The organism is Streptomyces sp. NPDC004111 (genome assembly GCF_042874215.1).
GTDB lineage: Bacteria > Actinomycetota > Actinomycetes > Streptomycetales > Streptomycetaceae > Streptomyces.
This window is the reverse complement of the sequence record NZ_JBIAMU010000009.1, coordinates 1-55,971: the sequence shown is the minus strand read 5'-3', so window position 1 is coordinate 55,971 and position 55,971 is coordinate 1. Positions and strand designations below refer to the sequence as shown.

Here is a 55,971-nt window from a genome sequence, read left to right as displayed (position 1 = left end):
GGCTGCCGTCGGTGGCCGCGCCGGGCCGGGTGCCGGACCCCGAGGAGGAGGCCAGCGCGGACGCGCCGAAGGAGATCTGGTCGGGTTCGGCGAGGGTCGGTCCGACCACCTTGAGGCCGGGTCCCAGTGCCCCGCGCCGCATCGACGCGGTGAAGGCCGCGTACGGCACGTCGGCGGCGGCCCCGCTCCACATCTTCTGGGCGAGCACCCCGAAGGTCTTCTCGATCAGCCCGTGCACGTCCTGCTCGGTGTACGTGGCGTGCACCAGGTCGTTCCAGACGGCGGACATGGCGCCGCGCAGGACCGGGTCGAAGGGGGCCAGCGACTCCTCGCCGGGGAAGACGTGCGGCTCCCAGCTGTCGTAGAGGTGGCGTCCGTCGAGGCCCAGCGGGTGGTAGTAGGTGGCGAAGGGGACGACGTAGAGCAGCCCGTCATTGGTGTTGACGAGGTCGGTGTAGCCGTCCCCCTTGGCCGCCCGCGGCCCGTACCAGCCGTTGTTCCAGCTGTGCACGGTGACGTCCTTGTCGTACGCGGCCGGCTCCCCGGTCAGCCGGGACAGCGAGCCCCACGCGCGCGGATGCTTGTGCAGCGCGTCGCGCAGATGGGCCGCCATCCCGTTGAAGTAGGCCCGGTAGTGGGCCTCGGGACCGGTGTACTCGTCGGCCCCGAAGTGCACTTCGGGGCTGCGGAACCATGGCGTGAATTCATCGAACACCTGTTTCATGAAGGTCAGCGTGTCCGGATTCCCCAGGTCGAGGTGGTCGCTGTTGGCGCCGCCGAGACCGATGTCCGGCCGGAACCGTACGAAGGACCGCGAGTGGGCGGGTGCGTCGATCTCCGGGGTGAGCTGGACGGCGTGCGCGGCGGCGGTGTCCTCGAAGGAGTCCCAGTCGGCGCGCCCGTAACTGCCGTCCTCGGCGGCCAGCCCGGCCCACCGGCTCTTGTCGCTGCGCAGCCGGAAGGCGTCGTACGCCCGGGACCAGTCGCCGCCGGGGGCCTGGATCTCGTTGTCGTTGAGGTGCAGTTGCAGGTCGTTGAGCTTGAACCACCCCATGATCCGCAGGTAGTCGCGGAGGAAGCCGGGGGTGAAGTAGCGCCGGGCGACGTCCAGCATGAAGCCGCGCAGCCGGTAGTTGGGCCAGTCCCGGGCGGTGCCGGCCGGGACCCGGGTGCGGCGGTCGTCCTGGAGGAGGATCTGGAGCAGCGAGCGGGTGCCGTAGTAGACGCCCCGGCGGTCGGGGGCCACGATGCTCAACCGGTCGGCGCCGGCGCGCAGTTCGTACCCCTCGCGGGCGTAGCGCTCGCCGCCCCGGGGGTGCGCGGCGCGTGCGTCGAGGCGCAGCACGATGTCGCCGCGCCGCGCGCCGCCCTGCCGGGGCGCGGCGATCCGCACCCCGGTGACCTCCTCGATCTCCTGGGTCAGCGTGCGCGAGAGCGCGAGGAGAGCGCGGTCGGCGGTGCCCTCGACGACCACCCGGACGCTTGCGTCGATCCGGTAGGTGCCCGTGGCGCCGGTCCACTCCTGTAGGGCGGGGACGACGACGGGCCGGGCGTTGGTGCCGTCGGCGGCCCGCGCGGGTTCGCGCAGCGGCGGCGCGGGTTCGGCGGCGTACGCGGAGAGGGCGGGCAGCGGGAGCGCGGTCGCGGCGGTGACGACGCCGACGGCGGTGACGAGGGCGCGGCGGGAGAAACGGGCGGACGGTGCCTTGCTCATGCGGGGCCTCCTGGGGCGTCCGTGACGTACGAGCGGCAAGTGATGCACCGTGGTCTCTACCGGTATCCGAACCGAGACCACAAGGGTGCGCACCGCAACCGTCCGCCCCGGGCGACAGGGGCACGCCTGCCACGTGCCCCGGAGACAGGGGCACGCCCTGGGGACGCCGAAGCGGCGGCACCCCCGCACAAGGGTGCCGCCGCTTCGTCATGGAGCCGGATCCGCCGCCGGGGGTGAGGGTGGGTACGAAGTCCCGGGGCGGATCCGGTGGTTCTGCGGACCGGTCAGCGGCTGTCGCTGCCAGTCGCCTGGGCCGCCGCGCGGCCCGCTTCCAGCCGGGCGACCGGAATGCGGAACGGGGAGCAGGAGACGTAGTCCAGACCCACCTCGTGGAAGAAGTGGACGGACTCCGGGTCTCCGCCGTGCTCGCCGCAGACGCCCAGCTTGAGGTCGGGGCGGGTCCGGCGGCCCGCGTCGACGGCCTGCTTGACCAGCGAGCCGACGCCGTCCTTGTCGATCGTCTCGAACGGGGAGACGCCGAAGATGCCCTTCTCCAGGTAGGCGGTGAAGAAGCTCGCCTCCACGTCGTCGCGGGAGAAGCCCCAGACGGTCTGGGTGAGGTCGTTGGTGCCGAAGGAGAAGAACTCCGCGGCCTCCGCGATCTGACCGGCCGTGATGGCGGCGCGCGGCAGCTCGATCATCGTGCCGAGCGCCAGCTTGAGGTCTATGCCGTGGGCCGCCTCGACCTCGGCGATGACCGCTTCGGCCTCCTCGCGGACGATCTCCAGCTCCTGGACCGTGCCGACGAGCGGAATCATGATCTCCGCGCGCGGGTCGCCCTTGGCGTTCTTGCGGGCGGCGGCGGCCTCGGCGATGGCCCTGACCTGCATGGTGAACAGGCCGGGGATGACCAGGCCGAGGCGTACGCCGCGCAGGCCGAGCATCGGGTTCTGCTCGTGCAGGCGGTGCACCGCCTGGAGCAGGCGCAGGTCGTTCTCGTTGGCGTCCTTGCGGGACTCGGCGAGGGCGACGCGCACCGACAGTTCGGTGATGTCGGGCAGGAACTCGTGGAGCGGCGGGTCCAGCAGACGGACGGTGACCGGCAGGCCGTCCATCGCCTCGAAGAGCTCTATGAAGTCCTGCTTCTGGAGCGGGAGCAGGCCCTTGAGGGCGTCCTCGCGCTCGTCGTCGGTGTCCGCGAGGATCAGCCGCTCGACCATCTCGCGGCGCTCGCCGAGGAACATGTGCTCGGTGCGGCACAGGCCGATGCCCTGGGCGCCGAAGCGGCGGGCGCGCAGCGCGTCCTCGGCGTTGTCCGCGTTGGCGCGCACCCGCAGCCGGCGGCGGCGGTCGGCGTACGCCATGATCCGGTGGACGGCCTCGACGAGTTCGTCGGCGTCGTCGGCGCCGGCGTGCATGCGGCCCTCGAAGTACTCGACGACCGGGGACGGCACGACCGGGACCTCACCGAGGTACACCTTGCCGGAGGAGCCGTCGATGGAGACGACGTCGCCCTCCTCCACGACCGTGCTGCCGACGGTGAGGCGGCGGCGCTTGGTGTCGACCTCGATCTCCTCGGCGCCGCAGACACAGGTCTTGCCCATGCCGCGGGCGACGACGGCGGCGTGCGAGGTCTTGCCGCCGCGCGAGGTCAGGATGCCCTCGGCGGCGATCATGCCGTCGAGGTCGTCGGGGTTGGTCTCGCGGCGGATCAGGATGACCTTCTCGCCGGAGCGCGACCACTTGACGGCGGTGTACGAGTCGAAGACGGCCTTGCCGACGGCGGCGCCGGGCGAGGCGGCGATGCCGCGGCCGAGCAGCTGGGTCTTCGCGTCCTCGTCGAAGCGCGGGAACATCAGCTGGGCGAGCTGGGCGCCGTTGACCCGCTGGAGGGCCTCGGCCTCGTCGATCAGGCCCTGGTCCACGAGCTGGGTGGCGATACGGAAGGCGGCACCGGCGGTGCGCTTGCCGACACGGGTCTGGAGCATCCACAGCTGGCCGCGCTCGATGGTGAACTCGATGTCGCACAGGTCCTTGTAGTGCGTTTCGAGCGTTTCCATGATCTGCATGAGCTGGTCGTAGGACTTCTTGTCGATGCCCTCCAGGTCGGCGAGCGGCACCGTGTTGCGGATGCCCGCCACCACGTCCTCGCCCTGCGCGTTCTGGAGGTAGTCGCCGTAGACGCCCTGGTGGCCGGAGGCGGGGTCGCGGGTGAAGGCGACGCCGGTGCCGGAGTCGGGGCCGAGGTTTCCGAAGACCATCGAGCAGACGTTGACGGCCGTGCCGAGGTCGCCGGGGATGCGCTCCTGGCGGCGGTAGAGCTTGGCGCGGTCGGTGTTCCACGAGTCGAAGACCGCGTTGATCGCGAGGTCCATCTGCGCGCGGGGGTCCTGCGGGAACTCCCGGCCGGCCTCGTCGGCGACGATCTTCTTGAACTTCTTGACGAGCTTCTTGAGGTCGGCGGCCTCCAGGTCGGTGTCGACCTTGACCTTCTTGGCCGTCTTGGCGTCTTCGAGGGCCTCCTCGAAGAGTTCGCCGTCCACGCCGAGGACCGTCTTGCCGAACATCTGGATCAGGCGCCGGTAGGAGTCCCACGCGAAGCGCTCGTCGCCGCCGACCTGCTTGGCCAGACCGGAGACCGAGGCGTCGGAGAGGCCGATGTTGAGGACCGTGTCCATCATGCCGGGCATCGAGAACTTGGCGCCGGAGCGGACCGAGACGAGGAGCGGGTTGTCGGCCTGGCCGAGCTTCTTGCCCATCTTCGCCTCAAGGGCGTCCAGGTGGGCGCTGACCTCGTCGCGCAGCTCCTTGGGAGCGTCACCGCTGTCGAGGTAGACCTTGCACGCCTCGGTCGTGATCGTGAACCCCGGAGGCACCGGCAGACCCAGGTTGGTCATCTCGGCGAGGTTGGCGCCCTTGCCACCGAGAAGGTCCTTGAGGTCCTTGTTGCCCTCGGTGAAGTCGTAGACGAACTTCTGCTCGGCCGGCTGCGCGCCGTCCTGGCTGGCTACGTGGGGTTCTTTGTTTTCCGACACGGGTCTCGGCTCCTCGAAGACGCGGTGGCTGCCCTGACGGCGAGGAACATACCCAGATCGAAGGTGTCTGGGTACGTCCACTTAACCGTCATACGGCTTTAACCACCCGTCCGCCAGCAGATCGAAAGCCGCAGGGACTTCGGGGCGAAACCGCAGCCGACTTCAAGACTTGTACACAGCACTACGTTCCGTCGATCATCAGGCATCGATCATCGACTCACCGTAGTGGAAAGATCCAGTCGTCAAACAGAGAAGGGGTGGCACCGAGTGCCACCCCTTCTGAAGGTGCAATCCCTCTTTCGCCGCTCATGTGAGCAACTACATCATCAGGCGTGGCGAGAATCACGCTCACAAGTGAGCGCGGATCTCGCGATGCAGACCCGCGCTCGCCCGTGATTCTCTACGCCCAGCAGCCGGACGATCACCCTCCGGATGTGTCCAGCTCCGCGTCCGCGCTGATCCCGGCACAGTCGTACGGGTCTTTCAGCCAGCCATCGGGCAGGACAACCCGCCCATTTCCGGACGTACGACCGCGCGGGCCGTCCGCACCCACCGGCCAGGGCTGGTCCAGGTCCAGCTCGCTCATATGAGCGTCCATTTCGGCCAGAGAAGAGGAGATCGCGAGCTTCTTGCGCATCTCGGAACCCACCGAGAACCCCTTGAGGTACCAGGCCACATGCTTGCGGAAGTCGATGACACCGCGTGCCTCGTCCCCGATCCACTCCCCCAGCAGCTCCGCGTGCCGCCGCATGGTCGCCGTGACCTCGCGCAGCGTCGGCTCCACCCGCTCCGGGCGGCCCTCGAAGGCCGCCACCAGGTCCGCGAACAGCCACGGCCTACCCAGACAGCCGCGCCCCACGACCACTCCGTCGCAGCCGGTCTCGCGCACCATCCGCAGCGCGTCGTCCGCCGACCAGATGTCGCCGTTGCCGAGCACCGGGATCTCCGGTACGTGCTCCTTGAGGCGCGCGATGGCGTCCCAGTCTGCGGTGCCGCCGTAGTGCTCGGCCGCCGTCCGCCCGTGCAGCGCGATCGAGGTGACGCCCTCGTCGACGGCGATCCGCCCGGCGTCCAGGAAGGTGATGTGGTCGTCGTCGATGCCCTTGCGCATCTTCATCGTCACCGGCAGGTCGCCCGCGTTGGTCACCGCCTCGTGCAGGATCGCGCGCAGCAGGGGCCGCTTGTAGGGCAGCGCGGAGCCGCCGCCCTTGCGGGTCACCTTCGGCACCGGGCAGCCGAAGTTGAGGTCGATGTGGTCCGCCAGGTCCTCGTCCACGATCATCCGGACCGCCTTGCCGACGGTGACCGGGTCCACCCCGTACAGCTGGATCGAGCGCGGGGTCTCGTGCGCGTCGAAGTGGATGAGGTGCATGGTCTTCTCGTTGCGCTCCACCAGCGCCCGGGTCGTGATCATCTCGCTCACGAACAGCCCCTTCCCGCCGGAGAACTCGCGGCAGAGGGTGCGGAACGGCGCGTTCGTGATGCCTGCCATGGGCGCCAGCACCACGGGCGGCTGCACGACATGGGGGCCGATGTTGAGCGAATTCATTACTCGATTGTCGCCCACTCCCCGCACCCGATCGAGCGGATTCTTTAGTTATCCGTACTATCGAAAGATGTCCGTCGCCCCCTCGCCGCAGCTCTCGCACCGCCGCCGGATGCTCGTCCTGGGCATCTGCTGCATGAGCCTGCTGATCGTCAGCCTCGACAACACGGCCCTCAACGTCGCTCTCCCCGCCATGCAGCGCGAACTGGGCGCCTCCGTGTCCGGCATGCAGTGGACGATCGACGCCTACACCCTCGTCCTCGCCTCGCTCCTGATGCTGTCGGGATCGATGGGCGACCGGCTCGGGCGGCGCAAGGTGTTCCGGGCGGGTCTGGTGATGTTCACCCTCGGCTCGCTGCTCTGCTCGCTGGCCCCGAACCTCGAATCGCTGATCGCCTTCCGCGCCGTCCAGGCCGTCGGCGGCTCGATGCTCAACCCGGTCGCGATGTCGATCATCACCAACACCTTCACCGATCCCCGCGAACGCGCCCGCGCGATCGGCGTCTGGGGCGGTGTCGTCGGCATCTCCATGGCGGCGGGGCCGCTGATCGGCGGGCTGCTCGTCGACTCGGTCGGCTGGCGCTCCATCTTCTGGGTCAACCTCCCCGTCGGCCTGGCCGCCCTCCTGCTGACCCTGCGCCACGTCCCCGAGTCGCGCGCCGCGAAGGCCCGCAGGGCCGACCCGGTGGGCCAGCTCCTGGTGATCGCGCTGCTCGCCTCGCTCACGTACGCGATCATCGAGGCGCCCGAGGCGGGCTGGACCTCGCCCCTCACGCTGTCCCTGGCGGGGGTCGCGGTGTTCTCGCTGGCCGCACTCGCGCTGTACGAGCCGCGCAGGGACGAGCCCCTGATCGACCCCCGGTTCTTCCGCAGCGCCCCGTTCAGCGGCGCCACGGTGATCGCGATCTGCGCGTTCGCCTCGCTCGCCGGATTCCTCTTCCTGAACACCCTGTACCTGCAGAACGTCCGGGGCCTGTCCGCCCTGCACGCGGGGCTCTACATGCTGCCGATGGCCGCCCTGACCTTCGTCTGCGCGCCGCTGTCCGGGCGGCTGGTCGGCTCGCGCGGCCCCCGGCTCTCGCTGCTGGTCGCGGGCACGGCGATGACGGCGAGCGCGGTGCTCTTCGCGGGGTTCGGGGCGGAGGGCGACGACGTGCTGATGTTCACCGGGTACGTGCTCTTCGGCCTCGGCTTCGGCATGGTGAACGCGCCCATCACCAACACCGCCGTCTCCGGGATGCCCCGCGCCCAGGCGGGCGTCGCGGCGGCCGTCGCCTCGACCAGCCGGCAGGTCGGCTCGACGCTGGGCGTCGCGGTGATCGGCGCGGTCCTCGCGGCGGGCCTCGGCGGCACGTCGCAGGCGGACACCTTCGTCGCGGCGGCCGTCCCGGCCTGGTGGGTGATAGCGGGCTGCGGCCTCGCCGTCCTCCTCGTCGGCCTGCTGACCAGCGGGAAGTGGGCGCGCGGAACGGCGGAGCGGACCGCGCGGCGGCTGCTGGAGCCCGCTCAGGAGCCGTCGGCCGCCCGTGCGTGAAGCAGCTCCAGCCGGGCCCGGGTCTCCGCGTCGACCGGCGGGTAGCTGACCAGCCGGGGCCCCGTACCGGGGCCGCCGCCGGGGCTCAGCCAGAGGTTGACGTGCTCGACGTGCAGCAGCCCGACCTCGCTCTGGCGGATGTACTTGGTGTGGCTGGTGTGCTCGACCACCTCGTGCCGCTCCCACAGCTCGCAGAATTCCGCCGACTCCGCGCGCAGCCGGTTCAGCAGCGCCTTCCAGGCGGGCTCGGCGAGGTGCCCGGCCATCGAGGCGCGGAACTTGGCGGCCATCGCCCGGATCGTCCCCGGCAGGTCGGCCAGCGAGGAGCGCCACTGTTCGTTGGTGAAGGCCAGCAGCATGCAGTTGCGGTCCTCGCGGGGCAGCGCGTCGAGGTCGCAGAGCAGCCGGGCGTACCCGCGGTTGTACGCGAGGATGTCGTACCGGCTGTTCTGGATGCAGGCCGGAATGGGCTCCAGCTGGCGCAGCAGCGCCTGGTAGGCGGGGGTGACCGTCGGGCAGGGCCCGTCGGGGGCGGGGTCCGGCGTCCCGGCGAGCGCGAAGAGGTGGCTGCGCTCGACCCGGTCCATGCGCAGGGCGCGCCCGATGGAGTCCAGCACCTGCGGCGACACCTGGATGTTCCTGGCCTGCTCCAGCCACGTGTACCAGGTCACCCCGACGGCGGCGAGCTGGGCGACCTCCTCGCGGCGCAGCCCCGGTGTGCGGCGCCGGGGCCCGCGCACCAGACCGACCTGCTCGGGGGTGATGCGCTCGCGGCGGCTGCGCAGGAAGGCGGCGAGCTCGGCCCGGCGCACGTCGGGCTCGCCGTGGCCCTGGACGGCGACGCCCCCCGGGTCCCGCTCCCGCGCGGGCGCGGGTCCGGCCGCCCCGGAGTGCCGCGCGGGCGCGGGGCCGGCCGCCGTCGACGGGTGTGCCCCGGGCGCCGGGCCGGCCGCCGTCGCCGGACCGCTGTGTGTGGTGCCCTGTGCCATCGTCGTCATGCCCCCAGCGTCCGTGAGCCACCGCGCACCGGCCATCCCGTTGCCGGGTAGTGCTTGTACCAGGATAAGGAGACTCTGGTACCAGGCTCGCGGTGCCCCAAGAGTGGTGGCGTGACCACAACGACCGCTTCCGCCACGGCTCCCCCGTCCCCTGCCGCCCCGTCCTCCCCGCCCGGCGCCGCCCCGGCCGCGCTCGGTGCGCTCGGGCTGTTCACCGTGCTGCTCGGGGCGGCGCTGCCGTTGATCGACTTCTTCATCGTCAATGTCGCGCTGCCCACCATCGACCGCGAACTCGCCGCGGGCCCGGCCCTGCTGGAGCTGGTCGTGGCGGGCTACGGGCTGGCGTACGCCGTCCTGCTGGTGCTGGGCGGCCGGCTCGGCGACATGTTCGGCCGCCGCCGGCTGTTCCTGTACGGCATGGCCGCCTTCGGTCTGACCTCGCTGGCCTGCGGCCTGGCCCCCGACGCGTGGACCCTCGTCGGGGCCCGGGTCGCGCAGGGCGCGGCGTCCGCGCTGATGCTGCCGCAGGTGCTGGCGACCATCCAGTCGGCGACGGCGGGAGCGCGCCGGGCGAAGGCCATGAGCCTGTACGGGGCGACGGCCGGGCTGTCGATGGTGGCCGGCCAGATCCTCGGCGGGCTGCTGGTCGCCGCCGACGTCGCCGGAACGGGCTGGCGGTCGATCTTCCTGGTGAACGTGCCGGTGGCGGTGGCCGGGCTGCTGCTCGCCGTGCGCTCGGTGCCCGAATCGCGCTCGGAGCGGCCCGCCCCCGTCGACGTACCGGGCACCCTGCTGCTGGCGCTGTCGCTGCTCACCCTGCTGGCGCCGCTGACCGAGGGGCGGGCGGCGGGGTGGCCGCTGTGGACGTGGCTGTCGCTGGGCGCGTTCCCGTTCGTGGCGCTCGGGTTCTTCCTGGTGGAGCGGCGGGCGGACCGCGCCGGGCGCACGCCGCTGGTGCCGCCGAGCCTGTTCGCGATCCCCTCGATGCGGCGCGGGCTGCCGGGGATCGTGCCGTTCTCGGTGAACTTCGGCGGCTACATGTTCGTGCTGGCGGTGGTGATGCAGCAGGGCCTGGGCAAGGGGGCGGTGGTCGCGGGGCTGACGCTGGTGCCGATGGCGCTGGCGTACTTCGCGGCGTCCCTGGCGGGGCCGAGGCTGATCGGCCGGTACGGGGGCCGCGTCGCGGTGGCCGGTTCGGTGATCCAGGGGGCGGGCTTCGCCGTCCTGCTCGTGACGGTCCGCGAGGGCTGGCCCGACCTGGGGGCGGCGGCGCTGCTCCCGGCGATGCTGCTGACCGGTCTCGGCCAGGGGCTCCAGTTGCCGGTGCTGATGCGGATCGTGCTCTCCGAGGTCCCGGCGGACCGGGCCGGGGTGGGCAGCGGGGTGATGGTGACCGCGCAGCAGGCGGCGCTGGCCCTCGGGGTGGCGACGCTCGGCACGCTCTTCGTGACGCTGTCCTCGACGGGGGACATGGGCGACGCCCTCACCGTGACGCTGCTGGTGCATCTGGGGGTGGCGGCGCTGACCGGGCTGCTGAACCTGCGGCTGCCCCGCACGGTCGGCTGAGGTGTGCGGGCGTGTCGTACGGCGCGCCCGCACACGGGGCAGGGCCCGGACCGCGTGCTGCGGTCCGGGCCCTGCCGTCGTCCGTGCGGCCCGTCCGGGGCCCGGTTTCCCGGCCCGGGGCTCAGGCCCGGGGCTCAGGCCCAGGGTTCAGGGCCCGGGGTTCAGGGCCCGGGGTTCAGGCCCGAGGTTCAGGGCCCGGGGTTCAGACCCGAGGCTCAGGCCCGGGGTTCAGGCCTGGGTGCCGGTGTCCTCGGCGGTGCCGTTGTCGTCGCCGCCGACGGCCTTCGCGCGCATCTTCGCCAGCAGTTCGGCCTTCTTGTCGGCGGCCTGCTGACGGTCGGCGTTGCGGTGCGGGCCGTTGTTGGCCCGCTCGGCGCGGGACTGCCGCTTGCGCTGGCCGCCGCCCTGCCCGACGGGGTTGTTGATGTTCTTGCTCGTGGTCACGGGTTCTCCCGGTGAAGTGAAGTGATCTACGGATTCGTCGGTGGGGGACGGGCGCGGCGGCGTCGGGGACGTCAGCAGGGGCCCGTCACGCTCTCACTCGTAAATCGGCGTCTGGAAGAACATACCCACGACGGTACCCCGTCGCCGGACCGCCGGTCACCGCATTTTCCCCGGGCCCACGCCCTCCCCCGGCCCCCGGGGAGCAGTCCCGGTCCGGGCCGGCGGCCCTAGCTCCCGCCCTCCAGGAAGCGCAGGACCGCCAGCACCCGGCGGTGGTCGGCCTCCGCGCGCGGCAGGTCCAGTTTGGCGAGGATGCTGTTGATGTGTTTGGCGACGGCACTCTCGCTGATGACGAGTTGGCCGGCGATCCCGGCGTTGGAGCGGCCCTCGGCCATCAGGGCGAGCACCTCGCGCTCGCGCTCGGTGAGCCGCTCCAGGGGGTCGCTCCGCCGCCGCACCAGGAGTTGCGCGACGACCTGCGGGTCCAGTGCGGTGCCGCCGTCGGCGACCCGGCGCAGGGACTCGATGAACTCCTCGACGTCGGCGACCCGTTGCTTGAGGAGGTAGCCGATGCCGCTGGTGTGCGCGGCGAGGAGTTCGGCGGCGTACCGCTCCTCGACGTACTGCGACAGCATCAGCACGGCGGTGTCCGGCCACTGCTCGCGCAGCCGCAGCGCGGCCCGCACGCCCTCGTCGGTGAAGGACGGCGGCATCCGTACGTCGACGACGGCGAGGTCCGGGCGGTGCTCGGCCACGGCGGCCAGCAGCCCTTCCCCGTCACCGCACTCGGCGACCACCTCGAAGCCCGCCATCTGGAGGACCTTCACCACGCCCATCCTGAGCAGGACGGAATCCTCGGCGATCACGGCGCGACGCACGGCAGCTCCACATTCATCACGGTCGGCCCCCCGGCGGGGCTGGTCAGCCGGAAGCTCCCGTCGACCGCACCCACGCGCTGCGCGAGCCCTTTGAGACCGGTGCCGCCGGACAGGGCGGCACCGCCCGCACCGTCGTCGGTGACGGTCACCCGCAGTATCGCCCCCAGCCGGACGACGGTCACCTCCGCCCGGGTGGCGCGGGCGTGCTTGGCGATGTTGGTGAGGGCCTCGGAGACGACGAAGTAGGCGACGCCCTCGACGGCCGGGGCGGCCCGCTCCGTCATCTCGACGCGGAGTCTCACGTCGAGGGGGGCTCGTGCGGCCAGTCCCGACAGGGCGGCGTCCAGGCCGCGTTCGTCGAGGACGGCCGGGTGCAGGCCGCGCACCAGGGTGTTGAGTTCCTCGATGGCCTCCTTGGCATCGCGGTGCGCCTCGTCGATGACCCGGCGCGCCTCGGGCGGCAGGTCGGTCAGGGCGACCTTGGCGATGCCGAGGTTGAGGGCGAGGGAGACGAGGCGCTGCTGGGCGCCGTCGTGCAGGTCGCGTTCGATGCGGCGGCGTTCGGCCGCGGCGGCGTCGACGGCCCCGGCCCGGCTCTCGGTGAGGTCCTCGACGCGCTGCTTGAGCGTGTCGTCGCGGACGTCGTGCAACACGGCGGGTGCGATGCGGTGTTCGAGGCGTACGAGGGCCGCGGCCAGCGGCGGCGTGACGGCGAGCGCGGCGACGCCCGCGGCCATGACATAGGCGGAGGTGGTGGTGTAGCCGGGGTGGGCGATCCGCCAGCTGAAGGGGATCAGCGCGAATTCCCACGCGTAGACCGTGGTGGCGGCGATGCCTCCCAGAAGGAGCAGCAGCACCAGCGCTTCGAGCGCGCCGAGGCAGGGTGCGAGAAGCCAGTTGTACGCCAACTGCCGCCCCGGGACGGCGAACCGGAGCCGGGGTATGAGCACGCCGGTCAGCTCCCGGTGGCGCCAGCGGTGCCCGTCGGTGAGCCCGATGCCCGCGAGGAGCAGCAGCAGTACCGGTATGGGCAGGACCATCGGGGCCGCGCTGGAGGAGCCGTCGAGGATGCCGACGAGCTGGGTGGCCGCCCACAGGAACAGCGGCGCGGTCAGCAGGTGCAGGGGCACCCCGGACGCGAGGAAGACGAGGTCGCGCCGCAGCCGCGTCAGCGAACGGCGCAGCCTGGGCGGCATGTTCATGATCCGAGCCTAGCGGTGGGGACCCCGCGGGCGCCCTCCCTCCCGCTACCGCCCGTGGGGTGCAACCAGTGCCACCCCACAACGGGCAGCAGTGGCAATGACCTGCGGATACATCTCCGGGAGTGTGGTCGGCGAGCCCGCCCAGAGGGTTCCCCGGACCGGTCACCGGCCGGGCGGCCCCACCCCGGAAGGCAGACCCGCGATGGCTCTCACCGTTCTCAACTCCCCCGTCCGCGTCCGCCTGTTGACCGGCCGGCTGCTCACCGGGGCGGGGCTGGCGCTGCTGCCCTGGATGGGCTTCCTCGCGGCGACGCTGCCGCCCGCGCAGGCCGTCGCCTGGGTGGCGCTGGACGGCCTGGAGGCGTACTGCCTGATCACGGCGGGGCTGCGGCTGGCCAGGGGGCACGGGGGTCACCGGATACCGACGGCCGCCGCCGCGCTGCTGCTGGCCGTGGACGCGACGGCGGACCTGCTCACCTCGGCGCCCGGCACGGAGCTGGCGCAGGCCGTCACGATGGCGGTGTGCGCCGAACTCCCGCTGGCCGCCCTGTGCGTCGCGCTGGCACGACGAGGCCCCCGGCCGCCTCGCGGGGAGGCGGCCGGGGGCCCGGACGTGCGGGACGTGCCCGCGAAGGCGGGAACGACCGCGGCTAGCAGCCGATGAGGCGGACCGCCAGGTACTCCTGGATCATGTCCAGCGAGACGCGCTCCTGCTTCATGGTGTCGCGCTCGCGCACGGTCACCGCGTTGTCGTCGAGGGTGTCGAAGTCGACGGTGACGCAGAACGGGGTGCCGATCTCGTCCTGGCGGCGGTAGCGGCGGCCGATGGCGCCCGCGTCGTCGAACTCGATGTTCCAGTTCTTCCGCAGGTCGGCGGCCAGGCCCTTGGCCTTCGGCGAGAGCTGCGGGTTGCGCGACAGCGGCAGGACGGCGACCTTGACCGGCGCGAGACGCGGGTCGAGACCCATCACGACGCGCTTCTCCATGACGCCCTTGGCGTTGGGCGCCTCGTCCTCGCGGTAGGCGTCCAGCATGAAGGCGAGCATGGCGCGGTTGACGCCGGCCGCCGGCTCGATGACGTACGGCGTCCAGCGCTCGTTGGCCTCCTGGTCGAAGTAGACCAGGTCGTGGCCGGAGGCGGCGGAGTGCGCCTTGAGGTCGTAGTCGGTGCGGTTGGCCACGCCCTCCAGCTCGGAGAACTCGGTGCCGCCGAAGTTGAAGCGGTACTCGATGTCGGCGGTGCGCTTGGAGTAGTGGGAGAGCTTCTCGGCCGGGTGCTCGTACCAGCGGATGTTCTCGGGGTTGATGCCGAGGTCCAGGTACCAGTTCCAGCGCTGCTCCATCCAGTACTCCTGCCACTGCTCGTCCTCGCCCGGCTTGACGAAGAACTCCATCTCCATCTGCTCGAACTCGCGCGTGCGGAAGATGAAGTTGCCGGGCGTGATCTCGTTGCGGAAGGACTTGCCCATCTGCGCGATGCCGAACGGCGGCTTCTTGCGCGAGGTCTGCTGGACCTGGGCGAAGTTGGTGAAGATGCCCTGCGCGGTCTCCGGGCGCAGGTACGCCTTGGAGGCGGTGTCCTGGGCCGGGCCGAGGTGGGTCTCCAGCATGCCGGAGAACTGCTTGGGCTCGGTGAACTGGCCCTTGGTGCCGCAGTTGGGGCAGTTGACGTCGGCCAGGCCGTTCTCGGGGGCGCGGCCGTGGTGCTTGGCCTCGTACGCCTCGATCAGGTGGTCGGCGCGGTGCCGCTTGTGACAGGCGGTGCACTCGGTGAGCGGGTCGGAGAAGGTCGCGACGTGACCGGAGGCCACCCACACCTCGGGGGCCAGGATGACCGACGAGTCGATGCCGACCACGTCCTCGCGCGCGACGACCATCGCCCGCCACCACTGACGCTTGATGTTCTCCTTGAGCTCGACGCCCAGCGGCCCGTAGTCCCAGGCAGCTTTGGAGCCGCCGTAGATCTCACTGCTCGGGAAAACGAAGCCACGGCGCTTGCTCAGGCTGACGATGGTGTCGATCTTGTCGGCGGCCACGGTGCTCTCTTCATTACGACGACGAAGGTGTGAGTCCGCCGGTGCACGCGGCTCACCGGCGCGACCCCCCTGCACGGCCACGACCCGGCACGGCCCGGCGAATGCCTCAGGTTACCGGCGTACCGGGGCCCCGGATCAAATCGGTATGCGGGACAGAGCGGACAACCCCACTATTGACAATCGTTTCCACTTTTGTTGAAAATGACTGTCATGAACGTACGACGCCTCATACCCGCCACCGCCACCCTCGCCGCCGTCTCCCTCGGCCTGGTCACCCTGTCCGCCTGCGGCGGCAGCTCGGCCGCCGACGACGCCAAGGGCCCAGGCGGGAAGCTGAACGTGATCGCGTCGTTCTATCCCATGCAGTTCCTGGCGGAGCAGATAGGCGGCGACAAGGTCGCCGTCACCCCCCTCACCAAGCCGGGCGTCGAGCCGCACGACCTGGAGCTCAAGCCCAAGCAGACCGCCCAGCTCTCCGACGCGGACCTGATCGTCTACCTCAAGGGCCTCCAGCCGGCCGTCGACGAGGCCGTGAAGCAGTCCGGTGCCAAGGCCACCGTCGACGCCACGACCCTCACCTCCCTGGAGACGCACGGCACCGAGGCCGGCGGCCACGACCACGGCGGCGAGGAGGCCGGGCACGAGGGCCACGACCACGGCCACTCGCACGGCGAGAAGAACGCCACCGACCCGCACATCTGGCTCGACCCGGTGAAGTACGCCGAGGTCGCCAAGGGCGTCGGCAAGGCCCTGGAGAAGGCGGACCCGGCGAACGCCGCCCTCTACAAGAAGAACACCGACACCCTCGTCACCAAGCTGGACGGCCTGCACACGGCCTTCAAGGACGGCTTGAAGAACACCGCCACCAAGACCTTCATCACCACCCACTCCGCCTTCGGCTACCTCGCCGAGCGCTACGGCCTGGAGCAGGAGGGCATCAGCGGCGTCGACCCCGAGTCGGAGCCCAGCCCCGCCCGCATCAAGCAGCTCCAGAAGATCGCCAAGGAGGACAAGGTCTCCACGGTCTTCTTCGAGACGCTGGCCAGCGACAAGACGGCGGCCACCCTCGCCAAGGACACCGGCCTGAAGACCGACGTCCTGGACCCGCTGGAAGGCATCACCGACAAGTCCCGGGGCTCCGACTACATCGAGGTCATGCGGTCCAACCTCGTGGCACTGAAGAAGGCCCTCGGCGCCAAGTGAGCGATCCCGGACACCCCGCACAACCCGCAGCTACGGAGGCGCGACCCGTGCAGACGAACCGTGTGCAGAGCACCCGCGTGCAGAACGACGCCGTCATCTCCCTGAGCGCGGCCACCGCCACGCTCGGCTCGCGCCCCGTGCTGCGCGGGATCGACCTCGCCGTGCGGCGCGGCGAGGTCGTCGCGCTGCTCGGCGCCAACGGCTCGGGCAAGTCCACGGCCGTCCGCTCGGTGATCGGCCAGGTGCCGCTCACCGGCGGCTCCGTCGAGCTGTTCGGCACCCCGCTGAAGCGGTTCAGGCAGTGGGCCCGGGTCGGCTACGTACCGCAGCGGACCACCGCCGCGGGCGGGGTGCCGGCGACGATACGCGAGGTGGTGTCCTCCGGGCGCCTGTCACGGGCCCGGCTGGGGCTGCTGTCCCGGGCGGACAAGGCGGCCGTCGAGCGGGCCATCGACCTGGTCGGGCTGAGCAGCCGGGCCAAGGACTCGGTGAGCGCGCTCTCCGGCGGCCAGCACCAGCGGGTGCTGATCGCCCGCGCGCTGGCCTCGGAGCCGGAGCTGCTGATCATGGACGAGCCGCTGGCCGGGGTCGACCTGGCCAGCCAGGAGATCCTCGCGGCCACCCTGCGCGAGCAGGTGGCGGCCGGCACCTCGGTCCTGCTCGTACTGCACGAGCTGGGCCCGCTGGAGCCGCTGATCGACCGCACCGTCGTCCTGCGCGACGGCCTGGTGGTGCACGACGGGCCGCCGACCGCCGGGGCCCTGCCGGGCCACGACGAGAACCACCTGACCAAGGAAGACTGCCACCCGCACGCCGCGCCCGCCGCCGCGTCCGGGGTACCGACGGGACTGCTGGGCTGACCATGACCGAACTCCTGGAGATCTTCAGTACGCCGTTCATGCAGCGGGCCCTGATCGCCGCCGTGCTGGTCGGCATCACCGCCCCCGCGATCGGCATCTACCTGGTGCAGCGCAGGCAGTCGCTGATGGGCGACGGCATCGGCCACGTCGCGATGACCGGTGTCGGCCTCGGCTTCCTGCTCTCCGCCAGCCCCGTGTGGACGGCCACCGCCGTCGCCGTCGCCGGCTCGGTGATCATGGAGCTGATCCGCTGGTACGGCAAGACGCGCGGCGACATCGCGCTGGCGATGCTGTTCTACGGCGGCATGGCGGGCGGTGTGCTGCTCATCAACCTCGCGCCGACCGGCTCCAACGCCAACCTCTCCTCGTACCTCTTCGGCTCGCTCTCCACGGTCTCCGCCGAGGACGTGACGGCGATCTGCCTGCTGGCCGGGTTCGTCGTGCTGGTGACGATGGGGCTGCGCAGGCAGCTGTTCGCGGTCAGCCAGGACGAGGAGTTCGCCCGGGTCACCGGTCTGCCGGTGCGGGCCCTCAACCTCCTGGTCGCGGTCACCGCGGCCGTCACCGTGACCGTCGCGATGCGCGTCGTCGGACTGCTGCTGGTCAGCGCGCTGATGGTGGTGCCGGTGGCCGCGGCCCAGCAGATCTCGCGCAGCTTCACCGTCACGTTCGTGCTCGCGGTGACCATCGGCACGGCCGTGACGCTGGCCGGCACCCTCACCTCGTACCAGTACGACGTGCCGCCCGGCGCGACCATCGTCCTCCTCGCGATCGGCGTCTTCGTCGTCCTGACTCTTCTCGCCGCGCCTCTGGCCCGGCGGCGCTCCCGCGCGGGACACTCTGCCGAGCGGCCCGCAGGCGACCCGGTGGCCGCCGAACCCGTGAAGGCCTGATCCGGACCCGGCCGGGGCGAGGGAGCGGTGCCGGTGGGGAGCACTGGCACAATGGCCCGACGTATCTATTCGCGTAATGGGCGACCAGAGGAGGCACCTGTGACAACGGCGCCGAACGGTGCGGCGGCGAACGCCGCTCCGGTACGTGGGCGCTCCACCCGGCAGCGGACCGCCGTGGCGGCGGCGCTGGACGAGGTGGACGAGTTCCGCAGCGCGCAGGAGCTGCACGACATGCTCAAGCACAGGGGCGACTCGGTCGGGCTGACCACGGTCTACCGCACGCTGCAGTCCCTGGCGGACGCGGGCGAGGTCGACGTGCTGCGCACCAGCGAGGGCGAGTCGGTGTACCGGCGCTGTTCCACCGGGGACCACCATCACCACCTGGTGTGCCGGATGTGCGGCAAGGCGGTCGAGGTCGAGGGCCCCGCCGTCGAGTCGTGGGCCGAGTCGATCGCGGCCCAGCACGGCTATGTGAACGTGGCGCACACGGTGGAGATCTTCGGTACGTGCGCGGAGTGCGCGGCCACCGCCTGAGCACCCGCACGGCGAACGCCCCGGCCCCCTTGGGAGGCCGGGGCGTTCGCCGTGTTTCGGCCATCTCGCACGCACGCTCCTGACAGATGTTCAGCTTCCGTGGCAACCTGCCCCACGCACACCGATTTCCGCACCGCTCCCCTCTTCGCAGAAGGAGTCAGCGTGAGACGTCGTCCCCACAGTGCATTGCTCGGTCTGGTGGCTGCCGTCGGCGGCCTGCTCGGTGTCGGAGCCGCCCCGGCTCCGGCCGCCGGGGCCCCGTCCCTCTCCGCCGAGCAGCAGGTACGGAACTTCTGGACACCGCAGCGGATGCGCGCCGCGCAGCCGCTCGACCTGCTGCGGGTGTCCCCCGCGAAGGTCGCCCCCGCGCGGCCCTCGGGCCCGGCCGTCTCGGTCCCCTCCACCCGGGCGTTCCCGCAGAAGGGCGGCGCGTGGACCGGCGGCGGGGCGGTGGTGAAGACCTCGGGCCGGGTGTTCTTCACCTACCAGGGCCGTACGGCCTCCTGCTCGGGCAACGCGGTGACCAGCCAGAACAAGTCCACCGTCGTCACCGCCGGGCACTGCGTGAAGATGAACGGCGCCTGGCACACCAACTGGGTGTTCGTACCGGCCTACAACGACGGCCAGACCCCGTACGGCACCTGGACCGCCGCGAAGACCTCCTCGACCGACCAGTGGGCGGCGAGCGAGGACATCAACTACGACGTGGGCCTGGCCGTGGTGAACCCGCTGGGCGGCCAGCGGCTCACCGACGTGGTCGGCGCGCAGGGCGTCCAGTTCAACGGCGGCTACAACAAGGCCATGTACGCCTTCGGTTTCCCGGCGGCGGCCCCCTACGACGGCAAGAAGCTCATCTACTGCTCGGGGAACACCACCAAGGACTTCCTGTTCTCCCAGGACCACTCCCTGGGCTGCGACATGACCGGTGGCTCCAGTGGCGGACCGTGGTTCAACTCGTTCAACGAGTCAACGGGCACGGGGCTCCAGGCGTCCGTGAACAGCTTCGGCTACACGTTCCTGCCGGGGCGGATGTTCGGCCCGTACTTCGGCAACGAGGTCAAGGCCGCCTACGACAAGGCACAGGCGGGCTAGCGCCCGCCGCCCGTCCGGGCCGACCGGACGCGGCGAGCGGGGCGGTCACCGGGAGCGTGCGCGCCCCGGTGACCGCCCCGCGGTCCTCACCGGTTGGGCGGCAGCTTCACCACGGTCACGAAGAACTCGTCGATCTGCCGCACCGCCGCGATGAACTGCTCCAGGTCCACCGGCTTGGTGACGTACGCGTTGGCGTGCAGCCGGTAGCTGCGCAGGATGTCCTCCTCGGCCGCCGAGGTCGTCAGCACCACCACCGGGATGTGGGCCAGCTCCTCGTCCTTCTTGATCCGCTCCAGCACCTGACGGCCGTCGTACTTGGGCAGGTTGAGGTCGAGCAGGATCAGGTCGGGGCGGACCGCCCCGGTGTGCGCGCCCTGCCGGTACAGGAAGTCGAAGGCCTCCTGCCCGTCGCGCACGACGTGCAGCCGGTTGCGGATCTTGTTGTCCGCGAAGGCCTCGCGGGTGATCAGCTCGTCGCCGGGGTCGTCCTCGACGAGGAGGACCTCTATGGGAGTGAGGGGGGTGCTCATGCGCGCGCTCCTGTGGGGGTGGCGTCCGGGGGGACGCCGTCCCGGGGGGTGGTGCCGGCGGGCTCCGGGTCCGGCGCCGGCAGGCTGAAACACACCCTCAGCCCTTCGGGGGCCGAGGTGTCGAGGCGGATGGTGCCGCCGTAGTACTCGACGATCTTGCGGCACAGGGCCAGGCCGATCCCGGTGCCCGCGTACTCCTCCCGCGAGTGCAGCCGCTGGAAGATGACGAACACCTTCTCCGCGAACTCCTCCGGCACCCCGATCCCGTTGTCCCGTACGCAGAACCGCCAGTGGCCGTCGGCCGGTTCGCAGGTGACGCGGACGCGGGCCGGGCGGTCCGGGTGGCGGAACTTGAGCGCGTTGCCGAGCAGGTTCTGCCAGAGCATGGTGAGGCTGGTGGGGTCGCCGGTCACCACCGGCAGCGGCTCGCGGGGCAGTTCGACGGTGGCGCCGGACTCCTCCACGGCCAGGGCGAGGTTGCCGAGCGCCGCCGCCAGCACCTCCCCCATGGGGACCGCGACGGGGTCGGCGTCCAGCCGGCCCACCCGGGAGAAGGTCAGCAGGTCGTTGATGAGGACCTGCATGCGTTTGGAGCCGTCCACGGCGAAGCCGATGTACTGCTTGCCGCGCTCGTCGATGACGTCCCCGAACCGCTTGTCCAGCAGCTGGCAGAACGCCGCGACCTTGCGCAGCGGCTCCTGGAGGTCGTGCGAGGCGACGTAGGCGAACTGCTCCAGCTCGGCGTTGGAGCGCCGCAGTTCGGTGGCCTGGAGGTCCAGGTCGGCGGCCTGCCGGGCGACCTCGGCCTCCCGGCTGCGGGCCTCCACCAGCTCGCCCGCGATGCGCCGGCGCATGGAGTCCACGCTCGCGCCCACGGCCCGTACGTCCACCGGTCCCGGCACCTCGATCCGCCGGTCGAACTCGCCGCCCGCCACCCGGTCGGCCGTCGCGCGCAGCCCGGCCAGCGGGACCACCACCATGCGGCTGAGAAGAACGGCCAGCAGGACCCCGGTGGTCACGATCACCGCGAGCATGCCGAGGAACGTCCAGTCGCGCAGGGTGCGCAGCGACTCCATGTCGGACCGGGCCTCGGCCCGCGCCAGGTCGATGTGCCGCTCCTGGGTCCGCAGCAGCCCGCGCAGCTCGTCGAAGCTCTTCCTGCTGGCCTCGATGCGCGGCTGTACGGAGCGGACGTCGGCGCCGCCGCGGATGACGGCGATCAGCGGCAGCGCCTGCTGCGTGCGCCACTCCCGCGCCTTCGCGGTGACCGCCGCCAGGTCGGCGCCGAAGGGGCCCTCGCGGCCCAGCAGCCGGGCCGTCTCCGCGCGGTACCTGCGCTCGTCGGCCAGTCCCTGTTCGTACGGGGCGAGGAAGCTCTGCACCCCGCTGAGGGCGAAGCCGCGCACCCCGGTCTCCTGGTCGACGAGCGCGTTCTGCAGCTGGAGGGCGGCGGACCTGCCGGGCTGGAGGTGGTCGAGGAGCTCGGTGCTGCGGGCACTGGTGCGGCCGAGCAGGGTCGCGCCGACGGCGGCGCAGAGCACCAGCAGGGCCGCCATGGAGAGCAGCACCAGGCGGATCCAGCCCCGTACGGACAGCCTGGCGAAGCCCGTGTGCTCCTCGGGCGGGGCCGGGGCCTCGGGGGCCTCGGGGGCATCTTCCGGGCCGTCGGGGGCCGCCGTGGGGCGGGTGGCCCCGGTGGCCGTCGGCCGTGTCGTGCCGGGCATCTCAGCCGCTCGCCCAGGCCAGGTGGAGTACCGCTATGTCGTCGGCCAGCCCGCCGTGCGGGGCCGCGGCGTCGGTGGCCGCGCGCACGAGTGCCTGGACGAACCCCGGGGCGGGCAGGGACTCGTACTTCCGTGCCAGGGCGAGCAGTCCTCTCTCGCCCAGCCGGGTGCGGGGGCCGGTGAGCCCCTCGAAGAGGCCGTCGGTGAAGACCACGATGCCGGTTCCCCCGGCCAGCGGCAGGTCCGTCTCGGGCCAGCTGCCGGTGCCGGGGGCGATACCCAGGGCCATGCCGCCGGGCGGGTCGTACCAGGTGGTGCCCGAGGGGCCGCGGACCAGCAGCCCCGGGTGCCCGGCGCGCACCACCCGCACCGAGGCGCGGTCGGCCGGGAAGACGAGGCTGGTGAGGGTGGCGAAGACCTGTTCGGCGGACCGCTCGGCCGCCATGATCTCCTCCAGCAGGCGCAGTTGGGCCGGGCCGGTGCACCCGCTGAGCACTGCCGCCCGCCACGCCACCCGCAGGCACACGCCGAGCGCGGCCTCCGTCGCGCCGTGCCCGGAGACGTCGCCGATGACGGCGTGCACGGTGCCGTCGGCGGTCTGCACCACGTCGTAGAAGTCCCCGCCGAGCAGGCCCTGTTCGCGGCCCGGGTCGTAGCGGGCGTCGACCTCGAAGCCGGTGCCGCGCATCAACGGGACCGGCAGCAGCCCGAGTTCGAGGCGGGCGTTCTCCTCGGCGCGCAGCCGGCCCACGTGCAGCGCCGCCGACGCCTGCTCGACCTGCTTGCGCTGGACGGCGTACCGCAGGGCCCGGCTCAGGGTCTCGGCGTCCAGGCGCCCCTTGACGAGGTAGTCCTGGGCGCCCTCCGCGACCGCGTGCTGTCCCGCCTCGCCCTCGACGAGTCCGGTCAGGACGACGATGGCCGCGTCCGGGTGGGCGGCGATGACCTGCCGTACCGCGTCGAGCCCGCGGACGTCGGGCAGGTGCAGGTCGAGCAGTACGCAGACGGGCCCGCTGTGCCCGGCGAGGAACGTGCGGGCCTCGCCGAGCGTGGTGCACCAGTGGACGTCGGCCCGCAGGTCGCTGTCCTGGAGCACCTCCGTGAACAGCAGGGCGTCGGCGGAGTCGTCCTCGACCAGCAGCAGACTCGCGTCGAGTTCCCTCCGGCCGGCCGTCGTACCGGACACCACCAGTCGCTCGGTCACCGCTCAACCCCCACCCCGGGAGCCCGGATCACCGCGACCGCGGCCTCCCTCTTCGGCCGAATGATACTGCCGGGGGCGGGGCCATCAGCCCTGTTCGGGAACCCGCTGGCCGGGCGGGATCTCCTGTGCCCGCTGCTCGTTGGGAATCGCGCCGCCGAACCTGCGGTCCCGCTGGGCGTACGCGTAACAGGCGTCCCAGAGGTTGCGCCGGTCGAAGTCGGGCCACAGCACGTCCTGGAAGACCATCTCGGCGTACGCGCTCTGCCAGATCAGGTAGTTGGAGGTGCGCTGCTCGCCGCTGGGACGCAGGAACAGGTCCACGTCGGGCATGTCCGGGTAGTACATGTACTTGGCGAAGGTCTTCTCGTTGACCTTCGACGGGTCGAGCTTCCCGGCGGCGACGTCGCGGGCGATGGCCTGGGCGGCGTCCGCGATCTCGGCACGGCCGCCGTAGTTGACGCAGAAGTACAGCGTCATCGCGTCGTTGTCGACGGTCTGTTCCTGGGCGACCTGGAGTTCCTGGACGACGGACTTCCACATCTTGGGCATGCGGCCCACCCAGCGGATGCGGATGCCCAGTTCGTTCATCTCGTCGCGGCGGCGGCGGATGACGTCCCGGTTGAAGTTCATCAGGAAGCGGACCTCGTCGGGGGTGCGCTTCCAGTTCTCGGTGGAGAAGGCGTACAGGGAGAGGTTCTTGACGCCCATCTCCAGACAGCCCTTGAGGACGTCCAGGACGACGCCCTCGCCGACCTTGTGGCCCTCGGTGCGGGGCAGGCCGCGCTCCTTGGCCCACCGGCCGTTCCCGTCCATGACGATCGCCACGTGCTCCGGGACCAGCTCACCGGGGATCTTCGGGGGCCGGGCACCGGACGGGTGCGGCTCGGGCACCTTGTACTCGCGCCGGTTGCGTCCCAGAATCCCGCGTCGTGCCATGAGATGGATCTCCTAGTTTTCTGCCGCTTGCCACTGCTTCTACTTCTCCACGTACCGCAGCGAGCGCAGTCCGCGCTCCAGGTGCCAGTGCAGATACGCCGACACCAGCCCGCTGCCCTCGCGCGCGTGCCTCGGCTCGCACGCGTCGGCCGCCGCCCAGTCCCCCGTGAGCAGCGCGCTCAGCAGCCCGACTGCCTCCGCAGAGGGTACGACGCTGCCCGGCACCCGGCAGTCACCGCATATGACGCCGCCCGCCGCGACGGAGAACAGCCGGTTCGGCCCGTCGATGCCGCACTTCGCGCAGTCGTCGAAGCTGGGGGCGTAGCCGTTGACGGCCAGCGAGCGCAGCAGGAACGCGTCGAGGATCAGGTTCGGCGCGTGCTCGGCGCGCGAGAGGGTGCGCAGGCCGCCGACGAGCAGCAGGTACTGCTGGATCGCGGGCTCGCCCTCGTGGTCGGTGAACCGCTCCGCGGTCTCCAGCATGGCCGTGCCCGCGGTGTAGCGGGCGTAGTCGGTGACGATGCCGCTGCCGTACGGGGCGATGATCTCGCCCTGGGTGCACAGCGGCAGCCCGCGGCCGACCAGCTCGCTGCCGCGCGCGAAGAACTGCACGTCGACGTGGCTGAAGGGTTCGAGGCGGGCGCCGAACTTGGACTTGGTGCGGCGCACCCCGCGGGCGACGGCCCTGATCCGGCCGTGGTGCCGGGTGAGGAGGGTGATGATGCGGTCCGCTTCGCCCAGCTTCTGGGTGCGCAGGACGATACCGTCGTCGCGGAACAGACTCATGACTCCATTGTCCCGTACGGCGGGACGGGGCCGGGCCTGGGACGGGCCGGGCCGGAGCCGGAGTCAGAACGGTCGGGTGAGGTCGGGCGGGGGGGGACGGGGCGGGGCGGGGCGGGGCGGGGGCGGGACGGCCCTAGGGGAGTTCTCCGCGGCTGCGGGCGTTGACGTAGGCGGTGGCGGCGCTCAGGCGCTCGGCGGCGGTGGCCGGGCGGACGTCCTCCTGGTCGCAGTTCCACTCCCGGCCGCCGCCGGCCGGGACCAGCCGCAGCAGCCTGCCCACCTTCGCCGCCACCCTGCCGACCCGGCCGCTGGTGAGGTCCAGCACGTACGAGCCGAGCGGCGGCGGCCTCACCGCGCCCCCGCCCCGGTTCCCGGTGGCCGCTCCCCGGCTCTCCGCCGCGCCGCGCGCGTTTTCTTCACAGGTACCTCCGCCTCTTCGGGGCATTCCGCAGAGCGTTGCCGTTTTCCCATCATTGTCATCACTTCCCGGCCGCCGCCGCTTTCACGTTTCGCATTACGGCGGCGGTACGGAATAGCTATTCTCTGGTGAGGCCTGTGCACCGCGAATGCGCAGGCCATAGGTTGTGGCCGACGGTAATGGCGCTTTCCGTGCGGCGCCCGGGGGCGGCCTTCTAGTGATCCACGATCTCCTCGCGGGACTTCACGTCGCCCTCGTTCAGAATCAGAAAGTGCCGGTCCTTTTCCGTCATGAACTTGAGGAATCCGGGCTCGGCCTCCAGCACATAACCGATCAGCGGTGCGGACCGCTCCTTCACCTCGACCCGCTCCAGCGGCATCCACGGGGTGCGCACCACGGCGGCGCTGACGAGCAGGGTGACGACCACCGCCGCCATCACCAGTCCCATCAGGTGCTTGCCCGCCCAGCGGGAGGCCGCGCCGACCTGGCCGTGCCCGCCCCGGGTCACCGCCCCCAGCCCGGCCATCAGGGCGGTCACCGCCACGGACAGCGGCAGCAGCCACCACGCGTGGAAGCTGAGGATGTACGCCGTGACACCGGCGAGGACGATCGCGAGCATCCCCAGTCCGGGCAGGTCCAGCCAGCCGGTGACCGGCCGCTGCGGCGTCCCGTCCGCCCGCTCCGGCCCCTCGCCCCGCTCCGGCAGCGGCCGGCCCTCCCCGGGCGCCGCCCCGTCCGGCCGCTCCGCGCGAAGGCGCCGGACGCGTGCCGCGAGCAGGTAGCCGCCCACCACCCGGAAGAGGAAGGCGGGCAGCAGCACCGCGAGGAGCACGGCGGCGACCACCGAGTCGGCCATCACGGTGCCGAGCACGATCCCGATGCTGTCCTCCAGGTCGAGGGTGTGCAGGACCGCGAAGGCCGTGTGCCACTGGTATCCGGAGACGGCGAACAGCCGCAGCAGCAGGAAGAGGAAGGCGGCCGTGGTCAGGGTGAGGCCGCTCCACCCCCGCTCACGCTTGTGCTCCCCCGCCGCTTCGCTCTCTTTGTGCACCATGCGGCCAAATTGCCACAGGCGTCACGGCGATGCCCGCCGGGGCGCGCCCCACGTCACGGCGATGCCCGCCGCGGCGCGCCTCAGGACGGTGTGCGCGCCGCCGCCAGCAGCCGGGCCGTGTCGTCCGCGCACAGTTGCAGGGCCGCGCCGACCGTGCTGAGCACGTCCCGTTCGGCCGCGCTGTAGGGGCCGTCGGCGAGCGCGATCCGGGCGCCCTGGAGCAGGATCGACTCGCGTCCCGCGGGGGCCAGGTGCGGGGCCAGCGGTTCGAGTGCCTCGTGCAGCTCGATGGCGAGGGAGGCGCTGTACGGGCTGTCCGCGCCGGTGCCGTCGTCGGCCGTGCAGCGCCCGGTGTCCTGGGCCAGCGCCTCGATGAGACAGGTCAGCTGGTCCTCCGTACAGTCCTCGAACCCGGCGGAGCGGACGGTGGCCGCCGCGGTGCTGGTCACCGTGCGCGAGGACGTGCCGCCCGCGGCGAGGACGGCGAGGGCGACCGTGTGGACGGCGTCGCGCAGCATCGCGGAGAAGCGGACGGTGGTGGGGTGGTCGAGGGTCTCGGTGCCGAACCGGCCGTCGCAGGAGGCGCATTCGACGACCGGGCCCTCGTAGCCGCGCGCGAGGAGCGGGATGCCGAGGACGGCCAGGCGCCGGCGGCCGGTGCGCCGGGCGTAGTTGCGGTCGCCGCCGCAGCCAGGGCAGAAGAACTCGCCGTCGCCGACGGTCGTCCAGGTGGTGCGGACGCCCCACAGGCTGCCCCACGGGCTGAGCGATCGGCCTCGCACTGGCAGCACGGCGCACCTCCGTAACACTTCGGCAACTTTGCCGGGGTTGGACGTGATGTTAGCCACATCCGCCGGGCGCCGTCAGCACCCCGGGAAAAGACGGCGGCCCCGTCCACCGCGCGGGTGGCCGGGGCCGGTCGGGTGCCGCGGGCAAACGCTCAGGTCAGCGCGCTGCCCGGTTCACGGCGGAGACAACTGCCTTCAGGGAGGCCCGAGTCGTGTTCGGGTCGATACCGATGCCCCACAGGACCTTCCCGTCGATGGCGCACTCGATGTACGAGGCCGCCTGCGCGGAGGCGCCCTCGCTCATGGTGTGCTCCTGGTAGTCCAGCAGGCGGGCGTCCACGCCGACGGCGGCCAGCGCCTCGAAGAAGGCGGAGATCGGACCGTTGCCGGTACCGGTCAGCACCGTGTCGGCGCCGTCCACGACCGCCTCCACGGTCAGGGTGTCCCGGCCGTCGGTGTCGGTGGTGGTCTGGCCGGAGCGCACCTGGATGCGGCCCCACGGGTTCTGGGCGTTCGGCAGGTACTCGTCCTGGAAGACCGACCAGATGGCCTTCGGGGTGACCTCGCCGCCCTCGGAGTCCGTCTTCTGCTGGATGATCTTCGAGAACTCGATCTGCATCCGGCGCGGCAGGTCCAGCTTGTGGTCGTTCTTCAGGACGTAGGCGATGCCGCCCTTGCCGGACTGCGAGTTGACGCGGATGACCGCCTCGTAGGAGCGGCCGACGTCCTTGGGGTCGATCGGCAGGTACGGGACCGCCCACTCGATGTCGTCGACGGTCTTGCCCCGGGCCGCCGCGTCGGCCTCCATGGCGTCGAAGCCCTTCTTGATGGCGTCCTGGTGGGAGCCGGAGAAGGCGGTGTAGACCAGGTCGCCCGCGTAGGGGTGGCGCGGGTGGACCTCCATCTGGTTGCAGTACTCGCTGGTGCGGCGGATCTCGTCGATCTGCGAGAAGTCGATCTGCGGGTCGACGCCCTGCGAGAACAGGTTCATGCCCAGGGTGACCAGGTCGACGTTGCCGGTGCGCTCGCCCTGGCCGAACAGGCAGCCCTCGATGCGGTCGGCCCCGGCCATGATCGCCAGCTCGGCGGCGGCGACGGCGGTGCCCCGGTCGTTGTGCGGGTGCACGGACAGGCAGACGTGCTCCCGGCGGGTCAGGTTGCGGGACATCCACTCGAAGCGGTCCGCGTGCGTGGAGGGCGTCGAACGCTCCACGGTGGCGGGCAGGTTGAGGATGATCTCGCGGCCCTCCTCGGGCCCCCACACGTCGCACACCGCCTCGCAGACCTCCAGGGCGAAGTCCAGTTCGGTGTCGGTGAAGATCTCCGGCGAGTACTGGTACCCGAAGATCGTCTCGGGGCCCAGGATCTTCTCCGCGTACTCCATCACCAGCCGCGTGCCGTCCACGGCGATCTGCTTGACCTGCTCCTTGGTGCCCCGGAAGACGACCCGGCGGAAGGTCGGCGCGGTCGCGTTGTACAGGTGCACGGTCGCGCGGCGGGCGCCGCGCAGCGACTCCACGGTCCGCTCGATCAGTTCCTCGCGGGCCTGGGTCAGGACGGAGATGGTCACGTCCTCGGGGATCGCGCCCTCTTCGATGATGGAGCGTACGAAGTTGAAGTCGGTGTCGCCGGAGGACGGAAAGCCGACCTCGATCTCCTTGTAGCCCATCCGTACCAGCAGGTCGAACATCTCGCGCTTGCGGGCCGGGGACATCGGGTCGATCAGCGCCTGGTTGCCGTCGCGCAGGTCGGTGGACAGCCAGCGCGGCGCCCTGGTGATCCGTGCCTCGGGCCAGGTCCGGTCCGGGATGTCGACCGCGTCGTAGGTGCCGTACTTGTGCACCGGCATGCCGGAGGGCTTCTGGGTGTGCGTGGCGTTGGTGACGGGCGTCGGGCGGCCGACGGACTGCTGGGTCATTGCGTAGGGCTCCTCGGGTCTCCTGCAAGGGGACGGCCGACTGGTTGAGCGCAGCACCAGATCCCGCGGGGAGGGGGTCGGCCTACGACTACAGGCCCTCGCCGCGGCAGCTAAGGAGAAGCAGCCCGAAACGCATGATGTGCCGCAGCCTAACCGAGGGACGGCGAGGACGCCGGTCCCGTATCAGTATGCAAGACCCGGCATCAGTGTCACCGAAACAGTGATCCATCACTCGAAGCATTGAAATATGACGCAAATTTCGGTCGCGGGTAGTGACACCGTCATGACCCAGTGCCACATTGCTCGCCATGGAAGCCATCCACCCCGTCTTCTGCACCATCGTGCCGCCCCACGTCCTGGACCGGCTCGCCCGCTCCGAGGACCCCGCGCTCGCCGCACCCGCCCGCCGCACCCTGGAGGCGGACGCCGCGCAGCGCACCCACCGCCGGCTGACCACGGTCATCGGCGCACCGTCGGTCGCCCCCGCCCCGGGAGCCCCCGACAACAAGGTCCACCGCACCATCTACGACGCCCGCAACCGGCGCGAGCTGCCCGGCCGGGTCGTGCGCAAGGAGGGCGACAAGCCGGGCAAGGACGCCACCGTCAACCGCGCGTACGCGGGCCTCGGCGCCACCTTCGACCTCCTCCTGAACGCCTTCGAGCGCAACTCCATCGACGGCAACGGCCTCCCGCTGAACGCGAGCGTGCACTTCGACAGGGAGTACGGGAACGCCTTCTGGGACGGCGAGCAGATGGTCTTCGGCGACGGTGACGGCGAGATCTTCCTCGACTTCACCCTGCCCGTCGACGTCATCGGCCACGAACTGGCCCACGGCGTGACCCAGTACACGGCGAACTTCACCTACTTCGGGCAGCCCGGCGCGCTCAACGAGTCCATGTCCGACGTGATGGGCTCCCTGGTGAAGCAGTACGTGGGCGACCAGACCGCGGCCGAGGCCGACTGGCTGATCGGCGCCGGCCTGCTGGCCGAGCGCGTCACCGGTGTGGCGCTACGCTCGATGAAGGCCCCGGGAACGGCGTACGACGACGACGTCCTGGGCAAGGACCCGCAGCCCGCGACGATGGACGACTACGTCACCACCGGCCGCGACAACGGCGGCGTGCACATCAACTCGGGCATCCCCAACCACGCGTTCTACCTGCTGGCCGAGGCGCTGGGCGGCAAGGCGTGGGAGCGGGCCGGGCGGATCTGGTACGACACGCTGACCGCCGGGACCCTCACCGTCACGCCGACCTTCGCGGACTTCGCGCGGGCCACGGTCGCGGCGGCCCGCAACCGCTTCGGCGAGGGCGAGGAGCTCCAGGCGGTGCTCAAGGCGTGGGAACAGGTCGGGGTGCCGTCGCACTGAGCACACCGGAGCGGACGCCCCCGCGCCGAGGGCGTCCCCGTGGGGCCCGCCCGTCCGGGTGGGCCCCCTACCGGCCCGGCCGCCCGCGTACTAGAACGGACCCCATGCGTATTCAGGTGGTCCGCTCCGGAGGTTTCGCGGGAATCGAGCGCCGGGCCGAGGTCGACACCTCCGCCCGGCCGGACGCCCCGGTCTGGCACGCGCTGGCCGCCGAGGCGCTCGCCGCAGGCCGGTCCGCGCGCGTACCGCCCGGCGGGATCGCGGACGGGTTCAGCTACGAGATCACCGTGGACGGCCGCACGGTGCACTGCGCGGAGCCGCATCTCACCGAACCACAGCGGGAGTTGATCTCCCGGGTACTGAAGGAAGGCGCCTAGCGCGGCATCCGGCGGAGCACTCGATCAAACATGAAGATCATTCATGTTTGATCGTTGACAGGGTTACCCCAGGGTATTCACCATCTCCCCCATGACCACGTTGCCGCCCGAGCCTCGGCCTCCGCTGCCCCGCTTTCCCGCCAACTTCCTGTGGGGAGTGTCGACTTCGGCCCATCAGATCGAGGGCGCGGTCGCCGAGGACGGGCGGGGCAGGTCCGTCTGGGACGCCTTCGCCGCCGCCTCCGGGCGCATCAAGGACGGCTCCGACGCGTCCGTGGCCGTCGACCACTACCACCGCTACCCGGAGGACGTGGCCCTGCTGAAGGACCTCGGGGTGGACGGCTACCGCTTCTCGGTGTCCTGGTCGCGGGTGCTGCCCCAGGGCGCGGGCTCCGTGAATGCGGCCGGACTCGACTTCTACGACCGGCTGGTGGACGCCCTGTGCGAGGCGGGCGTACGCCCGGTGCCGACCCTCTTCCACTGGGACACCCCGCTCGCCCTTCAGGAGGCGGGCGGCTGGCTGGAGCGGGACACCGCGTACCGGTTCGCGGAGTTCACGGACGTGGTCGCGGCCCGCCTCGGCGACCGGGTCGGCCGCTGGATCACCCTGAACGAGCCCGCCGAACTGACCATGCTGGGCCACGCGCTGGGCGAGCACGCCCCGGGCAAGCGGCTCCTGTTCGACGCGCTGCCCGTCGCCCACCACCAGCTTCTCGCGCACGGGCTGGCCGTGGACGTGCTGCGCACGCGCGGCTCCGGCAGCATCGGCATCGCCAACTCGCACGGCCCGACCTGGGCCGCCTCCGACTCCGCGGAGGACCGGGCCGCCGCCGACTTCTACGACCTGCTGCTCAACCGGCTGTTCGCCGATCCGGTGCTGACCGGCGCCTACCCCGAGGGCATCGCCGAACTGCTGCCGGGCCCGGTCGACGACGACCTGCGGCTGATCTCCCAGCCGCTGGACTGGTACGGCGTCAACTTCTACCAGCCGACCCGGGTGGGCGCCCCCGACCCCGCGGCGCCCACCGAGTTCGCCGGCATCACCGTCCCGCCGGAGCTGCCCTTCTCCGTCCACCCCGTCACCGGTGTGCCGCGCACCGCGTTCGACTGGGCGGTGGTCCCCGAGGCCCTGACCGAGCTGCTGCTCTCCTTCCGCGACCGGTACGGCGACAGCCTCCCGCCGGTCGTCATCACCGAGAACGGCTGCTCCTACGACGGCATCGACGACCAGGAGCGGATCGCCTTCCTCGACGCCCATCTGCGGGCGCTGCACCGGGCGATGGACGCGGGCGTCGACGTGCGCGGCTACTTCGTGTGGTCGCTGATGGACAACTGGGAGTGGGCCGAGGGGTACGCGCAGCGGTTCGGCCTGGTCCACATCGACTTCGAGGGCGGCACCCTGGACCGCACCCCGAAGGCGTCGTACGGCTGGCTGCGCGACGCGCTGCGGGCCCAGCGGTGACGACCACCTCGGGGCAAGGGACGCGGGCCGCCGCGGCGGAGCCCGGGGCCGGGGTGCCGCGCGGCTGGACGGGGGCGCTCGCGCTCGCCAACGGGGCGATCTGGGTGGGCTGGTTCGGCCCGATCCAGATCCTGCTGGCCCTCCAGGCGGCGCAGCTCGCGCCCGGCACGGGGATGTCGAAGGAGTCCGTACTGGCGTGGGTGACGGGCATCGGGGCGAGCGTCTCGATGGTCTCCAACCCGGTCTTCGGCGCCCTCTCCGACCGTACGGGCTCGCGCTTCGGGCGTCGTACGCCGTGGATCGTGGGCGGGGTGACGACGGGGGCGGCGGCCCTGGTGCTGCTGTCGCTGGCGCCCGGCATCGTGACGATGACGCTCGGCTGGTGCCTGGTCCAGCTGACCCTGAACGCCGCGTTCGCCGCGATCACCGCGTCCGTCCCGGACCGGGTGCCGCGGCGGCAGCGGGGCGTGGTCGGGGGCTGGCTGGGGGCGGCGCAGATCCTGGGCGTGGTGGCGGGCACGGGGCTCGCGACGCTCGGCGGCGGAATCGTGGCGGGGTACGCGGCGTGCGCGGTGTTCTGCGCGGTGGGGGTGCTGCCGTTCGTACTGCGCTACCGGGACCCGGTGCTGGAGGTGCGGCCGCCGTTCGCGTGGGGGCCCTTCGTGCGCTCCTTCTGGCTGAACCCGCGGACGTACCCGGACCTGGGGTGGGCCTGGCTGACCCGCTTCCTGATCAACCTGGGCAACTCGATCGCCCTGCTCTACCTCCTGTACTACCTGCGCGACCGGCTGCACCACGACGACCCGGAGACCGGCGTGCTGGTCCTGACCGCCGTCAACGGGGTCACCCTGCTGGCCACGGTGGTGGTGAGCGGGGCCTGGTCGGACCGGGTGGGCCGCCGCAAGCCGTTCGTGCTGTGGTCCGGGGTGCTGATGGCGGTGGCGGCCGGGCTGCTCGCGGTGTGGCAGACGTGGCCGGGGGCGCTGGTGGCGGCGGCGCTGCTGGGGGTGGGGTTCGGGGTGTTCACTTCCGTGGACTTCGCCCTGATGACGGACGTCCTGCCGAAGGCCGCCGACCGGGGCAAGGACCTCGGCGTCATCAACATCGCCAACTCCCTGCCCCAGGTCGCCGCCCCCGCCCTGGCCGCACCGATCGTGACGTACGCCGGCGGGTACGCGGGGCTGTACGGGATCGCGGCCGGGGTGGGGCTGGTGGGCGCGGTGCTGGTGGTGCGGATCAGGGGCGTGCGCTAGGGCGTGGCCCTGTGCGGGCGGCCCGGTGGCCCCGGGGGCTCAGAAGCCGAGCTTGCGGAGCTGCTTGGGGTCGCGCTGCCAGTCCTTGGCGACCTTGACGTGCAGGTCGAGGAAGACCGGCGTGCCCAGCAGCGCCTCGATCTGCTTGCGGGACTTCATCCCGACGTCCTTCAGCCGCTGGCCCTTGGGGCCGATGATGATGCCCTTCTGGCTGGGGCGCTCGATGTAGACGTTCGCGTGGATGTCCAGGAGCGGGCGGTCCTTGGGCCGGTCCTCGCGCGGGATCATCTCCTCGACGACGACCGCGATGGAGTGCGGCAGCTCGTCCCGTACGCCTTCGAGGGCGGCCTCGCGGATCAGCTCCGCGACCATCACCATCTCGGGCTCGTCGGTGAGGTCGCCCTCGGGGTACAGCGGCGGGCTCTCGGGGAGCATCGGGGCGAGCAGGTCGGACAGCAGCGACACCTGCTGGTCGCCGACCGCGGAGACCGGCACGATCTGCGCCCACTCGATGCCCAGCTCCTGCCCGAGCCGGTCGACGGCGATGAGCTGCTCGGCGAGCTGCTTGGAGTCGACCAGGTCGGTCTTGGTGACGATGGCGACCTTCGGGGTCTTCCTGATCCCGGCGAGCTCCTTGGCGATGAACTTGTCGCCGGGGCCCAGCTTCTGGTCCGCGGGGACGCAGAAGCCGATCACGTCGACCTCGGCCCAGGTGGTGCGCACGACGTCGTTGAGGCGCTCGCCGAGCAGGGTGCGCGGCTTGTGCAGCCCGGGGGTGTCCACCAGGATCAGCTGCGCGTCGGGCCGGTGCACGATGCCGCGCACGGTGTGCCGGGTGGTCTGCGGGCGGCTGGAGGTGATGGCCACCTTCTTGCCGACCAGAGCGTTCGTGAGGGTGGACTTGCCCGCGTTGGGGCGGCCCACGAAGCAGGCGAAGCCGGCCCGGTGGGGGGCGGGGTCGGCTGCGGGGTTTTCGGGAGTACGAGCGCTCATGCGGCCCATTCTCCCCGATGCACGGCGAAGGGCCGACCAGAGGTCGGCCCTTCGGGGATCGTGCGCCGCACGGGCGGGGCGGGCGGCGTGCCGCGCGGTGGCGGCGAGGATCGCCCGCCGCGGTGTGCGCGGGTGGGTTGCGGGTGGGGTGCGGGTGGGCTCAGCCCAGTCCGCCCTTGGCGCCGCAGGAGCCCCAGGCGCCCGCGCCCTGGGCGGCGAGGACCTTCTCGGCGACGGAGATCTGCTCGGCCTGGCTGGCCTGGTGGGCGCTCGGCGCGTGGGCGGTGCCGCCGAAGGCGGCCCAGGTCTGCTGGGTGAACTGCAGGCCGCCGAAGTAACCGTTGCCGGTGTTGGTGGCCCAGTTGCCGCCCGACTCGCACGCCGCGACCGCCGACCAGTTGGCACCGGAGGCGGCGGAGGCGCTGCCCGAGCCGCTGAGGATCATGGCGGCCGCGGCGCCTGCCGCGGCGACGGTACCGGTGATGCGGCGGGCGGTGGTGGTGCGGATCAGGGAGGAGAACACGCGGGAACCTAACGGTGGGGGACGTGGTCCGCCGGCCGGGACTTCGCTGCTGTCCCGCTCGGCGTTCCTCCACAGTCCCAGCGCGGCCGGGCCCGATCCACGGACCTTCGTGAGGTGGGGGCGGGACCTTGGTCCCGCCCCCAGGACCCCCCTCCCGGGGGCCACAGGTCCCGGGCCGAAGGTCCCGCCGCGGGCGTCACGCGGGCCGGGCGCACCCGCCGCCGGAGCCCGGCGCCAGGGTCGCCCGGCCCCCGCCCGCCCCGGTCGTGGCGTGCCTCACACCTCGACGCGCACCCGCACCACGGCGTCGGTTCCGGCCAGCAGCACCGGGGTGCCCGCGCCGCCCAGGTCCCGTACGGCCGCGAGGTCCTGCTCGGCCGGGGCGTCGGCCGCCGTGACGACGGCCGCGGCCTCCAGCGAGCCCGCCCCGCTCGCGACGGCCATCGCGACAGCGGTGCGCAGCGCGGAGAGCGGCAGCGAGTCGAGCGCGACGGTCCCGGCGACGTACGTACGCCCGGTCTCGTCCCGTACGGCGGCGCCCTCGGGCACCCCGTTGCGGGCGCGGACGCTGCGCGCGAGGGTGAGGAGCTTCTGGTCCTCGGGGTCGAGGGGGGCGGTGCGGGGGTCCTCGGAGGACGGGGAAGTGGTCATGGCCCCGAGCATAGGAAGCACCGGGGCCCGCCCGCCCGTCCGGGTCAGACGTTCCGGCCCCCGGGGCCCGCCTTGGTGATCTTCTCCGCCTTGGCGACGGCCTTGGTGAAGGACTCCGAGAAGGCCTGGACGTCGGCCTTCGTGAAGCTGATCTCCATGACGGTCACGATCGCTCCGCCCACGCGCGCGTTGGCCACGTCGTACTGGAGGACGGGCATCTCCGGGTCCTCGGATTCGAGCTTGAGGCGGACGCCCTGGGAGTCCTGGCCCGCCTTCGGGACGGAGAGGTCCTCGAAGTTCACGGTGACCTTGTCGCCCTCCAGCTCCGCGCGGAAGGTGCGGCAGGTCTCGGGAACCGGCCTGGCCTTGATCAGCGCGGTGGCCTCGGCCTCGGCGTAGGCGGTGACGCCGTTGAGCAGGAAGGGGCCCTCCTGCGACTTCGTGAAGGCGATGAGGCCGGTGTTCTGCGGCTTGGGGCCCTTCTCGGAGCCCACCACGCCGTCGAGCAGGAACTGGCACTGCTTCTTGTCGGCCCGGCCCGCGCTGAACTCGCCGGGGCCCGCGTCGCTGGAGGACATCTCGTTGTCCTTGCTCCAGCCGGTGGGCATGTCCTGGACGGTCAGCAGCGCGGACTCCGCCTGGCGCTGGGTGAGCGGCGCCGCGGGCTTCGGCGTGGGGGTCGCGGTGGCCGTCCTCGCCGGGGTCTTCTTCGCCGCGGACTTCTCCTCCGCGTCCGCTGCGCCTCCGCACGCGGTGGCGAGGAGGAGGGACGAGGCGGCGAGGCCGATGCCGGCGACGCGGAGGGTACGGGTGTGCACGGGTGCTCCTGAGATGGTGCTCGATTACTCCCGCAAATTTAAACGGCAGGTAAAGGGAACACCAAATCCGGACAAGTGTGCCCTTGGAGGGCTCGCTGCCGGGCGTACGGCCGACCCTGCCCGGCAGTGCCGGGGAGGGGCCGGCCCGGCAGCGCGCGGGCGCTAGCCCGGCACCGGGTACATCGAGCCCCGCCGCCCCTCGGGCGACGCCAGCCACTCCAGCTTCTCCGCCGTACCGGTGTCCCCGCGCGGGGTGTGCAGCACGATCACCAGGTCGGGGCGGGCCGGTACCCGCAGCTGCGTGCTCTCGAAGTGCAGCTCGCCGACCAGCGGGTGCGCCAGCTCCTTGTGCAGCTGCCCGCCGGGGGCGATGTCCCGCCGCTCCCACAGTGCGGTGAACTCCGCGCTCGCCGCCTTCGCTTCCGCGACGACCGCCTGGAAACCGTCGTCCTCGCCCCGCTCCGAGCACGCCGCCCGGAACTGTGCGACCACCTGCGGCGCCAGCTCCTGCCAGCGCGACGCGCGCGAACGGTAGACCGGGTCGGTGAAGAACGCGATCAGACAGTTCTGCACGATGTCGGGGCGCAGGCCGAGCACCGCTGCCGCCGCGTCGTTGTAGAGGACGGTGTTCCAGTACGCGTCCATGATGTGCGCCGGGAACGGCATCCAGGCGTCGATCAGCCGGCGCAGCCCCGCGCACATGTCCCGGTCGGCCGGATCCACCTCGGGGGCGGGCGGGTTGAGGCCGGCGAGGACGTAAAGGTGGCGGCGCTCGGCGCTGTTGAGGCGCAGCACCCGGCCCACCGAGTCGAGGACCTGCGGCGAGACGGTGATGTCGCGCCCCTGCTCCAGCCACTGGTACCAGCTGACCCCCACCCCGGCGAGCACGGCGACCTCCTCGCGGCGCAGCCCCGGGGTGCGGCGGCGGGCCCCGCCGTCGGGCAGTCCCGCCTCGGCCGGGCTGACCCGGGCGCGGCGGCTGCGCAGGAACTCCCGCAGCTCGCCCAGCCGATGGGCCTTCAGGTCGCTGCCCGGGGCCAGCTCCGTCACGGTGCCCGCTGCCTGAGCCGCGCCGCCCTTCACCGGGCCCCCTGCCGACTTCCGTGCTGGTGCTGCCATCGAACGGTTCCCCCCCTGGGTGGTGGTGCGGGCACCAGGATAAGTACCCGCTCCCCAGGGATATTCCGACGCCTCCAGAGTGTGGGACATGGCACTCGACACCACTTCCCCGTCCGCTCCCGCACGCCCCGACGAACCCCTCGAACCCCTCGAATCCCTCGAATCCTCCGGCCCCGAGGCCGCTCCCGCCCGGACCACGGGGACCGCGCTCACTCCCGCACGGTCCGCGCTGGTCCTGTTCGTGCTGTGCGCCGCGCAGTTCATGGTCTCCCTGGACTTCTCCGTACTGAACGTGGCGCTGCCCGCGCTCGGCGCCGACCTCGGCATGAGCCAGTCCGCGCTGCAGTGGGCGGTCACCGCGTTCGCGCTGCCCTCGGGCGGCTTCCTGCTGCTCTTCGGGCGCACCGGCGACCTGTTCGGCCGCCGCAAGCTCTTCCTGACCGGTCTGGTCGTCTTCGGCGCGGCCTCGGTGCTGGCCGCGTTCGCCTGGAACCCGGCGGTGTTCCTGACCGCCCGCGCCCTCCAGGGGCTGGGCGCCGCCGCGATCGTGCCGACCGGCATGTCGCTGCTGACCACCACCTTCCCCGAGGGCCCGCAGCGCGACCGGGCGCTGGGCATCAGCGGCACCCTGCTGTCGCTCGGCTTCACCGTCGGCATGGTGGCCGGGGGCGTGATGACGGACACGCTCGGCTGGCGCTCGACGATGGGGCTGCTCGCCCTGTTCACCCTGATCGTGCTGCCGCTGGCGCCCGGCGTGCTCGGCGAGTCCCGCACCCCGCAGCGCCCGCGTCTGGACGTGCCGGGCGCGGTCACCGTGACCGGTGGTCTGCTGGCGCTGATCTACAGCCTGTCCTCGGCGGCCCAGCGCGGCTTCGGCGACGTGGACGTCCCGGTCGCCCTGGTGGCCGGTGTGGCCCTGCTCGTCGCGTTCGTGGTGATCGAGTCGCGCTCCGCCCAGCCGCTGGTGTCGCTGCCGATGCTGCGCCGCCCCTCCGTCGCCTGGGGGAACCTGGGCGGGCTGCTCACCTTCTCGCTGATGACCACGGTCGTCTTCGTGCTGACCCTCTACCTCCAGGAGGTGCTGCACCTCTCCGCCGCGGTGACCGGTCTGGTCTTCGGTGTGCAGGGCGTGCTGTCGGTACTCGCCGGAATGCTCGCCCCGAAGGTGATCGGCCGGATCGGCGCCCGCCGCACCCTGTGGGTCTCGCTCCTCGTCCAGGGCGTGCTGACGGCGGCGCTGGTCGGCGTGGGCGCCTCCAGCGGGGCGCTGTTGGCGACGGTCGCGGTGTCCCTGGCGAGCATGGCGCACCTCGGCGCGATCATCGCGTACGGGCTGACCGTCACCTCCGGCGTCCCGGACCACGAGCAGGGGCTGGCGACCGGCCTGGTCACCACCACCCAGCAGGTCAGCATCACGGTCGGCATCCCGCTGCTCGGCGTCCTGGCCACCACCCAGGGCGACCTACTCGGCGGCGTACGGCTGGTCCTCGGCATCGCTGCGGCCCTGCTGATCGCCGGTGCGGCCCTGATCGGGGTGGGGCTGCGCCGCAAGGTGTGAGCGGGGATCGTGCGATCGGAGAATCGTTGAACGATTCCCCCGGAGGGCGATTCCCTCAGAGGGCGATCCTCTCGGAGGGCAATCCCTTCAGAGCGCGATCCCCTCGGAGGGCAATCCCCTCAGAGCGCGATTCTCTCGGAGGGCGATTCCCACGGAGGGCGATTCCCGGCGGGAACAATCCCCGGTGGGGTCGAGTGCCGCGCCCCACGTGAGCGGTCAAGGGCGGTCCAGCGTCAGCCGGACCGCCCTCGGCATGCCCGCCACCACCAGGTCGTACGAGTCCTCGATCAGCTCGCGCACCAGGCGGTCGGGGAGCGAGCCGTCGAGGGTGACGGTGTTCCAGTGGCGCTTGTTCATGTGCCAGCCGGGGACGACCGCCGGGTGCGCGGCCCGCAGCCGCAGCGCGTTCTCCGGGTCGCACTTGAGGTTGACCCGCAGCGGCTCCGCGTCCAGGGCACTGAGCGCGAACACCTTGCCCAGCACCTTGAAGACCGAGGTTTCGGGCGTGAACGGGAACTCCTCGACGGCTTCGTTGAAGTCGAGGCAGAAGGCACGGAGTTGGTCGGGAGTCATGCGGGCCAGTATCGACCGGCCCGGCACGCCCCGCCCGGCCGGATGCCGCTCAGCTCCCTGGCGGCCCGTCCTCCGACGGCTCCACCGGCTCGGCCAGCACCGTGACGATCTTGTTCCGGCGGCCGGCGGGCGACTCCGCCGTCAGCCGCAGCGCCCGCCCGTCCGGCAGGTCCACGATCGCCGAGGCCCCCGCGATCGGCACCCTGCCGAGCGCCTTGGCGAGCAGACCGCCGACCGTCTCGACGTCCTCGTCGTCGAACTCGTCGAGCCCGTACAGCTCCCCGAGGTCGTCGATGTCGAGCCGGGCGGTGACCCGGAAGCGGCCCTCGCCCAGTTCGTCGACCTGGGCGACCTCGCGGTCGTACTCGTCGGTGATCTCGCCGACGATCTCCTCCAGGATGTCCTCGATGGTGACGATGCCGGCGGTACCGCCGTACTCGTCGATGACCACGGCGACGTGGTTGCGCTCCTGCTGCATCTCGCGCAGCAGGTCACCGGCGTTCTTCGTGTCCGGCACGAAGACGGCGGGGCGCATCGCCGTGGAGACCAGGTCGGACTCCGAGTCGCGGTTGATGTGCGTCTTGCGGACGAGGTCCTTGAGGTAGACGACGCCGACGACGTCGTCCTCGTTCTCCCCGGTCACCGGGATGCGGGAGAAACCGGAACGCAGCGCGAGGGTCAGCGCCTGGCGGATCGTCTTGAAGCGCTCGATCGAGATGAGGTCCGTACGCGGCACCATCACCTCGCGCACCAGGGTGTCGCCCAGCTCGAAGACGGAGTGCACCATGCGCCGCTCCTCGTCCTCGATGAGCGATTCCTGCTCGGCGAGGTCGACCATCGCGCGCAGCTCCGCCTCACTGGCGAAGGGGCCCTTGCGGAAGCCCTTGCCGGGGGTGAGCGCGTTGCCGATGAGGATGAGCAGCTGCGGCACGGGGCCCATCACCCGGGCCAGCGGGAGCAGGACGTACGCCGAGGCGGTGGCGGTGTTCAGCGGGTGCTGGCGGCCGATGGTGCGCGGCGACACGCCCACGGCGACGTAACTCACCAGCACCATGACGGCGATGGCGACCAGCAGCGCCTGCCAGGTCTTGTCGAAGAGTTCCAGGAAGCCGTACGTGACCAGCACGCCCGCCGCCATCTCGCAGGCGACGCGCACCAGCAGTGCCACGTTCAGGTAGCGGGTGGGGTCGGCGGCGACCTGGGCGAGCTTCGCGCTGCCGCGTCTGCCCGCCCGCACCGCCTCGTCGGCCCGGAAGGTGGAGACCCGGGCGATTCCGGCCTCCGCGCACGCCGCCAGCCAGGCGACGACGACCAGGGCGACGGCGCCGAGGATCAGCTGGACGCTCATGAAACGGTCGGCGCCGGCGAGGGGCCGGTGAGGCCCTTCTCCGCCCGCCAGCCGTCGACGATGGCGGCCTGCAGACCGAACATCTCGGTCTTCTCCTCCGGCACCTCGTGGTCGTACCCGAGGAGGTGGAGCACTCCGTGCACGGTGAGCAGCTGGAGCTCCTCGTCCATGGAGTGCTCGGTGGGCGCGTCCTTGCCCTGCTGTTCGGCGACCTCGGGGCAGAGCACGATGTCACCGAGGAGCCCCTGCGGGGGCTCCTCGTCGTCCTTGGCCGGCGGACGCAGCTCGTCCATCGGGAAGGACATGACATCGGTGGGCCCCGGCAGGTCCATCCACTGGATGTGCAGCTGCTCCATGGCGTCGGCGTCCACGACGATCACCGAGAGTTCGGAGAGCGGGTGGATGCGCATCCGGGTCAGGGCGTAGCGGGCGATGTCGAGGATCGCCTGCTCGTCGACCTCGGTTCCGGACTCGTTGTTGACGTCGATCGACATGGTGCGCTTCTGCTCTACTTCCCGCTCGCGCCGCCCCGGCCCTGCTGCTCGTTGCGGCTGTCGTAACTCTCGTACGCGTCGACGATACGGCCGACGAGCTTGTGCCGGACGACATCCTCCGACGTGAGCCGCGAGAAGTGGATGTCCGGGACGTCGCCGAGGATGTCCTGGACCTGGCGCAGACCGCTCTTCGTGCCGTTCGGCAGGTCGACCTGGGTGACGTCACCGGTGATGACGATCTTCGAGTCGAAGCCGAGCCGGGTGAGGAACATCTTCATCTGCTCGGTGCTGGTGTTCTGCGCCTCGTCGAGGACGACGAACGCGCTGTTCAGCGTGCGTCCGCGCATGTACGCCAGAGGGGCCACCTCGATCGTCCCGGCGGCCATCAGCCGGGGGATGCTCTCGGGGTCCATCATGTCGTGCAGCGCGTCGTAGAGCGGGCGCAGATACGGGTCGATCTTGTCGAAGAGGGTGCCCGGGAGGAAGCCGAGGCGCTCACCGGCCTCGACGGCGGGACGGGTCAGGATGATCCGGTCGACCTGCTTGGACTGGAGCGCCTGGACCGCCTTCGCCATGGCGAGGTAGGTCTTGCCGGTGCCCGCGGGGCCGATGCCGAAGACGACGGTGTTCTTGTCGATGGCGTCGACGTACCGCTTCTGGTTGAGCGTCTTGGGGCGGATGGTGCGGCCGCGGCTGGAGAGGATGTTCTGGGTGAGTACCTCGGCCGGGGTCTCGGTGACGGCCCCGCCGTTCTTCCCGCCCCCGCCGCTCCCGTTGCCGTTCGCCCTGAGCATGGCGATCGAGCGTTCCACTGCGTCCTCCGTCATCGGCTGCCCGGTGCGGAGCACCAGCATCATCTGGTCGAACAGCCGCTGGATCAGGGCGACTTCCGCCGTGTCCCCCGTAGCGCTGATCTCATTGCCCCGGACGTGGATGTCGGCCGCCGGGAAGGCCTCTTCGATCACGCGCAACAGGGCGTCCCCGGATCCGAGCACCATCACCATGGGGTGAGAGGCCGGGATCTTGAACTCGGCACGGGCCTGCGGCTGCTGTGTGGGTGTCTGAGTCATGGGCCGGCACTGTGGCCTGCACATACCTCCCGTTGCAGGGTTCTCGCTGCTCGACAACCTCTGGGTTCCCAAGCGTACGACTCACCGCTGACAACGCCAGGGGGTTTTACCCTCGAACCGTTACGGAACCGGGGCCCCCGGCGCCGCAGCGCTGCTCACGGCCCCGGCACGGCCCGTAAACCGGCCGGGACCCGCCGGTCGCCGCCCGCCCTCCGCCGCCCGCCCCGAAGTACGTCCCGCAGTCCGCCGCCCGCCGTCCGGCCCGGGAACCGGAGCTTTCCGGTCCGGTGCCGAACCCCTCAGGCCCGGAAGCCGATGGTGGGCACCGCCCTGCGCAGGGGCCACGGCCTGGCGTCCGCCGGGAGCAGGCCCTCCAGGAAGGCGTAGCGGCGCAGCGCCTCCTGGTCCTGGGCGTCGTACCCCCGCACCTGCTGCCACCAGGCGCCGATCTCGGCCCAGCCGGGCGCGGACAGCGAGCCGCCGAACTCCTGGACGGAGAGGGCGGCGGTCAGCCCGGCGAAGGCGAGCCGGTCGGCGAGCGGCCAGCCCGCGAGGGTGCCGGTGACGAATCCGGCGACGAAGACGTCCCCCGCCCCGGTCGGGTCCAGTGCCTCCACGGCGATGGCGGGCACCTCGGCGCTCTCACCGGTCGCCCCGTCCACGGCGTAGGCGCCCTCGGGGCCGAGGGTGACGACGGCGAGCGGGACCTTGTCGGCGAGCTTGTGGGCGGCCCTGCGGGGGCAGTCGGTGCGGGTGTAGCGCATGGCCTCCCCGGCGTTGGGGAGGAAGGCCTCGCAGTGCTCCAGGTCGGCGAGGCCCGCCAGGTCCCAGCGGCCGGTGTCGTCCCAGCCGACGTCGGCGAAGACGCGGGCGCCGTTGCGGGCGGCGGACTCCACCCAGTCCTGCCGGTGGCCGGGCACCAGGGAGGCGATCGCGGCACGCGCGCGCGGGGGGCAGGCGGGGAAGGGCGCGGGGCCGCCGGGCGGCGGGGCCTCGTGCCCGTGCGAGACCATCGTGCGCTCGCCCTCGTAGGCCATGGAGACGGTCACCGGGGAGTGCCAGCCGGGGACCGTGCGGGACATGCCGAGGTCGATGCCCTCGCCGTCGGCGAGCGCGTCCCAGCAGTACTCGCCGTAGTGGTCGTCGCCGAAGGCCGCGGCGAGGGCGGTGCGCAGGCCGAGGCGGGCCAGGGCGGTGGCCATGTTGGCGACCCCGCCGGGGCTGGAGCCCATGCCGCGGGCCCAGGACTCGGTGCCGCGCACTGGGGCGCTGTCGAGGCCGGTGAAGATGATGTCCAGGAAGACCGTGCCGGTGAGGAACACGTCGCAGCAGGGGCCGCCGGGGGCACGCAGCCCGTCCAGCGGATCGACTCTTTCGGCGGCGTGCGTGTCGTGGACGTGCTCGCCCTCGCCGGGAATGACCTTCTCGCCGTGGCGGTCGCCGTAGTGGTGGTGCGTGCTCACTTGCGCTCCCCGTCGTGCGGTGCGTGTGCTGCCCTTGCCGTGCTGCGGTGCGCGAGTGCTCGTGCGCCGCCGTTTTGCGGCCAGTGTGCACGATCGGCAGGCGTCGGCGGCGCTCTGTGAACAGGGCGTGACGGGCGCGTCAAACGAGCCGCACATCCCGAAAAAAAGCGCGTTTACCCGACCTCTCCTTGACCAAACACAATGTGTTGCAGGTCACAGCAGGTTTTCCCTTTTCCCGCGGTCTGCGCGCTTGATAAGAATTGGGCCGCGTTCCTGTCCGTCGACGGTCGCTCAACCCCATTTCTCCATGGCCGTCATGACGTCATGTCATTACGCATGTCTTCTCCAGGAATGCCCGTGTTCTCGCGCTCCCGCGCCCTGCCCTCGCGCCCTCGCGCCCTGTGGCCGCTCGTCGCCGTCTTCACCGCCGGCTACCTCGCCTCGTACCTGCTGCCCACCCTGGTGGGACGGCTCGGTTCCGGGCTCGGACTGCCGCCCGCCGGGGCGGGCCTGGTCGGCAGCACCCTGTTGCTGTTCTCGGCCACCGCGGGCTTCACCCTGGCCTCCCGGGTGCAGCGGATCGGCCCGCGCCGGGCGGCCCGCACCGGTCTGCTGCTGATGCTGCTGGGCTACGGCTGCGCCGCACTCGCCTCGTCCGTCCCGGCCGTCGTGGCGGGCTGCGCCCTCGGCGGACTCGGTTCCGGTACGACGACGGCGGTCGCCGCCGCCGGGATCGCCGCGGCCACCGACCCGCACCGGGCGTCCGTAATGGGCCTGCTGAGCGTGTCGGCGACGGCGGGCGCGCTCTATCTGACGGTGCCGCACCTGGACGGCGGCCACCGCCCGCCGTTCATGGCACTCACCCTGATCGCGGTGCTGGTCTGGCCCGCCACGGCCCGGCTCGACGCCCCCTCGACGAGCACCTCACCCGCGACGCGGGCGCCCCTGGAATTGCTCGGTGCCGCCGCCGCGCATCCCTCGCGGCTGCCGCACCTGCGCTCCGGCCTGGTGCTGGCCGCGGCCATGCTCTGCTGGTCCCTGTGCCAGAACGCCCTGTGGGGGGTCAGCAACCGGATAGGCACCGTCCAGGCCGGCCTGTCCGAGGTGACCGTCGGAGCGGTCTTCGCCGCCGGTCTCGGCGCCGGTCTGATCGGCGTGAGCACCGCGGGCGCGCTCGGCTCCCGGCTCGGGCGGGCGCTGCCGGTGGGCGGCGGAACCGTCGCCATCGCCCTGTGCATCGCGGTCAGCTCCTCGGCACGGGGCCTGGTGTCCTTCGCGACGGGCGAGATCCTGTGGAACGCGGTCTACCCGGTCGTCCTGTCGTACCTGATCGGCCTGGCCGCCTCGCTGGATCCGCGCGGCCGGTGGGCGGTGTTCGCGGGCTCGGCGTCGTCGCTGGGCGTGGCGTGCGGGCCGGTCGCCGGCAGCCTGCTGTCCGCCGGGGCGGGCTTCCCCGGCATGGGGCTGGTGCTCGGCTCCGTCCTGCTGCTGACCGCGATACCGATGACGGCGGTCGCCCTGCACACCGGTGGACGCCCGCTGGTGGCGGGTGCGGTACGCCGCAGGGGCGGCGCTCCGGCAGCGGTCCTGGCGGGCACCACGGGCGCGCCCGCCGGACAGGTGCCGCAGGTGGGAGCCGCGGAACAGGAGGTCGCGGAGATCTCCGTACGGCCGCTCACCCGGCGGGTCCGCTCGCCGTTCGCCCGCTCCGCCCCGCACCCCGCGCGCGTGCCCCGGGCGCGCCGGGCGCAGCGGGAGCGGACGGGCGCGGACGCCTGACTCCGGGAGCGGGCCCCGGGCAGGGGCGGCCCCGGCCCGCTCCCGGGTCAGTGGATCCGGTGCTCCTCCCAGAACGGTCCGAGGTCCTTCGTGGTCGCCGCCTGCGCGGCCCGCTTGAAGTCCTCGGTGGTCGACACGCCCTGCCAGTGGTCGCGGGCGTACCGCCGCAGCATGGCCTCCATCGCGGGGGTGCCGAGGGTGCGTTCCAGGTCGTGCAGGGCGCAGGAGCCGCGGCGGTAGAGCACCTGGACGAACTCGCCGCGGCGGCCGTCCGCGAAGTACCCCATGGAACGGGTGAGGGCGGCCGTTGCGCTGGGCCACTCCCCCAGGTCCTGCCAGCAGGTGCGGGTGTCCTCCCCGTAGTACAGCTGGTTCGCGTACTGCGCGAAGGACTCGTCCAGCCAGGGCGAGGTGTACTCGTCGTTGCCGACGATGCCGTACCACCACTGGTGGGCTATCTCGTGCACGGCCGCCGACCCCTCGGGCTCGGTCGACAGCAGCACGAGTCCGGGGAACTCCATGCTGCCGAAGTCGTCGAGGTGGTCGCTCATGACGAGGTCGATCTCGCCGTACGGGTAGCGGCCGAACCGGCGCCCGAACTCGTCCGTCGCGCGCGTGGCGTCGGCCAGGTCGATCTCGATGCCCGAGGCGGGGGTGGTGTCGGTCCAGTAGGCGTTCAGCCGGACCCCGCCGGGCGAGGTCACCGACTTCGTACGGAAGGGTCCCGCGGCCCACGCGAAGTCCCGCACCCCGCGCGCCACGCTGGTGCTGAGGGTGCGGCCGGCAGCGCCCGCCCGGCGGGTCGTGGTGCCCGTCGCGGGCACCTTGAGCGCGCTCGGGTGGTCGAGGACGACACGGAAGTCACCGGCCAGCGTGTAGAAGCTCTCGCCGAAACCCACGTCCGGGTCGAGGTGGCGGCCCTGCGCGTCCTGCACGGACAGCAGCGGCAGGGCGTTGCCGAGGAAGCGGTACGCGCCGTCCCGTCCGAAGCGGTGGATCCGGTCGGGCACCGCGAGCGCGACGTCGAAGGAGACGCTCGCCCGCGCCCCGTACGGCAGTGGCCGCGCCAGGTCGATCCGCAGCGCGGTGCAGCCGACGGTGAGCGGGTGCGGGGTGCCGCCGGCGACCCGGCCCACCCGGACCGGCGACGGCCGTCCCGGGGCTCCGCAGCCGTCGGTCCCGTTGCCCCACAGCCGTACGTCGACGAAACGCAGCGGCTTGCGCGCGGCGTTGCGGAAGGAGACGGTCTGCCGACCCGTCCACTGCGTGCCGTCGGCGTCGGCGCGCAACGTCACGTCGTAGGAGGGCCGGTCGGGCGTCGCCGCGGCGGCCCGTGGGGGCTGCGCCGCGGCGAGGGCGGCGGGAGACTGCGCCGCGGCGGTCTGCGGGACCAGCAGCAGCGCGGCGGACACGACGAGCAGCAGAGGACGCCAGACTCTGAACGAGTTCATGCCAAGCACGCTAGGGCGGCGGCGGTGGCGGACGAGGAAGTTCCGGGGGCTTGGGGTGGGTGGGGGTGGGGGGATGAGGGAGACGAGGGGATGGAGGGATCGTTGAACAATTCCCTCGGCGGGCAATCCACCGTTCTACGATTCCACCAGCCTCAAGGCTGCGCGACGACTCGCCCCGGCCGAGGATCGTTCAACAATCCACTCACCCTCAAGTGGCGCCACCCCTGCGAGAATCGTTCAACGATCCCCTCACCCACCATCCCCCGCCCCCTCACACCCTCTTCGGCACCGGCACCCGCATCAGATCGTCCGCGACCGTCAGTTCCCCTTCGAAGCCGGCCGCGCGGGCCTGCCGTTCGAACTCCTGTGGGTCGCTGTAGCGCTGCGAGAAGTGCGTCAGCACCAGGTGCCGTACGCCCGCGTCCCGGGCCGCCGCGGCCGCCTGTCCCGCGGTCAGATGGCCGTGGTCCTCGGCGAGGCGGACGTCCTCGTCGAGGAAGGTCGACTCGATGACGAGCATGTCGCACCCCTCGGCGAGGGCGTGCACTCCGTCGCAGAGCCGGGTGTCCATGATGAACGCGAAGCGCTGTCCGCGCCGTTCCTCGCTGACGTCCCCGAGGTCGACGCCGTTCAGCGAGCCCTCCCGCTGGAGGCGGCCGACGTCCGGGCCCGTGATGCCGTGCGCGGCCAGTTTTTCGGGCAGCATGCGGCGGCCGTCCGGTTCGACGAGCCGGTAGCCGTAGCTCTCCACCGGGTGCGACAGCTTGTGCGCCTCCAGGGTGTACGCGCGCGTGGCGGCGAGTGTGCCGTTGTCGGCCACCGGGGCCTCGGTCAGCCGCACGGTCTCCCGGTAGGCCGTCGAGTAGCGCAGCCGCTCGAAGAAGTGCTGACCCGAGGCCGGGTAGTGCGCGGTGACCGGGTGCGGCACCTGGTCGAGGTTGATCCGCTGGATGACTCCGGCGAGCCCCAGGGAGTGGTCGCCGTGGAAGTGCGTGACGCAGATCCGGTTGATGTCGTACGCGGCGACCCCGGCGCGCAGCATCTGGCGCTGGGTGCCCTCGCCGGGGTCGAAGAGGATGCCCTCGGCGTCCCAGCGCAGGAGGTAGCCGTTGTGGTTGCGGCGGCGGGTCGGGACCTGGCTGGCGGTGCCGAGGACGACGAGTTCGCGGGCGGACACGTGCTCTTCCGTCCTATCCGGGAGGCCAGTTGAGGCCACGCCCGCCCAGGACGTGCGCGTGCGCGTGGAAGACGGTCTGGCCGGCGCCGGAGCCCGTGTTGAGGATGATCCGGTAGCCGGTCTCGGCGATGCCCTCGTCGAAGGCGACCTCGCCGGCCTCGCGCAGCACGTCGGCCGCGATCTGCGGCTCGGCGGCGGCCAGCGAGGCGGCGTCCGGGTGGTGCACCTTGGGGATGACCAGGACGTGGGTGGGCGCCTGCGGATTGATGTCGCGGAACGCGAGCGTGGTCTCGCTCTCGCGCACGACGGTCGCCGGGATCTCCTTGGCGACGATCTTGCAGAACAGGCAGTCGGGCTGCGCTTCACCTGTCATGTCGGGCTCCTCGTGGATGCGCTGATCGGACACCGCGCATGCTATCGGCCGCTCCCCGCGGCGCCCTTGCCCAGCGGTTGTTCCCACAGCCGCCGTTCCCTCTCCCGCTGCGCCCGCAGCGCCGCCCGCTCGAACCACACGGTCAGCAGTGTCGGCACCAGTGCGGCCCAGAACAGCACCTGCGGCACCAACCGCTCCGTCCAGGGCACCGCCACCACCACGACCGCGCACAGCATGCACCACACGGCCTGCCCGAACGCCACCCGCGCCCAGAAGTCCGTCGCGAGCAGTGCCCGTACGGAGAGCCGGGCGCCCGCCCGCATCCCCCGGTAGCGGCGCCAGGCGCCGAACGCCCAGAGCGCGGCCATCACGCCGAGCGCGTACGCCCGGGTACCCGGGTGGACGGGGAGTTCCGACGGGCCGCCGCCGGGGAACAGCCGCCCGGTGACCCCGGCGACGGCCACGCACAGCAGCGCCAGCCAGCGGGTGCCGCGCAGCATCCGGTAGACGGTGCTCTCCAGGCCCCTGCGCAGCCCGTCGCTGGTGGGGGCGGCGGCCAGTGCGTCGGCGTACGCGTCGGCCACGTCGGGGAGCTTGGCACCGGGTGCGGCGGCCGCCGTGTTCGCCCGTACCGTGTGCGCCCAGCGGCACTGCGGATCGACCGCGAGCGCCGCGGCGACCGCCTGTTCGGCCACGTCCTGCCTGCCCAGCAGATGTGCGGCCGTCCACAGCGCGTGGTGCGTCTCGGTCTCCTCGGGCTCCAGACGTACGGCTTCCCGCGCGACGTCGTACGCCTCCTCCAGGGCCTCCCGCGGGTGCTGGAGCGCCTCCGACAGGGCGACGTGCGCGGCCCAGTGCTGCGGGTGCGCGTGGACGGCTTGACGGCCGGAGCGCTGTGCCTCGTCCCGGCGGCCCAGGATGCACATCAGGCGCTGGCGCAGGATCAGCGCGCCCAGCCCCTCGGGGTCGTGCGCGAGCGCCTGGTCGAGCGCGTACTCGGCCTGGGCCAGGTCCGCCGTGCCGGAGAGGTGGCAGCGTGCCAGGTGCACCCAGGCGGCGGCGTCGCCGGGGTCCTCCGCGAGGCGTGCGGCGAGCAGCGGGCGGGCCTCGTCGGGGCGGCCGAGGTCGAGGAGCGTACCCGCCCTGGCGGTGAGCGCGGGCCCGTTCACAGCTTCTTCTTCCGCTTGAGGTGGGCGAGCAGGTCGTCGTACGTGCCGCCGTCGTTGGCGAACATCGCCACGTTGCGCGCGGCGGCGAACCAGGGGTCGGTCGAGGGCCGGAGCTGTCGTGCGGCGCCCAGCAGGTCCTTGGTGTTGATCATGCGGACGGTGCCGGTGCGCGCGGAGTCGAGCAGTGCCGTCTCGGACGCGCTCTCGCAGACGTGCGCGAGGTCGGCGCCGGAGAACCCGTCGGTGACCTTGACGAGTTTGCCGAGGTCGACGGATTCGATGGGGCGGTCCTTGAGGTGGTAGCGCAGGATCGCCTCGCGGGCCGGTTCGTCGGGCGGCAGCACCAGCAGGGTGCGGTCGAGCCGGCCGGGGCGGCGCAGGGCGAGGTCCACGTCCCAGGGGACGTTGGTGGCGGCGAGGACGAAGACGCCCTCGTTGTCGTTGTCGACGCCGTCGAGTTCGACGAGGAGCTGGTTGACGGCGTTGCGCAGGCCGCTGTGGTGCGAACGGCTGCGCTTGGCGCCCAGTGCGTCCAGTTCGTCGAGGAAGACCACGCAGGGGGCCTTGCGGCGGGCGGCCCGGAACACTTCGTGGATGTTCCGCTCGGACTGGCCGATGTACATGTCGAGCACGTCGCTCAGCGACACCGACATGAACGAGGCGCCCAGTTCCCCCGCCACCGCCCGCGCGATGAAGGTCTTGCCGCAGCCGGGCGGCCCGTACAGCAGCAGTCCTCCGCGCAGGCTCTTGCCGAACAGTTTGCGCAGTTCGGGGTTGCGCATCGGGGCCAGGAACGCCGCTTCCAGCCGGTCCTTGACCTCCTGCATGCCGCCGACGTCGGCGAGCCTGGGGCCGCCGGGCGCCTCGACGTCGTACGCCTCCGCGTCACCCGCGTCTCCGCCGCCGTCGGCCGCGAGCGGCTGCTCCACAACCGGCTGCCCCGGCGTGCTCCCGGGGGCGGCGAAGCGCGGCGGCAGGACGTCCTCGACCTCCTGGGCTGCCGCCTGCCAGTCGAATCCGGCGGCCGGGGGCGGCGGTTGAGCGGCCGAGGGGCCACACCGCACGACGGGAGCGGGCTGCGCTGCCGGCACGGAATCCACCACGGGAGCGGGCTGCGCGGCCGGTACGGATTCCACGGCCGGTACGGGATGCGCGTCCGGAGCGGGCGGGGGCCCGGACGCCGGTTCGGCGGGCGCCACCGGGACTCCCACGGCCCGCGCCATCAGTTCCCTCGCCTGGGCGTCCCCCGGTGCGTGGGTCAGTGCCACGGCCGCCTCGGCGACCGCCGCGTTCTGCTGCCCGGCTTCGAGCAGCAGCTGTGCGAGGTGCAGTCGCAGGGGTACGTCGTCGGGGGCGGCCGCGACGGCCGCGCGCAGGCTGCGTATCAGGGGTGACTCGTCGGACATGCCGCCACCTTATGGAGACGGCCGGCCGGTCCGCCCACGCGGGTCCGGGCGCGGGCACCGTCGCCGGTTGCGCCCTACGGCCTGCCCAGTCCTTCCAGCAGCAGCTGCCCGTACTCGCGGTGGGCCAGCGGCAGCCGGAAGGTGCCGTCCTCCTCCGGCAGCACCACCGACGAGTCGACCAGCGCGGACAGTTCGCTGTCGCCCGCGAAGACCGTCCGCACCTGCTCGGCGGTGAAGTTCCCGGTGAACGCCGACAGCCGCGCCCACAGGAGCCGTTCCGCCCGCCCGCACAGGTCGTGGCTCCAGGCGATGGCCCGCAGCAGGGTGCTGTGCCGGGCGGGCTGCTTCGGACCGTGTATCAACACCCCGAACCGGGCGCCCGGCTCGCACAGGCTGCCGTACAGCTGCTGCGGGGTGGCCGACCTGCCGAGGGTGCGGGCGGCGAGCAGCACGCTCAGCGGGTCGCCGTCGAGGCGCTCGGCGAGCAGCCTGGTCCAGAACACCGGCAGGTCGACGCCCTGCACCGCGGCCTTCTCGCGCAGCAGGTCCACGGTCTGCTCGCGCGAGAGCGGGCGCAGCGGGATCCGCTGCTCGTCGGGCACCCCGATGGGGGTGCGGCTGGTGACCAGGATCTGGAGGCCGGGGCAGGCGTCGTGCAGCCGCCCCACCAGGTAGGCGCAGCCGGGCCGGACGTGCTCGCAGGTGTCCAGTACGAGCAGTCCGCGCCGTCCGGCGAGGAGGCGCAGCACCGCCTCCATCGGGTCGGTGCCGCTGCCGGGGGCGGTCCCGGCGTGCAGGGCGGCGGCGACGGTCTGCGGGACCAGGGCGGCGTCCGCGCAGTCGGAGAGGTCGGCGCGGTGGACGGGGAGGTCCGTGACGGCTTCGGCGACGCGGGCGGCGAGGTGCGACTTGCCGACTCCGGCGGGACCGGTGAGGGTCACCAGCCGTGTCTCGACGAGCAGTTCACGGAGGTCACCGAGGGTCGGCTCGTGGGGGATGCGGGAAACGGGGAGGCCGTATGCGGGAGGCATGGGCCCACTCTGACCGGGGTCGGGCCTCTCGCGCGCCTCTGCGGGCCGGAGATCCGTACACCTAATTCACCTGGTGGGGGCTACGTAGGTATGCGCCGCGGTGCAGATGGGGAGCACGGCAGTACGACGAACACCGCTTTGGAACCCGTCCGTTCACCCGGTTCTCTGCCCGTTCGGCGGGCCCGTCGAACCCCCTGCGGCGCACTGGTGATCCGGCGGCTCCCCCATAGTAGGAGCCCTTTCGCGTCGTGCGGGTTGCTTGCCGGGATCGTTTTTTCGAAAATCCGGCGGAGCCCGGCCGCGACGGCGCCTGTCTCAATTCCCGGGCGGGCAGCTGCAGGTGGGCGTGGGTTCGGGGGGTGGGGGCTGGGGCGGCGGGTCCGCGGTGACCGTCACGGTGACGGTGGGCCGCGGCTGCGGCTCCCTGGTGGGTGTGGGCGGATGCCAGGTGGGCGGCGGGCTCCAGGTGGGCGGCGGGTTCCAGGTGGGGCGCTGCGTCGGTGGCGGCGTGGGCCGCGTCGGGTGCGAAGTGGGCCTCGACGTGGGGGCGTTGCAGTCGCCGAGCACGCTGAGCCGGAACACGGTGCGCCCGCTCACCACGGCGGTGATGTCGCCGCGGACGCACCGTCCGTCGCGTTCGTCGGTGACCCGGCCGCGGATGCGGATCTCCTTGCCGTCCTTGGTCTGGCCCTCGCAGGAGACGGTGGCGACGTTGCGCGAGCCCGGGGTGGCGGTGATCCTGGTGGGGCGCGGGCTGGTGCCGTTGCCCGGCCCCGTGGTGGCCCTGCCGCTCTCCCCGACCGTGGCCGTGCACGTCATCCACTGGACGCTCACACCGGCCCGCTCCAGCGCGCGCGTGCCGGTCTGGTCGGTGGTCAGTGCGACCGCGACCGAACTCATCCCGCCCGATCCGCCGCCCGGCTCGCACGCCACGACCCCTGCGGCCGTCGCTCCGGCCACACCCAGTGCCGCGAGGGTGCGCCGGTACCGTAAACGCCTCGTAGCGCCCATGGGAGGCAGCCTCCCACCGGGCGCGCACCGCGAACAGTCCGGTTGCGGCCACTGTGGGCACGCGCGCGGGGCAGCGGTCCGGGCCGTCGTCCGCGGGCCGCGCCGCGGGCACGCGCGCGCGTGGGCGAATCGAGGCCGGTCCGGCGGGCGCCCGGCCCGGTGCGGTGCCTCAGCCGCCGAGCAGCAGCCACTCCTGGAGTTCCACCAGGTTGCCCTCGGGGTCCTTGAGGTGGGCGACCCGCATCCGCTCCGTCATCGGCGCGGGCCCGTGCACCAGCTCGGCGCCGCGCCCGGTGATCTCCGCGCAGTACCCGTCGAGGTCGTCGACCCGCAGCACCACGAACGACCGGTGCCCCGCCGGGTCCTGGGCCAGCTCCCCCAGCAGCTCGGCCATCATGGCCCGGTCCTGGAGGGCGACGCCGGCGGAACCGACCGCGGGCGAGAACTTCTCGTACGGCCCGTTCTCGAACCCCGACTGGGGTTTCAGACCGAGCACTTCACCGTAGAAGCGGTAGCAGGCCGCGAAGTCGGACACCAGCAGCCGTACTTGTGCGAGTTCCATCGCTCTCTCCCTCGTCGAGATCCCCTGTGAGAATGCCCCGGACCGTTCAGGACCACCGTCCGGTGCGCCCCAGCAGCAGTGCGGTGGCCGCCGTTCCCGCGGTGGAGGTGCGCAGCACGCTGCGGCCCAGCCGGTACGGTTTCGCCCCCGCCGCCGCGAACAGTGCCAGTTCCTCGGGCGAGACCCCGCCCTCGGGCCCGACGACCAGCACGATGCTGCCGTTCCGCGGCAGTTCGGCGACGGCCAGCGCACCGCTGTCGGCGTCCCGGTCCTCGTGCAGTACGGCGGCGAAGTCGGCGGTGGCCAGAAGTGACCCCACCTGTTTGGTGCTCATCGCGTCCGCGACCTCCGGGAAGCGGAGCCTGCGCGACTGCTTGCCGGCCTCGCGTGCGGTGGCCCGCCACTTGGCGAGCGACTTGGCGCCCCGCTCGCCCTTCCACTGGGTGATGCAGCGCGCCGCCTGCCACGGCACGACGGCGTCCACCCCGGTCTCGGTCATCGTCTCGACGGCCAGCTCGCCCCGGTCGCCCTTGGGCAGTGCCTGCACGACGGTGATCCGCGGCCCCGGCTCGTCCTCGACGAGGGTCCCGGTCACCTTCACGACGAGCCGGTCCTTGCCCTCGGCGGCCACCACGACGGCCTGGGCGCCGTTGCCGAGCCCGTCGGCGAGCACGACGTCCTCGCCCGCCCGCAGCCGCCGCACGGACACCGCGTGACGCCCCTCGGGGCCCTCCAGGACGTACTCGCCGCCCTGCGGCACGCTCTCCACGACGAACACCGGCGCCGTCATGACGTCGACCTCCTCAAAGCCATCTCCGTCCACGCCGAGTCCGCCTCGGCGCCGAGCACCTGCACCAGCCGTCCGGCGGGCAGGTCCCGGGCCAGCCGGTGCCCCTGTCCCGCCCACAGCGCCATCCCCTGTGCGTCGCCCACCCGCGCGGCGGCCCTGCGCAGCCCCGCCGTCATGAAGTGCACCTCGGGGTACGCGGACGGCGCGTACGGGCCGTGCTCGCGCATGAAGCGGTTGACCAGGCCGCGCGCGGGCCTCCCGGAGAACGCCCGGGTGAGTTCGGTCCGTACGAACAAAGGGTTCTTCAGGGCCTGCTTGTGCATGGCGTGCGCGCCGGACTCCGGGCACGCCAGGAACGCCGTCCCGAGCTGTGCCGCGTCCGCCCCGGCGGCCCGTACGGCGGCGATCTGCGCCCCGCGCATCAGCCCGCCCGCGGCGATCACCGGCAGCTGCACGGTCTCGCGGACCTGCGTCACCAGGGACAGCAGGCCCAGCCCGCTGCTGCCGTCGGTCTGCGGGTCGTCGCGGTGGGTGCCCTGGTGGCCGCCGGCCTCGATGCCCTGGACGCACACGGCGTCCGCCCCGGCCCACTCCGCGGCCTGCGCCTCCTCGGGGGTGGTCACGGTGACGACCGTGAAGGTGCCCACGTGGGCGAGGGCGTCGAGTTCGTCGCGGGAGGGGCAGCCGAAGGTGAACGACACCACCGGCACCGGGTCGTCGACGAGGAGCGCCAGTTTGGCCTCGTACCCGTCGTCGGTGCCGTGCCGGTCGTCCTTTTCGTCGATGGGCGTCTCGTACCAGGCGCTCTCGCTGGTGAGCTGCTGCCGGTAGAGGTCGAGGGCGGCCGGGTCGGCGGCGGGCTGCGGCATGAAGAGGTTGACGCCGAAGGGCTTGGGCGTCAGCGCGCGCAGCTGCTTGATCTCCTCGTACATGCCGTCGGCGGTCTTGTATCCCGCGGCGAGGAAGCCGAGCCCGCCCGCGTCGGACACGGCACCGGCCAGCTCCGGGCGGGAGACCCCGCCTGCCATGGGCGCGGCGACGATTCCGCGCCGGCACAGCTCACCCAGCACGGGAACCACCCTGGACTCAACAGACATGTCCGCATCGTTTCACGACCGGCCGCCCCCGCCGAATCGAAACGGAGCGGGGGGGGGGCCCCCCGGGGCGGCCCCCCCGCCGCGACGCCGGGGCCGCCGCGGGGGGGCGCCCACCGGGGGGGGCCGCCCCCCGCCGCCGCCCGCGGGCGCGGCGGGGCCG

General features: G+C 72.2%; 51 protein-coding genes (1 of these 51 only partly in view). 14 read left to right on the top strand and 37 right to left on the bottom strand.

Annotation, left to right across the window (positions count from 1 at the left end):
* From ACFYVL_RS18815 to dusB, 3 genes are all read right to left on the bottom strand, one after another.
* On the bottom strand, positions 1 to 1,714 hold the 5' portion of the coding sequence (locus tag ACFYVL_RS18815) for a discoidin domain-containing protein (protein ID WP_389246065.1). Its footprint begins 734 nt before the window's first position; the window shows 1,714 of its 2,448 coding nt (coding positions 1-1,714); its start codon is at positions 1,712 to 1,714; the stop codon falls past the left edge of the window.
* Positions 1,715 to 1,998: 284 nt separating this feature from the next.
* Positions 1,999 to 4,749, bottom strand: a complete 2,751-nt coding sequence (gene ppdK, locus ACFYVL_RS18810; protein ID WP_389246063.1) for a pyruvate, phosphate dikinase — start codon at positions 4,747 to 4,749, stop codon at positions 1,999 to 2,001.
* Positions 4,750 to 5,170: 421 nt separating this feature from the next.
* Positions 5,171 to 6,298 (bottom strand): tRNA dihydrouridine synthase DusB, encoded by a 1,128-nt coding sequence (gene dusB / locus ACFYVL_RS18805; protein ID WP_389246061.1) that lies wholly within the window; start codon positions 6,296 to 6,298, stop codon positions 5,171 to 5,173.
* Between the two features lie 67 nt (positions 6,299 to 6,365).
* Here dusB and ACFYVL_RS18800 point away from each other — a divergent pair, with 67 nt between their 5' ends.
* Entirely contained in the window at positions 6,366 to 7,829 is a 1,464-nt protein-coding gene (locus ACFYVL_RS18800) for an MFS transporter (protein ID WP_389246059.1), read from the top strand.
* Here the strand turns inward: ACFYVL_RS18800 and ACFYVL_RS18795 are convergent.
* A complete protein-coding gene (locus ACFYVL_RS18795) occupies positions 7,802 to 8,827 on the bottom strand; it encodes a helix-turn-helix transcriptional regulator (RefSeq protein WP_389246057.1) in 1,026 nt (341 codons plus the stop codon). The genes ACFYVL_RS18800 and ACFYVL_RS18795 overlap by 28 nt on opposite strands.
* A gap of 111 nt (positions 8,828 to 8,938) precedes the next feature.
* Here ACFYVL_RS18795 and ACFYVL_RS18790 point away from each other — a divergent pair, with 111 nt between their 5' ends.
* Complete coding sequence (locus tag ACFYVL_RS18790) at positions 8,939 to 10,393, top strand: MFS transporter (protein WP_389246055.1); 1,455 nt, start codon at positions 8,939 to 8,941, stop codon at positions 10,391 to 10,393.
* Positions 10,394 to 10,621: 228 nt separating this feature from the next.
* Here ACFYVL_RS18790 and ACFYVL_RS18785 read toward each other — a convergent pair whose 3' ends face one another.
* The 3 genes from ACFYVL_RS18785 to ACFYVL_RS18775 all read right to left on the bottom strand — a co-directional run bounded on the left by ACFYVL_RS18785 (position 10,622) and on the right by ACFYVL_RS18775 (position 12,917).
* Positions 10,622 to 10,837, bottom strand: coding sequence for a DUF6243 family protein (locus ACFYVL_RS18785; protein WP_389246053.1), 216 nt, complete (start codon positions 10,835 to 10,837; stop codon positions 10,622 to 10,624).
* Positions 10,838 to 11,064: 227 nt separating this feature from the next.
* A complete protein-coding gene (locus ACFYVL_RS18780) occupies positions 11,065 to 11,703 on the bottom strand; it encodes a response regulator (protein WP_389246556.1) in 639 nt (212 codons plus the stop codon).
* Positions 11,700 to 12,917 carry a sensor histidine kinase gene (locus ACFYVL_RS18775; RefSeq protein WP_389246051.1) on the bottom strand — a complete coding sequence of 406 codons (1,218 nt, stop codon included), beginning with the start codon at positions 12,915 to 12,917 and terminating at the stop codon, positions 11,700 to 11,702. The genes ACFYVL_RS18780 and ACFYVL_RS18775 overlap by 4 nt, the downstream gene beginning before the upstream one ends.
* Positions 12,918 to 13,119: 202 nt before the next feature.
* Between ACFYVL_RS18775 and ACFYVL_RS18770 the strand changes: the two genes are divergently transcribed.
* Entirely contained in the window at positions 13,120 to 13,581 is a 462-nt protein-coding gene (locus ACFYVL_RS18770; protein WP_389246049.1) for a hypothetical protein, read from the top strand.
* Here ACFYVL_RS18770 and ACFYVL_RS18765 read toward each other — a convergent pair.
* Positions 13,568 to 14,953 carry a glycine--tRNA ligase gene (locus ACFYVL_RS18765; protein WP_389246047.1) on the bottom strand — a complete coding sequence of 462 codons (1,386 nt, stop codon included), beginning with the start codon at positions 14,951 to 14,953 and terminating at the stop codon, positions 13,568 to 13,570. The two genes, ACFYVL_RS18770 and ACFYVL_RS18765, sit on opposite strands and share 14 nt — an antisense overlap.
* A 210-nt stretch (positions 14,954 to 15,163) precedes the next feature.
* Here ACFYVL_RS18765 and ACFYVL_RS18760 point away from each other — a divergent pair, with 210 nt between their 5' ends.
* The 5 genes from ACFYVL_RS18760 to ACFYVL_RS18740 all read left to right on the top strand — a co-directional run bounded on the left by ACFYVL_RS18760 (position 15,164) and on the right by ACFYVL_RS18740 (position 19,535).
* Positions 15,164 to 16,156, top strand: coding sequence for a metal ABC transporter substrate-binding protein (locus ACFYVL_RS18760; protein ID WP_389246045.1), 993 nt, complete (start codon positions 15,164 to 15,166; stop codon positions 16,154 to 16,156).
* A 47-nt stretch (positions 16,157 to 16,203) separates the two neighbouring features.
* Positions 16,204 to 17,016 carry a metal ABC transporter ATP-binding protein gene (locus tag ACFYVL_RS18755; protein ID WP_389246042.1) on the top strand — a complete coding sequence of 271 codons (813 nt, stop codon included), beginning with the start codon at positions 16,204 to 16,206 and terminating at the stop codon, positions 17,014 to 17,016.
* A gap of 2 nt (positions 17,017 to 17,018) precedes the next feature.
* Positions 17,019 to 17,909 carry a metal ABC transporter permease gene (locus tag ACFYVL_RS18750; RefSeq protein ID WP_389246040.1) on the top strand — a complete coding sequence of 297 codons (891 nt, stop codon included), beginning with the start codon at positions 17,019 to 17,021 and terminating at the stop codon, positions 17,907 to 17,909.
* A 99-nt stretch (positions 17,910 to 18,008) separates the two neighbouring features.
* Positions 18,009 to 18,443: a Fur family transcriptional regulator gene (locus ACFYVL_RS18745; protein ID WP_389246038.1), complete on the top strand. Its 435-nt coding sequence runs from the start codon at positions 18,009 to 18,011 to the stop codon at positions 18,441 to 18,443.
* A 162-nt stretch (positions 18,444 to 18,605) separates the two neighbouring features.
* On the top strand, positions 18,606 to 19,535 hold the full coding sequence (locus ACFYVL_RS18740; RefSeq protein ID WP_389246036.1) for a trypsin-like serine peptidase: 930 nt from the start codon (positions 18,606 to 18,608) through the stop codon (positions 19,533 to 19,535).
* 86 nt (positions 19,536 to 19,621) lie between these two features.
* Here the strand turns inward: ACFYVL_RS18740 and ACFYVL_RS18735 are convergent, their stop codons facing one another.
* From ACFYVL_RS18735 to leuA, 9 genes are all read right to left on the bottom strand, one after another.
* The gene (locus ACFYVL_RS18735; RefSeq protein WP_389246034.1) at positions 19,622 to 20,065 is read right to left on the bottom strand and encodes a response regulator; all 444 of its coding nucleotides are present in this window, start codon (positions 20,063 to 20,065) and stop codon (positions 19,622 to 19,624) included.
* Positions 20,062 to 21,789 (bottom strand): ATP-binding protein, encoded by a 1,728-nt coding sequence (locus ACFYVL_RS18730; RefSeq protein WP_389246032.1) that lies wholly within the window; start codon positions 21,787 to 21,789, stop codon positions 20,062 to 20,064. The genes ACFYVL_RS18735 and ACFYVL_RS18730 overlap by 4 nt, the downstream gene beginning before the upstream one ends.
* 1 nt (position 21,790) lies before the next feature.
* Complete coding sequence (locus tag ACFYVL_RS18725; RefSeq protein WP_389246030.1) at positions 21,791 to 22,993, bottom strand: PP2C family protein-serine/threonine phosphatase; 1,203 nt, start codon at positions 22,991 to 22,993, stop codon at positions 21,791 to 21,793.
* A gap of 84 nt (positions 22,994 to 23,077) precedes the next feature.
* Positions 23,078 to 23,929, bottom strand: coding sequence for an isoprenyl transferase (locus ACFYVL_RS18720; protein ID WP_389246028.1), 852 nt, complete (start codon positions 23,927 to 23,929; stop codon positions 23,078 to 23,080).
* A gap of 39 nt (positions 23,930 to 23,968) precedes the next feature.
* Positions 23,969 to 24,715 carry a DNA repair protein RecO gene (gene recO, locus ACFYVL_RS18715; RefSeq protein WP_389246026.1) on the bottom strand — a complete coding sequence of 249 codons (747 nt, stop codon included), beginning with the start codon at positions 24,713 to 24,715 and terminating at the stop codon, positions 23,969 to 23,971.
* A 133-nt stretch (positions 24,716 to 24,848) separates the two neighbouring features.
* Positions 24,849 to 25,067: a hypothetical protein gene (locus ACFYVL_RS18710; RefSeq protein WP_389246024.1), complete on the bottom strand. Its 219-nt coding sequence runs from the start codon at positions 25,065 to 25,067 to the stop codon at positions 24,849 to 24,851.
* Positions 25,068 to 25,347: 280 nt separating this feature from the next.
* Positions 25,348 to 26,187, bottom strand: coding sequence for a hypothetical protein (locus ACFYVL_RS18705; protein ID WP_389246022.1), 840 nt, complete (start codon positions 26,185 to 26,187; stop codon positions 25,348 to 25,350).
* A gap of 80 nt (positions 26,188 to 26,267) precedes the next feature.
* Positions 26,268 to 26,978: a TerB family tellurite resistance protein gene (locus ACFYVL_RS18700; protein WP_389246020.1), complete on the bottom strand. Its 711-nt coding sequence runs from the start codon at positions 26,976 to 26,978 to the stop codon at positions 26,268 to 26,270.
* A gap of 154 nt (positions 26,979 to 27,132) precedes the next feature.
* Entirely contained in the window at positions 27,133 to 28,893 is a 1,761-nt protein-coding gene (leuA, locus tag ACFYVL_RS18695) for a 2-isopropylmalate synthase (protein WP_389246018.1), read from the bottom strand.
* A gap of 308 nt (positions 28,894 to 29,201) precedes the next feature.
* Here leuA and ACFYVL_RS18690 point away from each other — a divergent pair, with 308 nt between their 5' ends.
* From ACFYVL_RS18690 to ACFYVL_RS18675, 4 genes are all read left to right on the top strand, one after another.
* The gene (locus tag ACFYVL_RS18690) at positions 29,202 to 30,263 is read left to right on the top strand and encodes a M4 family metallopeptidase (protein WP_389246016.1); all 1,062 of its coding nucleotides are present in this window, start codon (positions 29,202 to 29,204) and stop codon (positions 30,261 to 30,263) included.
* A gap of 104 nt (positions 30,264 to 30,367) precedes the next feature.
* The gene (locus ACFYVL_RS18685; RefSeq protein ID WP_389246014.1) at positions 30,368 to 30,640 is read left to right on the top strand and encodes a protealysin inhibitor emfourin; all 273 of its coding nucleotides are present in this window, start codon (positions 30,368 to 30,370) and stop codon (positions 30,638 to 30,640) included.
* Between the two features lie 91 nt (positions 30,641 to 30,731).
* Complete coding sequence (locus tag ACFYVL_RS18680; protein ID WP_389246012.1) at positions 30,732 to 32,102, top strand: GH1 family beta-glucosidase; 1,371 nt, start codon at positions 30,732 to 30,734, stop codon at positions 32,100 to 32,102.
* A complete protein-coding gene (locus tag ACFYVL_RS18675; RefSeq protein WP_389246010.1) occupies positions 32,099 to 33,355 on the top strand; it encodes an MFS transporter in 1,257 nt (418 codons plus the stop codon). Before ACFYVL_RS18680 ends, ACFYVL_RS18675 begins: the two co-directional genes overlap by 4 nt.
* Before the next feature lie 39 nt (positions 33,356 to 33,394).
* On the opposite strand, the gene era is transcribed toward ACFYVL_RS18675, so the two are convergent.
* The 5 genes from era to ACFYVL_RS18650 all read right to left on the bottom strand — a co-directional run bounded on the left by era (position 33,395) and on the right by ACFYVL_RS18650 (position 37,459).
* Positions 33,395 to 34,348, bottom strand: coding sequence for a GTPase Era (era, locus tag ACFYVL_RS18670; protein ID WP_389246008.1), 954 nt, complete (start codon positions 34,346 to 34,348; stop codon positions 33,395 to 33,397).
* Between the two features lie 160 nt (positions 34,349 to 34,508).
* Positions 34,509 to 34,871 carry a transglycosylase family protein gene (locus tag ACFYVL_RS18665; RefSeq protein WP_389246006.1) on the bottom strand — a complete coding sequence of 121 codons (363 nt, stop codon included), beginning with the start codon at positions 34,869 to 34,871 and terminating at the stop codon, positions 34,509 to 34,511.
* 276 nt (positions 34,872 to 35,147) lie between these two features.
* Positions 35,148 to 35,522 carry a cytidine deaminase gene (locus tag ACFYVL_RS18660; RefSeq protein WP_389246004.1) on the bottom strand — a complete coding sequence of 125 codons (375 nt, stop codon included), beginning with the start codon at positions 35,520 to 35,522 and terminating at the stop codon, positions 35,148 to 35,150.
* A 44-nt stretch (positions 35,523 to 35,566) separates the two neighbouring features.
* Entirely contained in the window at positions 35,567 to 36,340 is a 774-nt protein-coding gene (locus ACFYVL_RS18655) for a hypothetical protein (RefSeq protein ID WP_389246002.1), read from the bottom strand.
* Positions 36,341 to 36,502: 162 nt separating this feature from the next.
* On the bottom strand, positions 36,503 to 37,459 hold the full coding sequence (locus tag ACFYVL_RS18650) for a helix-turn-helix transcriptional regulator (RefSeq protein ID WP_389246000.1): 957 nt from the start codon (positions 37,457 to 37,459) through the stop codon (positions 36,503 to 36,505).
* An 88-nt stretch (positions 37,460 to 37,547) separates the two neighbouring features.
* Here ACFYVL_RS18650 and ACFYVL_RS18645 point away from each other — a divergent pair, with 88 nt between their 5' ends.
* On the top strand, positions 37,548 to 39,017 hold the full coding sequence (locus tag ACFYVL_RS18645; protein WP_389245999.1) for an MFS transporter: 1,470 nt from the start codon (positions 37,548 to 37,550) through the stop codon (positions 39,015 to 39,017).
* Positions 39,018 to 39,233: 216 nt separating this feature from the next.
* Here ACFYVL_RS18645 and ACFYVL_RS18640 read toward each other — a convergent pair whose 3' ends face one another.
* From ACFYVL_RS18640 to ACFYVL_RS18620, 5 genes are all read right to left on the bottom strand, one after another.
* Positions 39,234 to 39,590, bottom strand: a complete 357-nt coding sequence (locus ACFYVL_RS18640) for an MmcQ/YjbR family DNA-binding protein (RefSeq protein ID WP_389245997.1) — start codon at positions 39,588 to 39,590, stop codon at positions 39,234 to 39,236.
* A gap of 49 nt (positions 39,591 to 39,639) precedes the next feature.
* Positions 39,640 to 40,938, bottom strand: a complete 1,299-nt coding sequence (locus tag ACFYVL_RS18635; RefSeq protein ID WP_389245995.1) for a hemolysin family protein — start codon at positions 40,936 to 40,938, stop codon at positions 39,640 to 39,642.
* Positions 40,935 to 41,432, bottom strand: a complete 498-nt coding sequence (gene ybeY / locus ACFYVL_RS18630; RefSeq protein WP_389245993.1) for an rRNA maturation RNase YbeY — start codon at positions 41,430 to 41,432, stop codon at positions 40,935 to 40,937. The genes ACFYVL_RS18635 and ybeY overlap by 4 nt, the downstream gene beginning before the upstream one ends.
* 14 nt (positions 41,433 to 41,446) lie before the next feature.
* Positions 41,447 to 42,502 carry a PhoH family protein gene (locus ACFYVL_RS18625; protein WP_389245991.1) on the bottom strand — a complete coding sequence of 352 codons (1,056 nt, stop codon included), beginning with the start codon at positions 42,500 to 42,502 and terminating at the stop codon, positions 41,447 to 41,449.
* Between the two features lie 299 nt (positions 42,503 to 42,801).
* On the bottom strand, positions 42,802 to 43,920 hold the full coding sequence (locus tag ACFYVL_RS18620) for a carbohydrate kinase family protein (protein ID WP_389246555.1): 1,119 nt from the start codon (positions 43,918 to 43,920) through the stop codon (positions 42,802 to 42,804).
* Positions 43,921 to 44,343: 423 nt separating this feature from the next.
* On the opposite strand from ACFYVL_RS18620, the gene ACFYVL_RS18615 reads away from it, so the two are divergent.
* A complete protein-coding gene (locus ACFYVL_RS18615) occupies positions 44,344 to 45,744 on the top strand; it encodes an MFS transporter (RefSeq protein WP_389246553.1) in 1,401 nt (466 codons plus the stop codon).
* A 47-nt stretch (positions 45,745 to 45,791) separates the two neighbouring features.
* Here ACFYVL_RS18615 and ACFYVL_RS18610 read toward each other — a convergent pair whose 3' ends face one another.
* The 10 genes from ACFYVL_RS18610 to ACFYVL_RS18565 all read right to left on the bottom strand — a co-directional run bounded on the left by ACFYVL_RS18610 (position 45,792) and on the right by ACFYVL_RS18565 (position 55,811).
* Positions 45,792 to 47,195: a M1 family metallopeptidase gene (locus tag ACFYVL_RS18610; RefSeq protein ID WP_389245989.1), complete on the bottom strand. Its 1,404-nt coding sequence runs from the start codon at positions 47,193 to 47,195 to the stop codon at positions 45,792 to 45,794.
* A 271-nt stretch (positions 47,196 to 47,466) separates the two neighbouring features.
* Positions 47,467 to 48,372 carry a ribonuclease Z gene (locus ACFYVL_RS18605; protein WP_389245987.1) on the bottom strand — a complete coding sequence of 302 codons (906 nt, stop codon included), beginning with the start codon at positions 48,370 to 48,372 and terminating at the stop codon, positions 47,467 to 47,469.
* Between the two features lie 13 nt (positions 48,373 to 48,385).
* On the bottom strand, positions 48,386 to 48,745 hold the full coding sequence (locus ACFYVL_RS18600; protein ID WP_389245985.1) for a histidine triad nucleotide-binding protein: 360 nt from the start codon (positions 48,743 to 48,745) through the stop codon (positions 48,386 to 48,388).
* 41 nt (positions 48,746 to 48,786) lie between these two features.
* Positions 48,787 to 49,914: a tetratricopeptide repeat protein gene (locus tag ACFYVL_RS18595; RefSeq protein ID WP_389245984.1), complete on the bottom strand. Its 1,128-nt coding sequence runs from the start codon at positions 49,912 to 49,914 to the stop codon at positions 48,787 to 48,789.
* Positions 49,911 to 51,320, bottom strand: coding sequence for an AAA family ATPase (locus tag ACFYVL_RS18590; protein WP_389245982.1), 1,410 nt, complete (start codon positions 51,318 to 51,320; stop codon positions 49,911 to 49,913). The genes ACFYVL_RS18595 and ACFYVL_RS18590 overlap by 4 nt, the downstream gene beginning before the upstream one ends.
* Before the next feature lie 74 nt (positions 51,321 to 51,394).
* Positions 51,395 to 52,351, bottom strand: coding sequence for an ATP-binding protein (locus ACFYVL_RS18585; protein WP_389245980.1), 957 nt, complete (start codon positions 52,349 to 52,351; stop codon positions 51,395 to 51,397).
* Positions 52,352 to 52,666: 315 nt separating this feature from the next.
* Complete coding sequence (locus ACFYVL_RS18580) at positions 52,667 to 53,251, bottom strand: hypothetical protein (protein WP_389245978.1); 585 nt, start codon at positions 53,249 to 53,251, stop codon at positions 52,667 to 52,669.
* Positions 53,252 to 53,531: 280 nt separating this feature from the next.
* Positions 53,532 to 53,924, bottom strand: a complete 393-nt coding sequence (locus tag ACFYVL_RS18575) for a VOC family protein (protein ID WP_389245976.1) — start codon at positions 53,922 to 53,924, stop codon at positions 53,532 to 53,534.
* A 46-nt stretch (positions 53,925 to 53,970) separates the two neighbouring features.
* Complete coding sequence (locus tag ACFYVL_RS18570) at positions 53,971 to 54,714, bottom strand: 16S rRNA (uracil(1498)-N(3))-methyltransferase (protein ID WP_389245974.1); 744 nt, start codon at positions 54,712 to 54,714, stop codon at positions 53,971 to 53,973.
* The gene (locus tag ACFYVL_RS18565; protein ID WP_389245972.1) at positions 54,711 to 55,811 is read right to left on the bottom strand and encodes a nitronate monooxygenase; all 1,101 of its coding nucleotides are present in this window, start codon (positions 55,809 to 55,811) and stop codon (positions 54,711 to 54,713) included. The genes ACFYVL_RS18570 and ACFYVL_RS18565 overlap by 4 nt, the downstream gene beginning before the upstream one ends.
* Between the last annotated feature and the right edge of the window lie 160 nt (positions 55,812 to 55,971).

What these genes read in the sequence shown, in the direction of transcription:
- ACFYVL_RS18645 (WP_389245999.1), top strand. Translation starts at nt 37,548, where the DNA reads ATGGCACTCGACACCACTTCCCCGTCCGCTCCCGCACGCCCCGACGAA.
- ACFYVL_RS18800 (WP_389246059.1), top strand. Translation starts at nt 6,366, where the DNA reads ATGTCCGTCGCCCCCTCGCCGCAGCTCTCGCACCGCCGCCGGATGCTC.
- ACFYVL_RS18570 (WP_389245974.1), bottom strand. Translation starts at nt 54,714, where the DNA reads ATGACGGCGCCGGTGTTCGTCGTGGAGAGCGTGCCGCAGGGCGGCGAG.
- leuA (WP_389246018.1), bottom strand. Translation starts at nt 28,893, where the DNA reads ATGACCCAGCAGTCCGTCGGCCGCCCGACGCCCGTCACCAACGCCACG.
- ACFYVL_RS18610 (WP_389245989.1), bottom strand. Translation starts at nt 47,195, where the DNA reads ATGAACTCGTTCAGAGTCTGGCGTCCTCTGCTGCTCGTCGTGTCCGCC.
- ACFYVL_RS18580 (WP_389245978.1), bottom strand. Translation starts at nt 53,251, where the DNA reads ATGAGTTCGGTCGCGGTCGCACTGACCACCGACCAGACCGGCACGCGC.
- ACFYVL_RS18650 (WP_389246000.1), bottom strand. Translation starts at nt 37,459, where the DNA reads ATGGCAGCACCAGCACGGAAGTCGGCAGGGGGCCCGGTGAAGGGCGGC.
- ACFYVL_RS18795 (WP_389246057.1), bottom strand. Translation starts at nt 8,827, where the DNA reads ATGACGACGATGGCACAGGGCACCACACACAGCGGTCCGGCGACGGCG.
- ACFYVL_RS18690 (WP_389246016.1), top strand. Translation starts at nt 29,202, where the DNA reads ATGGAAGCCATCCACCCCGTCTTCTGCACCATCGTGCCGCCCCACGTC.
- era (WP_389246008.1), bottom strand. Translation starts at nt 34,348, where the DNA reads ATGAGCGCTCGTACTCCCGAAAACCCCGCAGCCGACCCCGCCCCCCAC.
- ACFYVL_RS18565 (WP_389245972.1), bottom strand. Translation starts at nt 55,811, where the DNA reads ATGTCTGTTGAGTCCAGGGTGGTTCCCGTGCTGGGTGAGCTGTGCCGG.
- recO (WP_389246026.1), bottom strand. Translation starts at nt 24,715, where the DNA reads ATGAGTCTGTTCCGCGACGACGGTATCGTCCTGCGCACCCAGAAGCTG.
- dusB (WP_389246061.1), bottom strand. Translation starts at nt 6,298, where the DNA reads ATGAATTCGCTCAACATCGGCCCCCATGTCGTGCAGCCGCCCGTGGTG.
- ACFYVL_RS18705 (WP_389246022.1), bottom strand. Translation starts at nt 26,187, where the DNA reads ATGGTGCACAAAGAGAGCGAAGCGGCGGGGGAGCACAAGCGTGAGCGG.
- ACFYVL_RS18575 (WP_389245976.1), bottom strand. Translation starts at nt 53,924, where the DNA reads ATGGAACTCGCACAAGTACGGCTGCTGGTGTCCGACTTCGCGGCCTGC.
- ACFYVL_RS18680 (WP_389246012.1), top strand. Translation starts at nt 30,732, where the DNA reads ATGACCACGTTGCCGCCCGAGCCTCGGCCTCCGCTGCCCCGCTTTCCC.
- ACFYVL_RS18720 (WP_389246028.1), bottom strand. Translation starts at nt 23,929, where the DNA reads ATGGCACGACGCGGGATTCTGGGACGCAACCGGCGCGAGTACAAGGTG.
- ACFYVL_RS18760 (WP_389246045.1), top strand. Translation starts at nt 15,164, where the DNA reads ATGAACGTACGACGCCTCATACCCGCCACCGCCACCCTCGCCGCCGTC.
- ACFYVL_RS18660 (WP_389246004.1), bottom strand. Translation starts at nt 35,522, where the DNA reads ATGACCACTTCCCCGTCCTCCGAGGACCCCCGCACCGCCCCCCTCGAC.
- ACFYVL_RS18625 (WP_389245991.1), bottom strand. Translation starts at nt 42,502, where the DNA reads ATGACTCAGACACCCACACAGCAGCCGCAGGCCCGTGCCGAGTTCAAG.
- ACFYVL_RS18590 (WP_389245982.1), bottom strand. Translation starts at nt 51,320, where the DNA reads ATGTCCGACGAGTCACCCCTGATACGCAGCCTGCGCGCGGCCGTCGCG.
- ACFYVL_RS18685 (WP_389246014.1), top strand. Translation starts at nt 30,368, where the DNA reads ATGCGTATTCAGGTGGTCCGCTCCGGAGGTTTCGCGGGAATCGAGCGC.
- ACFYVL_RS18600 (WP_389245985.1), bottom strand. Translation starts at nt 48,745, where the DNA reads ATGACAGGTGAAGCGCAGCCCGACTGCCTGTTCTGCAAGATCGTCGCC.
- ybeY (WP_389245993.1), bottom strand. Translation starts at nt 41,432, where the DNA reads ATGTCGATCGACGTCAACAACGAGTCCGGAACCGAGGTCGACGAGCAG.
- ACFYVL_RS18640 (WP_389245997.1), bottom strand. Translation starts at nt 39,590, where the DNA reads ATGACTCCCGACCAACTCCGTGCCTTCTGCCTCGACTTCAACGAAGCC.
- ACFYVL_RS18750 (WP_389246040.1), top strand. Translation starts at nt 17,019, where the DNA reads ATGACCGAACTCCTGGAGATCTTCAGTACGCCGTTCATGCAGCGGGCC.
- ACFYVL_RS18735 (WP_389246034.1), bottom strand. Translation starts at nt 20,065, where the DNA reads ATGAGCACCCCCCTCACTCCCATAGAGGTCCTCCTCGTCGAGGACGAC.
- ACFYVL_RS18775 (WP_389246051.1), bottom strand. Translation starts at nt 12,917, where the DNA reads ATGAACATGCCGCCCAGGCTGCGCCGTTCGCTGACGCGGCTGCGGCGC.
- ACFYVL_RS18730 (WP_389246032.1), bottom strand. Translation starts at nt 21,789, where the DNA reads ATGCCCGGCACGACACGGCCGACGGCCACCGGGGCCACCCGCCCCACG.
- ACFYVL_RS18635 (WP_389245995.1), bottom strand. Translation starts at nt 40,938, where the DNA reads ATGAGCGTCCAGCTGATCCTCGGCGCCGTCGCCCTGGTCGTCGTCGCC.
- ACFYVL_RS18585 (WP_389245980.1), bottom strand. Translation starts at nt 52,351, where the DNA reads ATGCCTCCCGCATACGGCCTCCCCGTTTCCCGCATCCCCCACGAGCCG.
- ACFYVL_RS18770 (WP_389246049.1), top strand. Translation starts at nt 13,120, where the DNA reads ATGGCTCTCACCGTTCTCAACTCCCCCGTCCGCGTCCGCCTGTTGACC.